A 56,489-nucleotide genomic window follows, 5' to 3' on the forward strand; every position below is an offset into this window, starting at 1 on the left:
GCGAACCGGCGTCATGCCGGTGAAACCCAGGCGGCCGGAACTCCGTCCGACCCCCGTCCCGGCCGCCTGCGCAGCACATCAAGGGATCGCTGCGGAGCCGGGCCCGTGGAGGCGCGAACGCCCCACGGGCCCGGTCACAGCTTCTTGCGCCAGACCTGCCCGTGGACCACGTCCCCGAAGCGCTCCGCCGGGGGCTCTTCCTCCTCCAGGACGAACCCGGCGCGTTCGTAGACGCGGTGCGCCGGACGCTGGAGCGCCGTCGTCCACAGCATCATCTCCGTGTATCCCGCGCCGGCGGCGAAGCGGACGCACTCGCCGACCAGCGCGCCCCCGACGCCCAGTCCGCGTGCCTCGGGCTCGACGTGCAGCAGGCGGAGCTGCGCGACGTCGTCGTCGCGGCGGACGCAGAACACGCCGCCCAGCCGGACGCCGCCGGATTCGGCGATCCACGCGTTCTCCCGCTCCGGGTCGTGATCGTGGACGTAGTCGGCGACGACCTTGGCGACGAGCGCCTCGTAGGTGCGGTCCCAGCCGCATTCCACGTCGTAGAGGGCGCCGTTGCGCTCCACCACCCAGCCGAGGTCGCCGGGCCGCAGCGGGCGCAGGACGACGTCGCCGTCCCGGCCGCGCGGCCGGTCGCCGAGGACGTCGTGGATCGTGCGCATCGCGGCGAGGAGGCGCCGCCGGTCGCCGGCGGGCAGCCCGTCCAGCAGGCCGCGGATCTCGGTCACGGACCGCTCGTCCAGCATCGCGAAGACCTCGCGGCCGTGCGGGGTGAGCCGGGCGACCTGGCGGCGGGCGTCGCCGGGCGAGCGCTCCCGCGCGACCAGCCCGTCGGCCTCGAACCGGGTGAGCATCCGGCTGAGGTAGCCGGCGTCCAGGCCGAGGTCGCGGCGCAGGTCGAGGACCTCGGTGTCGTCCCGCTGCGCCAGCTCGAAGATCACCCGCGCCTCGGTGAGGGAGTACGGGGTCCGGACGTGCCCCTCGCCGAGCACGCCGATGACGCCGGTGTAGAACCGGTTGAACGCCCGGACCGTGCCGACGTCCCCCTCGGTCACCTCCATGCTCCGCCTCCTAACGTTTGACTGAGTCAAACATTACGCGACGGGCGGGCCGGAATTCCAGCCCCCGGGAGGGACGGTCAGGCGCTCGCCTCGGCCTTCGCGCCGTGCAGCGCCCGCGCGTCATGGACGATCCGCCGCTCCACGAAGAAGGTCATCAGCGGGACGATGCCGCCCAGCACGATGAGCACCATCCGGCTCAGCGGCCAGCCGGTGCGCCGCCACAGGTCGTAGGCGACCAGCAGGTAGACCATGTAGAGGAAGCCGTGGACGGGCGCCACGACGCCCGCCATGGCGGGCATGTCGGTCGGGCCGTACTTCAGGACCATGCCGATCGCCAGCAGCACCAGCAGCGTGCCGACCACCAGCGCCAGGATCCGGTACCGGGTCACCGCGCCTTCCACAGAACACACCTTTCATCGACGGCCCGCAGGCCCGCCTTTCCTGACGGCCGGGCGCGCGGCGGGGTCAGCCGCGTCCGCCGCTCTGGGAGTTGAGCCGCGCGAGGTAGCGGTTGTAGGCCGCGAGCGCCGGGTCCTCTTCCTCCTGCAGCCGGATGATCTCCCGCTTCACCTCGGCCTCGGCGGGCTCCTCGATCACCTTCGGCGCGGGGGCGGCGCCGGACCGCTCGTCGCGGATCATCTTGACCCACATCACGATCACGAACAGCGCGAAGATCGGCCATTCGAACGTGTAGGCCCAGCTGCGGTCGTTGCCGCTCTGCGCCCGGTCGTACTGCCACCAGCCGAAGCCGAGGAACGTGCCGCACAGCACGATCGCGAGCACGTGCAGCCCGATCCAGCCAGGGGTGAGGAACCGTCGCACGCTCCCGAGCCTACCGCCGCCCCCGCGGGACCCGTCCCCGACCCCGCCCCAGGCCAGATCACCTAATCAGCGGAATATCCATAATTTGTCGGCACCTGGCTCTACGTTCGCGGCATGGCGAGCAGCACCGTGGCGGCAGGGACCGCCCAGGCGTACACGTACACGCGGCCGTCCGGGCTGGACGGCGGGCTTCTGGGGCTGTCGACGTCCGGCGGGACGACGACCGCCGGGCCGCGACCGCATCCGCATTTCTTCAGCGGCGTCCTCACGCAGGCGGCCCCGGCCGCGGCGGCGCTGCTGGCGCTGGCCGACGTCGCGCAGACCCGGTACCACCAGCCGCGTCCCACCTCGTTCCGCGACCCCGTCGTCACCTGCAACGGCGACCGGCTGCGGATGGAGTCGTTCTCGGCCTGCGGCGGCGTGTACGCCCGGCTGGACGTGCTGGAGCCCGCGATGGACGGCGACGTGCACGAGCGCGGCACGACCAACGTCGACGTGAACGGCCCGCTTCGCGAGGCCCTGGCCCGGGTGGGCGGCTCCGATCCGCTGCATCTGGCGGTCGGCGCGGAGGAACTGGCCGTGACCACGATGGACGGCGCCGTCGTGGAGAAGAAGGTCCCGCTGCCCGACCGGTGGCTGCGGGGTTTCGCCGAGGTCCAGGTCATCACGGCCGGATTCGACCTGCGCGCCGAGTTGAAGGCGGCGGACGCGGTGCGGTTCATGCGTTCCATGCCGCGCGGGCAGCGGGAGGCGCTGTGGGCCGTTCCCGCCGGTCGGACGCTGCGGCTCGCGCCTCGTCCTACCGCCGGCGCCGTGTGCCTGGCCGGGTCTGACCGTCTGCGGACGATGACGCCGCTGCTCCGCTTCGCACGGGCCCTGCGCGTGTACGGACCGTCCATCGCGGACGGCACCGCCCCCGTGTCGAGCGTCTGGGAACTGGAGCTGCCTGGGATGCGGTACGTCCTGACGCTGTCTCCCCAGCACTCGCGCGGCTTCTCCGGTGAGGGTGCCGTGCTGGACGCCATCTCGACCGACGAGGCAGCGGGAGACGCCGACCTGCTCGGTGCGCTGCTGTCGTTCGAGCCGCGTGTCGAACCCGATCTGCTGGCCGAGCGGTCTGGTCTCAGCCTCTCGCGGACGAAGTCGGCGCTGACGCAGCTGGGGACGTCCGGCCGAGTGGGTTTCGACACCGCCGAGGCCGCGTTCTTCCACCGTGAGCTTCCGTACGACCCGGCTCGCGTTGCCAACCTCAACCCCCGGCTGCGCTCGGCGCGCGCGCTTGTCGACGAGGGTGCCGTGCGGTTCACGGCAGATGACACGGCGATCGTCCTGAGCAATGGCAGCGAGCGGCACGTCCGCTTCGAGGAGGGCGGCCGTGAGACGTGCACGTGCCAGTGGTGGTTCGACCATCGAGGTGAGCGCGGGCCGTGCAAGCACGTCCTGGCCGCGCGCATCGTCCGCCGCGACGACCAGACGGCCGTGGAGGCCGTGGAGACCGTGGAGGCTGCTCGATGAGCGCGTGGGACGGCGTCCAGGAGGCCGTCAAGTCCGGCGACCGGGAACGGACGGCGCGGCTGGTGGCCGCGCTGGACGAACCCGGCCGGCGCGCCGTCGCCAAAGAGCTGCCGGGCCTGTTGAAGAAGCTGCGCGCGGCATCGGAGTTCGGGTTTCTGGACCAGGGGCTCGTGCACGCGCTCCTGCTGGCCGGTGCGGGCACGATCAGCGGCCCCGCCGCCGCTGCCGCCTGGCTGAGCCGGTCGGATCTGCGGCCCTGGATGAGCGAGGACATGGGCTTCCCGGTGCTGTGCGACCTCGCGTCCATCCGTCCGGACGAGTGGCGCGCCGAGGTCGCGCACAGGGTCGGCGCCCGCGTCCGGGTCTCCGAGGAGAACTGGGCCCATTGGCACATCGCGGCCGCGCTCGCCAAGTCCGCCGGGGCCGCTCCCCCGGCGTCCGACGGCTTCGTGGTCGGGTGGGTGACGGAGGTCAGCCCGCACAAGCTCGCCGACGACCCGTTCCTCGACGCGCTCGTCCCCCGGCTCTTCGAGGCGGACGGCGTCGGCGGGGCCCTCGCCTTCGACGAGACGAGGCTTCAGTGGGACAAGACCCGCAAAGGCACCTGGGCCGCCGCGCTCGGCGATCTGGCCCGCGCTGGACGGCTCGACCGCAAGACCCTCCTGGACGGCTGCGTCAGCCGCTTCCTGCGCGGCGGCACGCCCAACAACCTCCGCTGGTTCGTCCGGCTGCACGACGAGCTTGAGCCCACCGCCGAGGAGGCGGCGGCTCGCGTGCGCGACTACGTCCGGCTCCTGCCGGTGGCGCCGTCGACCGTCGCGGACGCGGCGCTGCGGCAGGTGCGCCGGGCCGACGACCTGGGACGCCTGGACGAGTCACTGTTCGAGGAGGCCGCGGGCGCGGTGCTGTTCCGGCCGGAGAAGAAGCTCGTCCGGGCCGCGCTCACCTGGCTCGACCGGACGGCCCGCGCCCGCGGCCGGGTCGACGCGACGCTGCGCGCCGTCCCGGCCGTGTTCACCTCGGACGCGCTCGACCTGCGGGAACGGGCCGTCAAGATCGCGGCGAAGCACGCGTCCCCGGCGAGCGACGCCGTCCGCGCCGAGGTCCGGGACGCGGCCGCCGACCTCCCGGCCGACCTGCGTTCCGCGATCGCCGCCGCGTTCGGGGAGGTCGCCGCCGCCGAGCCCGAGCCCGAGCCGCTCGCGGCCCCGCCGCCCTTCACGCCGCGCGAGGCGCCCGCCCCGATCGGGTCCCTCACCGAACTGGCCGAGGAGTTCATCGCCCTCACGGGCGCCGAGGAGAACTGGTCCGCGATCGAGCGCTTCCTGGCCGCGATCGTGGAGTTCGCCTACCGCGACCTCGACGGAACCAGGAAGGCGTTCCGGCAGGTCTGCTCCGACCACTCGCCGTGGCTCCTGACGAGCCTGGAGCACTCGTACGCGCGCTCCTACGTCCGGGGAAGCTGGATCCAGTTCCCCGTGCGGAGACTGCTGCTTCCGGGCGACACCCCCGCCCAGGTGGGCGAGATGCGCGCCGCCTTCGTCAAGGGCCGCACCCGCCCACAGGGCCGTGCCCGGATCTTCGGGAGACGGAGCGAATTCCTGCCGCAGATGGAGCGGTTCCTCGCCTGGCGGAGGCATGAGGCCGTGTCCGCCCTCGGGGAGGCGCCCGTCCTGCTCGCGACGCCGACCGAGGGCAGCGGGCACATCGACCCGGACGTCCTGGTCGCCCGCCTCGGACGGCTGGAGGACGCGGGCGCCGAGCCCGGCCGGGCCGACCTGGCGCAGGCCATGCTGCGCGTCCCCCGCGAGATCGACCCTGCGGCGGTGGCGCGCGCGAAGGGCCTGGCGTCGGACGCGGGCCGGACGGTCGCGTCCTGGCTGGCCGGGGGCGGTCTCGCCGACCCGGCCGTCGAGTGCGCGTTCCCCGACGAGCCCGTCAGGTCCGTCGGCGGACAGGACCTCCCGCGCCCGGCCCACGTCCTGTCCACGGTGGACGTGCCCGGCGAATCCGACATCGCCCGCCTCTGCGCCCTCCCCAGGACCGGCTGGACGGACCACGGAGGCTCGATCTACAACGCGTTCACCGGGTTCTGGCCGTCCGTGATGCCGTCCCATCGGGAGGTCGCCGCCGCGCACCTGCTCCCCTATGTCGTCGGCACCGAGGACGAGGGCTGGGGCCAGGGCGCCCTCTTGCTCGACCTCGCCGAGGCCGACGGGCCCGCGGGCGCCGCCACCGGGACGCTCCTGGCCTGCGCGCTGGCGAACCGGGACCAGCGCGAGCGCGCCGTCGCCGTCGAGGCGTTCCTCGCCTTCGCCGGCCGGGGCGGCCTCCCGGCGTCCGGGACGGGCACGGCCCTCGGACGGCTCGCCGCCGCCGGGACCGTCACCGTCCCGCGCACCGTGAAGGCCCTCACGGCCGCCGCCGACGCGGGCGCCCACGCCGCCGTGTGGGCGGTGCTGGCCGCCGCCCTCCCGCACGCCCTCCCCGAGCCGGGTGAGCGCGCCCCAGCGGGCCTGCCGGACCTCATCGCGCTCGCCACCCGCCTCGCCGAGATCACGGGCGCCAGGGGCGCGATCCCGGCCGTCGCGGACGCGGCGTCCCGCGGTGGGTCCAGCCGCCTGGTGAAGGAGTCCGCCCGCCTCCACCGGACCCTCGCAACGTGACGCCCTCCCCCGGTGTTGAGGAGAGGACGAAGACCGAATGACGGACCCGCATGCGACGCTGGACGCGCCGGAAGCCGGAAGGAGCGCTCAACGATGACCGAGACCCTCGCGTTCGGCACGGTCGACACCGTGCTCGGACGCATGCTCGTCGCCGAGACCGAGACGGGGGTCGCGGCGCTGCACTTCCGCGACACGCCCGCCGCCCGCGCACGCACCGCCAAGGCGGCCGGGCTTCCCGTCGTGGACGCCCCCGACCGTCTGGCCCCCGCGCTGTCGGCCCTGCGCGACTACTTCACCGGCGACCTGAAGCACTTCGAGGTCCCGATCGACTGGCGGCTCACGTCGGACGTGCAGCGGCAGGTGCTCTCCACGCTGTACGAGTCCGTCCCGTACGGGCAGGTCGTCACGTACGGCGACCTGGGCGACCGCAGCGGGACGGGCGTCCACGCGCAGGCCATCGGGCAGGTGATGGGCAGCAACCCGATACCGCTGATCGTGCCGTGCCACCGCGTCGTCGCCTCGAACGGGCTCGGCGGCTACAGCGGCGGCTCCGGCGTCGAGGTCAAGCGCTGGCTCCTGACGATGGAGGGCGCGCTGCCCGCCACCCTCGACTGGGACATCAACCGCGCGCCGTGACCATGCCCGCTGATCGTCGGCAAACGTAGAATGGGCGGGTGCCGAAGATCAGTGAGGCGACCGTCGCGGCGCATCGGGCGCGGCAGCTGCGGACGCTTCTCGACGCCGCGCGTGCGCTCGTCGCCGAGGAGGGCATCGAGGCGCTGTCGCTGGCGGCGCTGGCCAGGCGCGTGGGGCTGTCGCGGCCTGGCCTGTACGAGTACTTCAAGTCGAAGGACGACCTGCTCGCCGCGATCGTCGAGGAGGAGCTGCCCCGCTGGGCGTCGCACGTCGAGCGGGCGCTCGCCGGCCCGGACGACCTCGGCGGCAAGGTCGAGGCCTACATCAGGTCCCAGCTGGAGGTCATGACGGACGGCCGGCACGCCGCCGCCGTCGCCCTCGTAGAGCACGCGCTCGCCGAGCCCGCCCTCGGACGGATCCGGGACGGCCACGCGCAGCTCCTGCGCCCGCTCGCCGCCGCGCTGGAGGAGAGCGGCATTCCCGAACCCGCGCTCCGCGCCGAGCTGATCCAGGGGCTGGTCGACGCGGCGGCCCGGCTCGCGCAGCGCGACCCGTCCAACGCGGAGGCCGTCATCGCCGCGACGCTGGCGCAGGCCGTCCGCGGCCTCGCCTGACCCGGCGGAGGGCCCAGCGGCCTAGGCGGGCGCGGGGGCGTAGGTGACGGACGTGAGGTCTTCGGAGACCTGCCAGAGGCGCTCGCCCAAGCCCGGACGGTCCGCATGCGGCGGCGTGACCACCTTGGCCGGTGCGCCCCGGTACTGGAGCAGGCGGGGCCCGTAGCAGGCGCCTCCCCGGACGTCCGGGGCCGTCGCGGCGTAGAGGGACGGCAGCGCGCCCGCGGCGGCCGACTGCGCCATCAGCGCGTTGCCGAGGCCGAAGGCCCTCTCCATGAGCGTGCTGCCCTGCAGCTTGGGCCCGGTCTGCTGGAGGTTCGTCGCGGCGTAGCCGGGATGGGCGGCGACGCTGGTCAGCTCGGGCACGCGCCGGTCCAGTTCCTTGGCGAAGACCAGGTTCGCGAGCTTCGACTGGCCGTAGGCGGCCCACTTGCGGTAGCGGCGCTCGCCCTGGAGGTCGTCGAAGCGCAGGCGCCCCGACCAGGCGAAGCCGGACGTCAGCGTGACGACGCGGGGCGCGGGGGCGGCGCGCAGCGCGTCCATGAGGAGCCCGGTGAGCGCGAAGTGGCCGAGATGGTTGGTGCCGAACTGCGTCTCGAACCCGTCGGCGGTGGAGCCGCGCGGGACGGCCATGACCCCGGCGTTGTTGACGAGGACGTCGAGGGGCGCGTCGCCGTGCTCGGCGGCGAACGCCCGGACGGACGACAGGTCGGCCAGGTCGAGCAGGCCGAGGACGACGTCGACGTCCGGCGCGGCGGCCCTGATCCGGTCCGCGGCGGCCCGGCCGCGCTCGGCGCTGCGGCAGGCCAGGACGACGGCCGCGCCGTGCCGCGCGAGCTGCAGCGCCGTGTGGTGGCCGAGGCCGCTGTTGGCCCCGGTGACGATCGCCCGCCGCCCGCTCAGGTCGGGGATGTCGCCGGCCGTCCATCCGCCCATCTCGCGCCTCCCGCGTCATATCTCGACTTCTCAAGTTAGACGCGTCCCCCAATAGAGGACAAGGGCGGCCCGATGTGGCGCGATTCACAGCCGCGGGGTGCGGCCGCCGGACGCGCCCCCCGGCTCGAAGGGGCGCGTCCGGCCGCGGGCGTCAGGCGGGGAGGTTCTTCTCGATGGCGGCGACGACCTCGGCGGACTCGGGCTCCGCCTGGGGCGCGAAGCGCGCCGCGACCGCGCCGTCCGGGCCGATGAGGAACTTCTCGAAGTTCCAGCGGATGTCGCCGGTGTGGCCCTCGGCGTCGGGCGCGCCGACCAGGCCCTGGTACAGCGGGTGCCGCTCGTCGCCGTTGACCTCGACCTTCTCGGTCATCGGGAACGTGACCCCGTAGGTCGTCGAGCAGAACTCCGCGATCTCGTCGGCGGTGCCGGGCTCCTGGCCCATGAACTGGTTGCAGGGCACCCCGAGGACGGTGAAGCCGCGTCCCGCGTACCGCTCCTGCAGCCGCTCCAGACCGGAGTACTGAGGGGTGAGGCCGCACCTGGAGGCGACGTTGACAATGAGCACGGCCTTGCCCCGGTACTGCCCGAGGTCCGCGGTCCCGCCGCGGAGGCCGTCGATCTCTACGTCGAAGACAGACATGAGGCCGATCCTAGGAGATCACTCCCGGCGACCGGCCGTCCCACCTACGTACCCGCCCTACGCGTGTGTCCGTCCGCGCGCCCGCCTAGGTGCCCAAGGCGTTCACGAACGCGGCGAGCTGGTTGCCCGCCTGTCCCAACTGGCTGAACGCGTTGTTGACCACTCCGGCCGCGTCCGTGGGGGAACTCAGCAAGTAGAAGATGACGAAGGCGATCGCCACATAACGGAGGTTCTTCTTCATCCGTAACGCCGTCCCTGGTTGTAGCGCAACGACACAACTGACCCGATCACATTGTGCCCAGGCGCGTCTGCCCGCAAAGCGCGATTTTACTTGACGCGAGGGCCACGGCTTGCTGCCCGCGCGCGAAGAAGCCCCGCGCCACTGCGGGCACGGGGCTCCAAAGCCGTTCCGGGGGGTGCGGGGAGTCGTTCCCCGCAGCAGACCGGAGCGGGTCCTTCAGCTAGGGATCGCGCTCATGAACTGCGACAACGACTCGGCGGCCGTGCCGAGTCCGCTCAGGGCGTTGTTGACGAGAGTCGCCGCCCCCTCGGGCCTGCTGATGACGTACCACGCCGTGAAGGCGATGGCGGCGATCTTCATATGCTTCTTGTTCATTTCAACCACCCTCCGCGCTCAATAGCCTACGGAGGGTGATGCCCAAGCGGGACCGAACGATGATCAAGAACGGCCAAAGAGACGGTCAGGTCCCCTTGGCGTGCGCGGCGAGGTACTCGATGTAGAACGGGCGGAGCGCGTCCGCCAGCTCGCCCTCCCCCGCGTGCGTGAACTCCTCCAACAGCGAGAGGCCGTGGAAGAGGTCGAACTCGGCGCGGTCGACCTCCCCGGTGGCCGCCGCGGCGGCGGGGATCGCGCGCAGCAGGTCCCACAGGAAGCCGACGTCGCGGCGCTCCTTCGCGAGGCTCATCGCGCGGTCGTACAGGTCCTTGGACGGCAGCTCGTCCAGCTCGGCGGCGCCGTCCGGCGTCACATCCGGCATGACCCGACTCTAACCGGGCGAGCGCCCCGCAATCCCGGTCACGCCTTCGTGATGACGTCCTTCGGGATCTCCTGGTCCTGCTGGAGCGCCTCGAACAGCCTGGACGCCTTGGCCTTGTCCCAGGTGATGTACGAGCCGGCGCTGGCCGAGCTGCCGCCGCCGCCGATCGGGACCGTGGTGGTCACGCCGTCCTTGCCGCTGACGCCCTTCATCGCCCACATCATGCGGACGAGGTGGTGCAGGTGGTCGCCGTCGTCGACCAGGAAGTTGCTGGTGGCGTTGGTCGCCAGCGGGATGCTCCGGAACGGGTTGAGGATCGTCCCCCAGCTGGTCGACTTCTTCATCAGCGCGCCGAAGAACTCCCGCTGCTTCTCGACCCGTTCGAGGTCGGCGCGGGCGTAGGCGCGGGTCCGGACGTAGCCGAGCGCCTGCCCGCCGTCGAGCGTCTGGCAGCCGGCCTTGAGGTCGAGGCCCGCCTTGGGGTCCTCGACGTCGTCCTTCACGCAGATGTCGACGCCGCCGACGGCGTCCACCACGCCGACGAAGCCGTTGAAGCCGATCTCGGCGTAGTGGTCGATGCGGATGCCGGTGGCCTTCTCCACGGTCTGCACGAGCAGCTTCGGGCCGCCGAACGCGAACGCGGCGTTCAGCTTGTTGGACCCGCGCCCCGGGATCGGGACGTAGGAGTCGCGCGGAAGGCTGATCAGCGACGTCCCGCCGGAGCCGTAGTGCAGCAGCATCATCGAGTCGGTGCGGCGGCCGCCCGAGAAGCCGGTCTTGAGCCGCTTCTGGTCGGCCTTGGACAGGCCCTCGCGGCTGTCGGAGCCGACGATCAGCCAGTTCGTCCCGGGAGTGTCGGCGACCCGGCCGGGGTAGTCGACGAGGACGCTCTCCCGCTTCAGCCGGGAGTCGAGGTAGAAGTACCCGCCCGCGACGACCAGGATCAGGACGACCGCGAGGACGCCGAGGACGCGCGGCCAGCGGCGCCGCCGCCGGCGCGGCCTGAGCGGGGGCCCGTCGTACGGGCCGCCCTGGTCGTACCTGCGTCCGGCGAGCTGGTCACCGGCGTACGGGTCGTCGTAAGGGTCGCCGTACGTCTCCCGCCCGTAGGCGGCGTGATGGTGCTCCGAGCGTGCGGAGTGGTCCCTGCTGCGCCCCACGCGGTCGTCCTCCTTGCGTGCCCGGCCGCCGGCCGGCCGTCGCTCCTGGCATAAACCCTAGACACCCTAGGGGTTCTCGCGCGTCCCTCCACCGCATGACAGTCAACTGCTCCGAATAACCACGCAACGTGACAAACGCGGCAGACACCGTCCCTCCCAGGAAGCACACTGCCTCTGGCGGGCAGGACGGGCGAAGGGCGGCGCATGGGCACACGACCGCGTTTTCTACGACGTTTCCGTACACGGGAGGCGCCCCCGCGCCGCCGCCGCCGGGAGCCGCCGCCCGATCCCGGCCTGCCCGAGGTGATTCTCAACTGGCACGCGCGGGACAAGGAGCTCACCGAGACGGGCATGCGCACCATCGCCCGGCGGCTCCCCGCCGTGATCGCCCAGGCGTCGCGGCTGGCCTGGCGGGCGAGCCGCGCCGACACGCTCGTGACGGTCGGCCTCAACCTCGCGGCCGGGTTCTTCACCGCGTTCTGGCTGCTGGCCACGACCGGCGTGCTCACGGCCCTGTTCAGCGCCGCGCCGACGCCGTCGCGCGTCCGCGACGCGCTGCCCTCGCTGGCGCTGGTGGCGGGCGCGGTGGCGCTGCGGGCCGCGCTGCAGGCGGGCGCGGGCTGGGCGCAGGCGCGGCTGAAACCGCAGGTCGAGCGGCTGGTCGAGCTGCGCCTGTACGAGGCGACGACGGGTGTGGACCTGACCGCGCTGGACGACTCCGACTTCCTCGACGACCTCAAGCGCGCCGAGGGACGCGGCATGATGTCGGCGCCGATGGTCGTGCAGTACGCCGTGGACGTCCTCACCGCGGCCGTGGGCCTGATCGCGGCGGCCGGGACGCTCGGCGTGCTGCATCCGGTGCTGCTCCCGCTGCTCCTGCTCACGGCCGTGCCGGAGGGGTGGGCGTCCGTCCGCAGCGCGCGGATGCGGTATCTGATGCTGCTCTCGCTGGTCGGGGTGACGCGCCGCAAGTGGATCCTGTCCGACCTGATGGTCGACCGGAGGCACGCCGCCGAGGTGCGCTCGTTCACGATGCGGGGGTTCCTGCTGGGGCAGTACGACCGGGCGGCGTCCTACCAGCGGCACGTCGAGCTGGACGTGGCGCGCCGCCAGACGATCGTGAAGATCACCGGCGACCTGCTGAAAGGCGTCGCGACGGCGCTCGTCTACATCGCGCTGGGCGTCATGCTGTGGAAGGGCGCGGTGCCGCTGGCGGTGGCGGGCACGGCGGTGCTGGCGATCCGGACGGGCCAGACCTCCCTCGCCAACCTGGTGTTCGCCGTCAACCACTGCTACGAGGAGGGCCTCTACTTCGGCGACTACGTGAGCTTCTGCGCCGCCGCCGAGGAGCGGATCCCGCAGCGCGCGCTGCCGCCGTCCCCGCTGGAGAAGCGCGGCCGCCTCCCGGACGACTTCGCGGACATCGCCGTCGAGGACGTCGCGTTCACCTACCCGGGCGCGGACGAGCCGTCCCTCAGAGGCGTCTCCCTGCATGTGCGCAAGGGCGAGGTGGTGGCGCTCGTCGGCGAGAACGGCTCCGGCAAGACGACCCTCGCCAAGATCATGGCCGGGCTGTACGACCCAGACGCCGGGCGGGTCCGGTGGGATGACGTGCCGCTGACGAGCGTGCCGCCGCACGACGTGTGGGAGCGCGTCGCCGTCATCGCGCAGGAGTACACGCACTGGCCGATGACCGCGCGGCAGAACGTCACGATGGGCCACGGCGACGACGGGACCGGCGCCCCCGGCGACGGTGACGGCGAGGACCCGTCGATGCTCGCCGCCGCCCGCGCGTCCGGCGCCGACGAGGTCGTCGAGGGGCTCGCCCGCGGCTACGACACGCTGCTGGACCGCCGGTTCAAGGGCGGCGCCGAGCTGTCGGGCGGGCAGTGGCAGCGGCTCGCCGTCGCCCGCGGCTTCTTCCGGGACGCGCCCCTGCTGATCTGCGACGAGCCCACCGCCGCCCTCGACGCGCGGGCCGAGCACAACCTGTTCGAGCGGATCCGCACGCACGCCGACGGCCGTACCGTCCTGCTGATCACGCACCGGCTCGCCAGCGTCCGCTACGCCGACCGGATCTACGTCCTGGAGCACGGCCGGGTCATCGAGGAGGGCGACCACGCGGCGCTGATGGCGAGCGGCGGCCTCTACGCCGACCTGTACTCCCTGCAGGCCGCCGCCTACGGCGCCGGGGACCCGCAGGCGGCCGGCTAGACGCCCGGCTCCTGGACGCCCGGCTAGATGTAGGGGCCGAATCCGGCGCGGCCGAAGCCGATGCCGGGCTCGGGCGGCGGCGCGTCCGGGAGGTCCTCGGGACGCAGCAGCCCGACCTCGGCGGGCTCGATCCCGGCGGGCGTCTCGTCGTCCTTGGCGGTGATGCGCTGCGCCTGCCGGGAGATCGCCGCCTCCAGCAGGTTCCGGACGAGCCGCGCGTTGCCGAACGAGGCGTCCCTGGGGTGGGCGGCGACGACGCGGCGCAGGCCGTCCAGGACGCCGGGCGCGAGCGCGAACCCCGCCTCCGCCGCCATGAACTCGAAGATCGTGACGAGCTCGTCGGCGGAGTAGTCCGGGAAGCGCAGCACCTTCGGGAACCGGGACTTCAGGCCCGGGTTGGCGTCCAGGAACTGCTCCATCTCCGCCTCGTAGCCCGCGACGATGACGACCAGGTCGCCGCGGTGCTCCTCCATCAGCCGCAGCAGCTCGGCGACGGCCTCGTGGCCGAAGTCGCGGCGGTCGCCGCTCGCCGACGTCAGCGCGTACGCCTCGTCCACGAACAGGACGCCGCCGAGGGCGCGCTCGACCGCGCCCCGCACCCGCGGCGCGGTCTGCCCGATGAACTCGGCGACGAGGTCGGCGCGGGTGACCTCCACCAGATGGCCGGACGACAGCAGCCCGAGCCGCGCGTACACGGCGGCGACGAGCCGGGCGATCGTCGTCTTGGCCGTGCCGGGGTTGCCGGTGAACACCATGTGCCGGGACGGCGGCGCCGGGGCGAGCTTGGCGTCGCGCCGCAGCTGCTCGGCGCGGACCTCGGCGACCAGCCCGGCCACCTCCCGCTTGATGTCCGCCAGGCCGATCAGCCGCTCGATCTCGGCGAGCGGCTCGCCGGGGACGTCGTCGCGGCCGCGGCTGAGGGTGTCCGGGACGTCCTCCGGCAGGATCTCGTCGAGGGACTCGGTCTCGTCGACGATGCCGTCGGCGAGGACGCGGCGGCCCTGCATCGCCACCGCCCGGTCCAGCAGGTGGATCATCGCGCGGGCGTTGCCGAACCCGCGCTCGCGCGGCGCGGCCTCGGCCAGCTCGCGGACCCGGTCCAGGACGCCGGGCGCCAGCTCGAACCCGGCGTCGGCGGCCTTGGCCGCGAACACGTCGACCAGTTCGTCCTCGGTGAGGTCGGGGAACAGGACGGTGCGGGGGAAGTACGCGGCCAGGTCGGGATGCGACTTCAGCAGCCCGTTCAGCTCCGCCTCCGGCCCGGTCAGGACGACGACGAGGTCCTCGCTGTGCGCCTGGACGCCGGTGAGCAGCACGTCCAGGACCTCGCGCCCGCGGGCGGCGTCGGTCGCGGCCGACACCAGCGCGTGCGCGTCGCGGACGACCAGCACGCCGCCGTGGGCCTGCTCCACCGCCCGCCGGACCCGCAGCACGCTCTCGCTGGCGTACTCGCCGAGCAGGTCGGCGCGCTCCACCTCGACCAGGTGCCCGGACGACAGCACCCCGAGGTCGGCGTAGATCCGGCCGAGGACGCCCGCGACCTTGCTCTTTCCGGTGCCGGAGTTCCCGGCGAACACCAGGTGCCGGGGCCGCGTCCGCGCCGTCATGCCGGCCTCGCGGCGCAGGCGGGCCGCCTTGGCCTCGGCGACCAGCGCGTCCACCTCCCGCTTGGCGGGCTCGATGCCGGCGCAGGCGGCGAGCTCTTCGAGCGGGTCGGTCTCGGCGGGACGGCCGGGGATGAGCCGCTGCGGCAGGTCCGCCGCCGTGATCTCCGGCGGGCCGCCCCGCGCGTTCTCAGCGTTCTCAGCGTTCTCCTTCGCGTCGTCCGTCTCGGCGCGCCGGACGGCGGCGGCGATCGCCTCCCCGGCCATGTGCTCGACCAGCCGCGCGCCGCGCAGGTTCAGCAGCGGCGGGGTGCGGCGCAGCATGCCTCCCGCGGTCGCGGCCACGTCCGCGGCGACGCGCGATCCGCGCCGCGCGACGGCCAGGGTGAACAGCTCGGCGAAGTCGTCCTCGGCGAAGTCGCGGGTGCGGGCGACGTCGAACGCCCGGACGAGCGCCGGGTTGGCCTCGAACAGCCGCCGGTCGCCGCCGGGGCGGCACAGCGCGACGACGTTCAGCGACGGCGACCGCGCCATGAGCCGCCGCAGCTCCTCGACGGCGGCGGCGCCGCACCGCTCGTGCGCGGCGAGCTTCTCCAGGTCGTCCAGGACGAGCAGCATCCGCGCGTCCAGGCAGTCGCGGACGCGGGTCTGCAGCCACAGGACGGCGTCGCTCACCCCGAGCGAGGCGAACACCTGGTCGGAGATCCACAGCGCCTCGCGGACCGCGCCGGCCTCGGCGAGCCGCCGCTCGACCGCCTCGGCGGCGGTGCCCTTGCCGGTGCCCTCGGGCCCGGCGATCAGCAGCCGGACGGGACGCTCCCCCGCGAGCCGCGCCGCGACCGCGTCCTGGAGCGCGCGGGACAGCTCCGGCTGCCCGACGAGCGCGTCCGCGACGTCCTCGCCGCGGTCGGCGCGCGCCTCCGCGCCTTCCCCGCGCTGCGGATCCGCGGCGGTGCCGAGGGCCTCGCCGAGCGGGTTGAAGACGCGCCGCATCGTGAACAGGCGCCGCAGGTCGGCCTGGAACAGGCGGACGGGCACGCGGCAGCGCGGGCTGACCGGCGCGTCCGGCAGGCCCTGGACCGCGCCGGTGACGCGCACGGCCATGTCCAGCCAGGCGCGGGACGCGTCGGCCTCCCCCGCGACGAGGCCGCGGGCCAGCCACGAGCGCACGTCGTGCTGCCACCCTTCCGAGGAGAACCCTTCGCGCGCCGCGCGGAGCCGGTCCTCCACGTTCTCGTAGCGCGCCGTGCCGAGCACGACCGCCAGCTCGGCCGGGACGGTCTGGGCCTCGGCGGCGAGCAGCAGCTTGGCGAGGGCGTCGTCGGGTTCGTCGCCGTCCGAGACCGTCCCGGCCAGGTGTTTGTGCGCGGCGTCCAGCCCGGCGCACGCCCAGCCGAGGTATCCGACCGGGCCCGCCAGCTCGGGCAGGACGGCCAGCTCCCCGTCGGTCAGCTGCGCGGTCCACGCGTCGTCGAGCCGCGCGTTGGGGACGGTCATGTCCGCCTCGCGCAGCTCGGGGTCGTCCGCCCGCCGGTCGAACAGGTCCATCAGCGCCCGGCGGCGGCGCTCCACCGGCTCCAGGCCCTCGAAGACGTCCAGGCCCGCCCGCGCCAGATCGAACATCACCGCGCGGCGCTCGCGGTCGTTCCCGGCCGGCTCCGGCAGCCACAGGCCCGGCGGCCGCCACCGGCCGCCCTGCGTGAACCACGCCGTCGGCTCGCGGACGGCCGACTCCGGCGTCGCGAGGAACGCCGACAGCAGCTCGTAGTCCACGTCGCCGCGCGATCCGCCGCGGACCGCGGACGCGCCGAGCAGGAACGTCAGCAGCGACCACTGCTCGGCTCCGGCGGCGCTGGTGTCCTCCCCGTAGAAGTCGCTGAGCTGCCGGGTCAGCACCACGGCCCGCGGGTCCCGGTTGTACTCGAGCGCGCGTTCGCGCATCTCCTCGTACAGGCCGTCGGGCACCCGCCAGGGACCGTACGCGTAAACGTCGAGTACGGGCTCCTCGGTGAGCAGCACTTCGAGATGGTCCGGCAACCGGGGGGAACTCACCTGGGGTCCTTCTCCTACAAACGGCGGGTCGGGGGGCTGGGGGACGGTGACGTCGGACAGCACCCTACGGCCAGGTACCACCGCGCACACCCTTGTGGCGCGGCGGGTTGGCAGGCGGGCCCGTCCTCGGCAATAGTTGTCGCACGGAAAGCATCCGCCGGGCGGATGCGCGTCGACAGGAGGGGAACCCCCCGTGCCGCCATTGGAAGTGACCATACGGCCACACGGCGGGCGCGCCGTCGTGCGGCTCCGCGGTGAGCTCGACATCGCCTCCGCGGACGACCTGCGCAGGCACCTGAACGACGCCCGCCGCGAGCACGGCGAGGACGTCGTCCTCGACCTCGCCGGCCTGGAGTTCATGGACTCCGGCGGCCTCTCGGTCATCGTCGCCTGCTACAAGGCCACCTCGGCCGCGGGCGGGAGCCTCGTCCTCGCGGCGCCGCGGCCCATCGTCCGGCGGGCGCTGGAGATCACCGGCCTGCACCGCCGCATCACCGTCACCGACACCCTGGACGAGGCCCTCGGCGAACACGACCCCGCCTGACCCAGGAGGGCCCGCCGCCCGAAGCCGGAACACCTAGAGCGGGAGCGGGGTGGGGCGCTTCGGTTCGCGGCCGTCGCCGGAGGAGCGTCCGGTGGCGCGGCGGCCGATCCAGGGCAGCAGGTACGTGCGGGCCCAGCGGACGTCCTCGCGGCGCATCGTGAGCCAGTCGGCGCGGTCGAGCGGCGGCCACGGCTCGCGCCAGTCGCCCTGGACGGGCACGCCGATGACGTCCGCGACGAACAGCGCCATCCGGCGGTGGCCCTCGGGCGACAGGTGGAGGCGGTCCTCGTACCAGGCGCGCGGGTCGTGGAACACGCGCAGCGGCCACAGGTCGACGATCGTGCAGCCGCGCCGGTCGGCGATGGCGCGCAGGTGCATGTTGTAGGTGGCGGCCTTGCCGCGGATGCGGCTGCCGGTGCGCAGCCCGCGGGTGTCGAACCCGGTGAACACGACGACGCGGGCGCCGGTGGCGCGCAGCCGCCGGACGGCGTCGTCGAACACGACCGCGAGCGCGTCCGGGTCGGCGCCCGGACGGATCATGTCGTTCCCGCCGCCGCACAGCGTGACGAGGTCGGGCGCGAGCTCGACGGCGCGCGGGACCTGGTCGTCCACGATCTGCCGGACGAGCTTGCCGCGCACGGCGAGGTTCGCGTACCGCAGGCCCGGACTGTTCCCGGCGAGGTGCTCGGCGAGCCGGTCCGCCCAGCCGCGGAAGCGGTCCTCCTCGCCGGGGTAGGGGTCGTTCAGGCCCTCGGTGAAGCTGTCGCCGATGGCCACGTACGTCCGAATCCGCTCCGTTTCCCGCATCGCAACCCCCATCACCGGTTCATGGTCGATCACGTAGATGAATGATGCATCGTGCATTTCGTCTACGCGACCGTAGGCCGCCCGGATGTGGGGAACGCGACGTGGTGCGGGAAAGCGGCGTGGTGCGGGAAGGCGGCGTCAGGTCCAGCTGGGGGACGTGGCGCCCGGCCCGGCCGGGGGCTGCGCGGACGGCGCCGGCGCGCCCGCGGGCGGCGTCGCGTGCACCGTCATCGCGTGCTGGACGAGCGTGATCAGCACCTGCTTGGTGGACTCGCGGCTCCGCGCGTCGCACTGCGCGATCGGCACGTGCGGGCTGATCGACAGGGCCTCGCGGATGTCCTCCACGGCGTACTGGAACTCGCCGTGGAACCCGTTGACGCCCACGACGAACGGCAGGCCGAGCTCCTCGAAGTAGTCGACGGCGGCGAAGCAGTCCTCCAGCCGGCGGGTGTCGACCAGGACGACGGCGCCGATCGCGCCGCGGACGAGGTCGTCCCACATGAACCAGAACCGGTGCTGCCCGGGCGTGCCGAACAGGTAGAGGATCAGCTCGCTGTCGAGCGACACGCGGCCGAAGTCCATCGCGACCGTGGTGGTCGTCTTGTCGGGCACCGCCGACAGGTCGTCCACGTCGGCGCTGGCCGCGGTCATCACCGCCTCGGTGGTGAGCGGCATGATCTCCGAGACGGACCCGACGAAGGTGGTCTTGCCGACGCCGAAGCCGCCGCCGACGACGATCTTGACCGAGGTCAGCTCGGCCTCCCCGCCGGGCGGCCCCGGGACCTGGTCAGAGCTTCCGAAGGCCACTGAGCACCCTTTCTAGCAAGCGGAGGTCCGGCTGTCCGCCGGTGGTCGCGGCGGGCTGCGACTGGTGGAGCCGCAGCAGTCCTTCGACGGCCATGTCGGCGACGAGCACGCGCGCGACCCCGAGCGGGAGGCGCAGGAGGGCCGAGACCTCCGCGACGGAGCGGGCGGACCGGCACAGGTCCATGATCGCCCGGTACTCCGGGGTCAGCGCGGCCACGTCCCGCGGCGGGTACGGCGCCGCGGTCACCAGTGCCTCGATGGCCAGGTCGTAGCGCGGTTTCGTCCGTCCCCCGGTCACGGCGTAGGGACGCACCAGCGAGCTGGAGGTGTCGCCCTCCTGTCCCTCGGGGGGCCGTCCCTGCGCCGGCGGCCGCCCGGGGTCGCCGCGGCCGGGGTCGCCAGGCCAGCGCCCCGGTCCACCGGGGCCGCCTCCGTAGGGACTGCCTCGATCCATGTCGCCGACCTCCGTCAGTCAGTCACGATCAAAAGCGGGCGGGCCCGGCGCCCATCTCGGTCACGGACGGCCCCGAGTGCGGAGGCTGCTGCTGGTCCTGGGCGCGCAGCGCGGGCGTCAGCACCCGGCCGACCCGCTCCACCAGCAGCGTCATCTCGTACGCGACGAGACCGAGGTCGCAGTCGGGCGCGGCGAGCACCGCGAACACCGACCCGTTCGTGATGGACATGACGAACAGCAGCCCGCGGTCCATCTCGACGACGGTCTGGTTCACCCCGCCCGCGTCGAAGATCTTCGCCGCGCCCTGGGTCAGGCTCATCAGCCCCGAGGCGATCGCCGACAGCTGGTCCGCCCGCTCGGGCGGGAAGCCCGACGAGTACGCCATCGGCAATCCGTCCGAGGAGACCACGACGGCGTGCGCGACCTTCGCGACACGGTCCGCGAAGTTCGTCACCAACCAGTTGAGATCCTGCCCGCTCACCGGGTGCCTCCTGTCTCGCCGTCGCCCTCTGACGACGCCTCACCTGATGTGCCATCGCCGCGAATCTCGTGGCGTCCCCGATGGACGCCCCGCTGCAGACTCGCGAACCGGTTGCGTACGACGTCGGCCACCTGGCCCTGCTGACGCGGTTCCTGCCGGCCCTGCACAGCCTGCCCCTCTCCAGGGCCTCCCGGCAACGGCGCGCCCTGCGCCGGAGCCGCGGGCGCCTGCTCGGTCCCGGCGGGGGCCGTCGGACGGCCGACCGCTCCCGGCACGCGGTTCTTGCCGGGCACCCGCTTGGGCAGCCCGACGTTGGTACGGCTGGCCGCGACGGGCTCGCGGGCGGCCTCGGCGGCGCGGAAGCCGGCGTCCGCCGGGGACTCCCAGCCGCGGACGGGGTCCTCGCCCGCGCCGGCCTCCGACCTGCGCTGGAACCACTCCGACTGCATCGCGTCGAAGATCGGCGAGCGCTCCGGGAGCCGCGGCGGCGCGGCCTGCCCGGTCGACGCCTGCGCGGGGACCGGCACCGGCGGCTGCGGCGGCGGCTCGTGCCGCGCGGCGGCCGGTTCGGGGACGGCGCCCTCCGGCGGGCGCGGCGGTGTCGGGGTCGAACGCTCGGTCTCGCGCGTGGCGGGCTCCGTCCATCGGGCCTCGGGCGGCGAGGCGTCGGCGTACGGGTCGGGCGGCGGCTGGGCGTGCTCTCCGGAGACCTGGCCCAGCGGCCCGGTCTCCCACGGGATCGGACGGGACGCGCCGGGCTCCGGCAGCATCGGCTGGGCCTCGGGGACGACGGACTGCGGGCCGGTCTGCCAGGGCTCCTGCCGGTAGACGCCGTTGCCGGCGTCCTGCGGCCGGTCCTGCTGCGGCCGCTCGTGCTGCTGGCGCTCCTGCTGCTGGCGCTCGCCGCGGGGCTGGAACAGGCCGTTGGGGCCGTCGTCGGACGCGCGCCGCGGGAGCTGCGCGCCCGGCATGCGGACCGGCAGCTCGCCGGGCCTGCGCGGCGGCCGCTGGTCGTCGGCCGGGCCCTGCTCGCCGTACGGGTTCTGCTCGCCGTAGGGGACCGGGGGCTGCGGGCCGGTGGGGAAAGTGGGGTGCTGGCCGGAGCCGGGCGCGGGGATCGGCCCGGTCTCGTTCATGGCCGGCTGGGGGCCGGTGGCGCCGCGGACGGGCCGCAGCGGCCCGGTGCCGCCGACCATCGGGTGCGAGCCGGTCGAGCCGGACATCGGGGTGGCGGGCAGCTCGGCCGGTCCGCGGGCGTCCTGCCGGAACGCTCCGCCGGTGCCGAGGGCGGGCGGCTCGGGCGTGGTGGTGAGCGCGGCGAGCTGGCCGTGGCCGTCCGCCTCGCGCGGGCCGAGGCCGCCGCGGCTGCCGATCCCGCTGGACTCGCCGGGCGTGATCACCGCGTCGGGCAGCACCACGAACGCGGTGAGCCCGCCGCCCTGCGCGGCCCGCAGCTCCACCCGGACCCCGTGCCGGACGGCGAGGCGGCCGACCACGAACAGGCCCATGCGGCGGGCCGCGGAGAAGTCGATGACGGGCGGGTTCGCGAGCCGCCAGTTGGCCTGCTCCAGGTCGTCGGGCGACATCCCGACGCCGTTGTCGGTGATCTGCAGCATCGCGCCGCCGCCGCTGAGCAGCTGCCCGGACACGGTCACCTTGGTGTGCTCGGACGAGAACACGGTCGCGTTCTCCACCAGCTCGGCCAGCAGGTGGACGAGGTCGTTGACGACGGGCCCGGCGACGGTCATGTCGCCCTGCACCCGCAGCGCGACCCGCTCGTACTGCTCGACCTCCGACAGCGAGGCGCGGATGACGTCGATCAGCGGAACCGGACGGTTCCACCGGCGCACCTGCTCCTGCCCGCCGAGGACGAGGAGGTTCTCGCAGTTGCGGCGCATGCGGGTGGCGAGGTGGTCCAGGCGGAAGAGGTTGCCGAGCTGCTCCTCGTCGCGCTCGCTCTGCTCCAGCGTCTCGATCAGGCGCAGCTGCCGCTCGATCAGGGACTGGCTGCGGCGGGAGAGGTTGACGAACATCGCGTTGATGTTGCCGCGCAGGACGGCCTCGTCGGCGGCCAGCCGGACCGCCTCCCGGTGGACCTCGTCGAAGGCGCGCGCGACCTGGCCGATCTCGTCGGTGGACTCGACGTCGATCGGCTCCACCTCGATGCCGCCGGCCGCGGCCTCCGGATCTCGGAGCCGGTCGACCAGGCCCGGCAGCCGGGTGCTGGCCACGTCCAGGGCGCCGGACTGCAGCCGGTGCAGCGGCCGCACCAGGGACCGCGCCATCACGACCGTGATCAGCAGGACGATGGCCAGCAGCAGCGCGACGACGATCGAGTCGATGATCGTGGACGTCCGGGCGTCCGAGCGGCGCTCGGCGCTCACGTCCAGGATGTCCTGGGTCAGATCCAGCTCGGTCAGCCGCATCTTGTTGATCATGTCGGACATGGCGTTCTTGATCGCGTCGGCCGAGCTGGCGTTGCCGAGCGAGCGGGGCAGCCGCCCGCCGGTCGCGGCGACGGCCGTGATGAACCGCTGCCGGAGTTCCAGCGCCAGGTCGACCTGGCCGCCGACCACGAAGTCCTCGAACGCCTGGACCTGCTCCAGGGTCACCGAGTTGCGGAAGGTCGCGATCTCGCTGTCCTCTTGGGCGCGCGCGGCGTTGAGGGCGCTCGCCTGGTCGGGCGCCAGGCCCTGCAGCCGCGCGCCGAGGAGCAGCAGCGCGCGCTCGCGGGAGACCGCCTCCTTGGCGCGGACGAGCGCGCCGAGCGCCCGGCTCGTCTGGGCGAGGCGGTTGTCGACCACGTTCGAGGAGATGCTGTCGAGGACGCCGATGAGGTCCTGGATGGCCTGGGTGTACTTCTGCAGGACGACGGTGGCCGGCACCCTGCCGCCGATGACGAGGGAGCGCAGCGCCCGCACGGCGTCGAGGCGGTTCAGGACCGCGCCGGCGCCGCGGACGGCCTCGGCGCCGTAGGAGGAGTCGACGACGGTCGCGGTGTCGCGGACGAGCTGGAGCTGGGAGTCGGTGCTGAACTGCGAGGACTGCACCCCGGGGAGGAGGCCGTCGGGGCGGCCCGACGCGGTGTACTCGACGGCGAGGTCGCGCTCGGAGGCGAACTCGGTGACGAACTGCGTGATGCCGGCGCCCAGCTCCGCCATGCGCTCCACGCGCCCGTAGGTCTCCGCCTCGCTCACGGAGTCGGCGATGCGCCCCCCGGCGAGGACGACGGCGGCGACTGTCGGAACCAGGATCAGGACGATCAGCCGCTGCGGCACGCGCCAGTTCCGCAGGCTCAGTCTGCTGCCCGAACGTCTCGAACGGTCCGACTGCACCTCGACGTTGCCGGGTCGAGGACGGTCGCGACCTTCGTCGCTAGGTTGCATCCGCCGTTAACACCCTCTCCACACGATGTCGCACGCTCCGTGGCCTCACCGGCGCAAAGGGTTAAAGCGACATCACCTCCACCCTCGGCGCACGACATTGCAGCACATCCACGGATAGGCCGCAAAGGACCCTAGGCCACTCGATATGCACCAATGCCGTGATTGCGAGTTCATGCCCGTATGTCCGTTTTATCGAGCACGACTGGTCACTCACCGCACACGGACTTTCCGTGATCACGAAAGTGCGGACGGTAATACCGTGTTGTCCACCTCATCACCCGGCCGACGAGCCGGGGACCGGCGGGTGCGCGGCCGTGCCGCGGGGGCACGATTGCTCACTCTCCGATTCGGCTCGGCGATGAGCAGACACTGTAGCCCGTGGAGGACACAAGAAAGTCACGCAATTCGGAGCGAATCCACTCAAGCCGCCAGTCCGCGATAATCTCCGGGCACACCTGGTCGGCCAGCGGTGGTCAGAGTCGCTCCCCTGGCCCACACGTCCCGACCCTAAGCCCTGCGCACGGAACTCCCCGCAGGTTAAGGAGAGCCCATGCGGAAATCTCTGCGTCTGCCGGCGCTGCTCAGCGCCGTCGCCCTCGCCGTCGCGGTCGCGGGCTGCAGCGACTCCGGCGAATCCTCCTCCGGCGGCAAGGGCGGCCTGGAGATGGACACCATGACGGTGGCGGCGCTCCCGCTGGCGGACAACGTGGCGGTCTACCTCGCGCAGAAGGAAGGGCTCTTCGAGGACGAGGGCCTCAAGGTCCAGATCAAGCAGGTGCAGCAGAGCACGCAGGCCATCCCCGCGCTGGAGAAGGGCGACGTCAACGCGATCGCGGGCGCCAACTACGTGTCCTTCCTGCAGGCCAACGACAAGGGCACGGTCAAGCTGAGCGTCCTGGCCGAGAGCGCCTCGCTGACCTCGCACTTCATGGACGTCCTCGTCCTGCCCGACTCCCCGGTCAAGACCCCGAACGACCTGGAGGGCAAGAAGGTCGCGGTCAACATCCTGAACAACGTCCAGTCGCTGACGCTGAACGCGATCCTCGCGGCCAACAACGTCAACGCCGCCAAGGTCGACTACGTCCAGGTGCCGTTCGGGCAGATGGCGGCGGCGCTGGAGCGGGGGCAGGTCGACGCGATCCACGCCGTCGAGCCCTTCACGACCGACATCCAGAAGAAGCTCGGGGCCCGGGTGGCCGTCGACGGCGGCGCCGAGCCCGTGACGAACCTGCCGATCTCCGGCTTCGTCACCACGCAGGACTTCACGAAGAAGAACCCGAAGACGGCCGCGGCGTTCCAGCGCGCGATCTTCGCCGCCCAGCAGCTGGCGAGCACCGACCGCCAGCCCGTCGAGAAGATCCTGCCCAGCTACACCAAGATCGACTCGAGGGTCGCCGCGGTGATCACGCTGCCCGGCTACCCCAGCACGCTGACCACCAACCGCATGCAGCGCGTCGTGGACCTCATGACCGTGGCCGGTCTCCTCAAGCAGAAGCCCGACCTGAAGACGGTCCTCTTCCAGGCCCGCCCCGCGTCCTGACGCCGGTGGCGCGGGCACCGCATGGCTGACCGGCGGACGACGCGGCCCCGCGGCCTCTCCCGTCCGGGACGGTGGGCGCGGGGGGCCGCCGGCGTCGCGGTCCTGTTCCTGGCGAGCGAGATCCTCGGCAGGGCCGGCATCGTCGACCGCTCCTACCTGCCGCCCGCGTCCAGCATCACCGCCCGCGCCGTCGAACTGGCCGGCGACCAGGAGTTCCTGTTCAACGTGCGCGTCACGCTCACCGCGTGGGCGCTCGGCCTGGCGATCGCCGTCGCGATCGCGGTGCCGCTCGGGCTGCTGCTCGGCAGCGTCCCCGCGGTGAACACCGCCGTCCGGGCCATCGTGGAGTTCCTGCGGCCGATCCCGTCCGTCGCGCTGATCCCGCTGGCCGGGCTGCTGCTCGGCTCCGGCCTCGCGATGGAGGTGCCGCTCATCGTGTACGCCTCCACCTGGCCCATCCTCTTCAACACCATGTACGGGCTGCGCGACGCCGACCCCACGGCCAAGGAGACGCTGCGCGCGTTCGGCTTCGGCCGGGCGCAGGTCCTGCTGCGGGTCTCGCTGCCCAGCGCCGCGCCGTTCATCGCGACCGGCGTGCGGCTGGCCGCGTCCGTCGCCCTCATCCTGGCCGTCGGCACCGAGATCCTCTCCGGGTTCGGCGACGGCCTCGGCATGTTCATCGCCCAGGCCGGGACCGTCCCGGACGGGACGCGCGACGTCCTCGCCGGCACCGTGTGGGCGGGCTGCATCGGGCTGGTCATCGACACCGTCCTGGTGCAGACCGAGAACCGCGCGTTCCGGTGGCACCGGGCGCAGCGGAGCGGCGCGTCGTGACGACCGCCGCCCGCGCCCGCGTCCGCCCGGCCCGCCGGAACCTGGCCGGACGGCTGGCCGGCGGGCTGCTGCACCGCTGGCTCCCGCCGGCGGTCCTCATCGCGGGCTGGGAGGCGGCGACGCGCGCCGCGGAGAGCCCGTTCTTCCCGCCGCCGTCTGACATCGTCGCGCGGATGCGGGACCTCTGGTTCTCCGGCCCCGCCAGCAGGCTGTTCTTCAGCGCGGAGGCGGGCGACTCCATCGCGCCGAGCCTCGCCCGGATGGGCTTCGCGCTGCTGCTGTCGGCCGTGGCGGGCGTCGTCCTCGGCATCGCGCTCGGACGCTCGGAGCGGGCGCTGGCCTACCTGGAGCCGCTGCTGCAGTTCGCGCGCGTGATCCCGCCGCCGACGATGGTGCCGGTCTTCGTCGTGCTGCTCGACCTCGGCACGCAGATGCAGGTCACGTCGATCGTGTTCGGCGCCGTCTGGCCCATCCTGCTCAACACGGCGGACGGGGTGCGCAGCGTGGACGCGACCCAGATGGACACGGCGAACGCGTTCCGGCTCTCGGCCGCCGAGCGGATCCGGTTCGTCATCGTCCCGTCCGCGCTGCCGAAGATCTTCGCGGGGCTGCGGCTGGCGCTGTCCCTGTCGCTGATCCTGATGGTCTTCTCCGAGCTGCTCCCCGGCACGTCCGACGGGCTCGGATTCCAGCTGACCTTCGCGCAGAGCGCGTCCGACGTGCCCACGATCTGGGCGGTGATCGTCCTGCTCGGCGTCCTCGGCTACCTGTTCAACACGATTCTGCTCGCGGTGGAGCGCCGGGTCCTCTCCTGGCACCGCGGATCGAGCAATTCCCAATAACCGCACATGAACCCGGCAAGTCGCTCAGATTGTCGATGCATTGCGCTACGCTCCCGGCTCATTGAAAATCATTTTGACGGGCTTCCCCCCGAATGGTTGGAGCACTGCTCATGACTGCTTCCCACCGACGCCGCCTGGCCGCCGCCGGCGCGGTCGCCGTCGCGGTCGCCCTCGCCGCGGCCGCCTGCGGCGGCTCCGAGGACGGCGGCTCCGCGGGCGGCCTGGAGAAGTCCGAGATCATGCTCGGCACGATGACCATCGCCGACAGCGCGCCCGTCCAGCTCGCCCTTTCCAAGGGCCTGTTCAAGGCCGAGGGACTGACGGTCAAGACGCAGGTCATCCAGGGCGGGGCGGCCGGAATCCCGCTGCTGCGCAGCGGCCGGCTGGACATCAGCTTCGGCAATTACGTCTCGCTGTTCACCGCCGGGGTCAAGGACCCCCGCTTCAAACCGAAGATCATCGCCGAGGGCTTCAACGGCGCGGCCAAGACCCACACCGTGATGGTGCGCGGGGACTCCCCGTACCGGACGATCAAGGACCTGGCCGGGAAGAAGATCGCCGTCAACACCAAGCGCAACATCAGCACCCTGCTGGTGCGCTCCGCCGCCAAGGCCCAGGGCGTCGACTTCGACGACGACAAGAGCTTCGTCGAGGTGCCCCCGCCCGCCATGGAGCACGCGCTGAAGTCCAAGAGCGTCGACGCCGTCATGGCCATCGAGCCGTTCGGCACCCAGATGGAGCAGTCGATGGGCGCCCGCATGGTCGCCGACCTGTCTAGCGGCCCGACCGCGAAGCTGCCGATCGCCGGGTACGCCGCCACCGAGAAGTTCGTGGACAAGAACCCGAAGACGGTCGCGGCGTTCCAGCGCGCGCTGGTGAAGGCGCAGGGCATGTGCGCCGACCGGAAGGTCGTCCAGGACGTCCTGCCGACCTACGCCAAGGGGATCGACGCGAAGGTCGCCTCCAGCATGAGCTTCGGCGAGTACCCGACCACGCTGGACGCCGCCCACCTGCAGCGCGTGTCCGACCTGATGCAGCAGTTCGGGTACGTGGACAAGCCCATCGACGTCAAGAACTTCGTCGCGACGACTCCATGAGATACCGCCGCATCGCTCTCGGCGCCGCCGGCGTCGCAGGGGTGGTGGCCGTCATGGAGGCCGTGAGCCGGGCCGGGCTCGTCGACGACGCAGCCCTGCCCCCGGCGTCGACCGTCCTCTGGGAGGCCGTGAAGCTCGCCGCCGACGGCGAGTTCCTCGTGGACGTCGGCGCGACGCTCCGGGCGTGGTTCGGCGGGCTCGCGCTGGCGGTGCTCGTCGCGGTCCCGCTGGGCGTGCTGCTCGGCTCGGTCCCGTTTCTGGGCACCGCCGCCCGCGCGCTCGTGGAACTGCTGCGGCCGATCCCGTCCGTCGCGCTGATCCCGCTCGCGATCATCCTGTTCGCCGAGCCCACGCGGATGAAGATGTCGCTGATCTTCTACGCCTGCCTGTGGCCGATCCTGATCAACACCCTGTACGCGCTCCGCGACGTCGACCCGCTGGCCAAGGACAGCCTGCGCAGCTTCGGCTTCGGGACGCCGTCGGTGCTGTGGTTCGTCTCGCTGCCGAGCGCGGCTCCGTTCATCGCGACGGGCGTCCGGATCGCCGCGTCCGTCGCGCTCGTCGTGGTGATCAGCACCGAGCTGTACGCGGGCGGGGTCGACGGCGTGGGCATCTATCTCAGCGAGACCCAGACGGCGGGCGGACGGACGGACCTGCTGCTGGCGGGGGCCGTCTGGAGCGGAGTTCTCGGGCTGCTCGTCGCCACCGGGCTCCGCGGGCTGGAACGGGTCGCGTTCCGCTGGCACGCCGCCAGGGTGGAGGGCCTCGCATGAGCGGAGCGAACCGGGGGGTGTGGGGGGTCGTCCCCCCACAGAAGAAGGGCATGAGGTCGCTGCGGGGGTTCGCGGGGCGGGCGTGGCTCGTCGCGGCGGTCGTCGTGGTGTGGGAGCTCGTCACCCGCGCGGTGAACGACGTCTACTACCCGCCGCCGACGACGATCGCGTCCTCGCTGCACGAGTTGTGGTTCTCCGGGCCCGCGTCGCACGCGTTCCTCACCGGCCAGGCCGTCGACGACTTCTCCACCAGCCTCGCGCACCTGTTCATCGGCTGGGCCGCCGCGGGCGTCGTCGGGGTGGCGGCGGGCACGGTGACCGGACGGTCGCGTGTCCTGTACGACCTGCTGAACCCGGTCCTGGAGTTCCTGCGCGCGGTGCCGCCGCCGACCCTCGTGCCGTTCTTCATCATCGTGTTCCACCTCGGCGCGACCATGCAGGTGGTGACGATCGCGTTCGGCGTGGTGTGGCCCGTGCTGCTCAACACGTGCGACGGCGTCCGCGCCGTCGACAACCTGCAGCTGGAGACCGCCCGCGTGTTCGGCGTCGGACGGTTCCGCCGCCTCGTGGTCGTCATCCTCCCGGCGGCGGCGCCGAAGATCTTCGCGGGGCTGCGGGTGGCGCTGTCGTTCGCGCTGATCCTCATGGTCATCTCCGAGATGTTCGGCAGCACCGCCGGGATCGGGTCGCGGCTGGTCGGCGCGCAGCGCGCGTTCGAGGCGAACCCGATGTGGGCCGCGATCGTCATGCTGGGCGTCCTCGGCCTGCTGTTCAACACGCTCTTCATGGTCCTGGAGCGCCGCCTGCTGGCCTGGCACGCGGGCGCGCAGCGGCTCCCGAACTGACGAGATGACGTCCATAGAGAAAAGGCGTCCTAGAGAGAAGGCAGGGCCATGCTCCAGATAACCGGCCTGACGCACTCCTACGCCGGCGACCACGGCGTCCTCGGCGGGATCGACCTCACCGTCCCCGACGGCCAGCTGGTCAGCATCGTCGGCCCGTCCGGCTGCGGGAAGTCCACGCTGCTGCGCTGCATCGCCGGGCTGATCCGCCCGACCGGCGGGACGCTCGCCCTGGACGGCGCGCCGATCGACGGCGTCCCCGACGACCTCGCCGTCGTGTTCCAGGACTACAGCCGGTCGCTGTTCCCGTGGCTGACCGTCCGCGACAACGTGGCGCTGCCGCTGCGCAGGCGCGGGAAGTCGCGTCCGGAGCGGCGGGCGGCGGCGCAGGAGGCGCTGGAGTCGGTCGGCCTCCCGGACGCGGGCCGCAAGTACCCGTGGCAGCTGTCGGGCGGCATGCAGCAGCGCGTGTCGATCGCGCGGGCGCTGGCGTACCGGCCGTCGCTGATGCTGATGGACGAGCCGTTCGGTTCCGTGGACGCGCAAACACGCGAGGACCTGGAAGACCTCCTCCTGCAAGTGCACCGGACGCAGAAGATGACGATCCTGCTGGTCACCCACGACATCGACGAGAGCGTCTACGTCGGGGACCGGGTCGTCGTGCTGAACCGCTCGCCCGCCCGGATCCACGCCGACCTGGAGGTCGGGCTGCCCGCGTCCCGCGACCAGATCGAGACGCGGGGGCTGCCGGAGTTCGTCCGGCTGCGGGCGGAGGTCGGGCGGCTCGTCCGCGGCGGCGCGAAGGGGACCGACGTCGTGACCGAGAAATAGGGGGAGGGCGATCCGTGCGCGTACTCATCGTGGGGGCGGGGATCGGCGGGCTGACCTGCGCGCTGAGCCTGCACGAGGCCGGTGTGGAGACCCTCGTCGTCGACGCGTCCGCCCGGCTGCGGCCGCTCGGCGTCGGGATCAACCTGCTGCCGCACGCCGTGCGGGAGCTGACCGAGCTGGGGCTCGGTGGGGAGCTGGCCGAGCACGGCGTCCCGACCGGCGAGATGGTGCACTTCGACCGGTTCGGCGGACGGATCTGGGGCGAGCCGCGGGGCCGCGCGCTCGGCTACGACTGGCCGCAGTACTCGATCCACCGCGGCGACCTGCAGATGATGCTGCTGGACGCCGTCCTGGCGCGGCTCGGGAAGGACGCCGTCCGCACCGGCACGCTCGTCGAGGGCTTCGAGCAGGACGGGACGCGGGTGCGAGCGCGGCTGCTCGACCGGGCGTCCGGCACCGCCGATACCGCCGCGGCGGACGTGCTGATCGGCGCGGACGGGCTGCACTCCGCCGTCCGCGCGCAGCTGAACCCGGACGAGCCGCCGCCGCTGTGGAACGGCATCAGGATGTGGCGCGGCGTCACCGAGGGCGACCCGTTCCTGACCGGGCGGACGCTGGCCGTCGCGGGCAGCAACACCGCGGCCAAGATGGTCGTCTACCCGATCTCGATGCGGGCGGAGCGCCGGGGGCGGGCCCTGCTGAACTGGGTCGCGGAGGTGAACCTCCCCGCCGACCGGCTCGACACCACCGCCGACTGGAACCGCAGGGGGCGGCTGGAGGACGTCCTCCCCCACTTCGCCGGCTGGACGTTCGACTGGCTGGACGTCCCGGCGATGCTGTCGCGGTCGGCGGAGATCCTGGAGTACCCGATGGTCGACCGGGATCCGCTCGACCGCTGGACGTCCGGCCGGGTGACGCTGCTCGGCGACGCCGCCCACCCGATGTACCCGATCGGCTCCAACGGGGGGTCGCAGGCCGTGCTGGACGCGCGCGTCCTGGCGCACGAGCTGGCCCGCGCCGCCGACCCGGCCGAGGGGCTGCTCGGCTACGAGCGGGCGCGCCGCGAGACGGCCAACGCCATCGTGCTGGCCTGCCGAGACATGCCCGCCGACCGGATCCTGCACGCCGTGAGCGAGCGCGCCCCGCACGGCTTCGACGCCATCGAGGACGTCCTGACCGCCGAGGAGCTGGAGACCATCACGGGCGCCTACCGGCGGACGTCCTTCGACGACGTCGAGGCGCTCAACACGCGCCCGTCCTACTCGGTGACCAGGGGCTGAGTCAGGTCGTGACCGCCGCGAGGCGGGCGTCGACGGCGCGGGCGGCGCGGTCGTAGAGGGACGGGTCGTCGTGCAGGAGGGCGTAGGTGGCTCCGGTGCGGCAGAGGGCGTCCAGCTCGAACGCGAGCTGGGCGACGTCGGCGGACGCGTCGATCTCGCCGGAATCGCGGGCCTCGCGGATGCAGCGCTCGAAGAAGTCGCGCCAGTCGCGCTGCGAGGACGCGATCGCGTCGCGGACGCGGCCGGGCCTGGCGTCGAACTCGGCCATCGTCGAGTCGAAGAAGCAGCCGCCGGGGAACACGGGTTCGCGCTGGTAGCGGCGCCACGCGTCCAGGAGCGCGCGGAGGCGGCCGAGCCCCCGGGGGACGGCGAGGGCGGGCTGGATCACGTGCTCGCGGAACACCTCGACGGCCCGGCGGACGGTCGCGAGCTGCAACTCCTCCTTGGACCCGAAGTGCGTGAACACGCCGCTCTTACTGATCCGCAGCTCGGTGGCGAGGCGGCCGATCGACAGCCCCTCCAGGCCCTCCGCCGAGGCGATGTCGGCGGCGCGGTCGAGGATCGTCCTGCGTGTCTGCTCGCCCTTGAGGAGCCGTCCGTCGGTGCTCACGCGCCTAATCTGCACGACCGTTCGTACAAAGTCAATGCCGCCACCCCCTTGACGGGAGGGGGCCCTCTCGGCAGAAGATTGCACGACCGTTCGTTTACTTTTCAGGAGGGCACCCCATGTCCGTTGAGACCGCCGCGGCGCCCGACGCCGCGCCCCGCGCACGGCGGGACGTGCCCTGGCTGGCCGCCGGGGCGACGTTCCTGGCCATGCTCGACGCCACCGTCGCCAACCTGGCAGTCCCCGACCTGCACGCCGACTTCCCGAGCGCCTCGCTGTCCGGGCTGACCTGGGTCATCACCCTGTACGCGGTGCTGTTCGCGGCGCTGCTCGCCCCCGCCGGGCGGCTCGCCGACCTGGTCGGGCGGCGGTCGCTGTACCTGTGGGGCGTCGGGCTGTTCACGCTGGCGTCGCTGGCCTGCGCGCTCGCGCCGAACGTGCCCGTCCTGCTGGCGACGCGCGCGTTCCAGGGCGCCGCCGCGGCCGCGATGATCCCCGCGTCGCTGGCGCTGCTGCTGCGCGACACGCCGCCCGAGCGGCGCGCGGGCGCCATCGGGCTGTGGAGCGCCGCGGGCGCGTTCGCCGCCGCGATCGGCCCCAGCCTCGGCGGGGTGCTGGTCGACCAGTTCGGCTGGCGGTCGCTGTTCGTCATCAACGTGCCCGTCGGCGTGGCGCTGCTGCTGGCCGGGCTGCGCCTCCCCCGCGCCGAGGCGGGCATGGGACGCCTGCCCGACCTGATCGGGACGGTCCTGCTCGGCGGCGGCGTCGGCGCGGTCGCGCTCGGCGTCACCCAGACCCAGGACTGGGCCTGGACGGACGCCCGCACCCTCGCCCTGATGCTCGGCGGCGCCGCCCTGGTGGCGCTGGCGCTGTGGCGGTCCGCGCGGCACCCGGTGCCCGCGCTGGAGATCTCGCTGTGGCGCAGCCGCCAGTTCGCCGTCGCCAACGCCGCCTCGTTCCTGTACGGGACGGCCCTGTACACGTGGCTGCTGGTCGGCGTGCTCTACCTCACCTCGCAGTGGGACTACTCGATCCTGAAGGCGGGCTTCGCGTCGACGCCGGGCGCGCTCACCGCCACCGCGGCGGCGATCCTCATGGGACGCCTCACCGGCCGCATCGGCGTCCGCCCGGCGGTGACCGGAGGCTCGCTGATCATGGTCGTGTGCGGGCTCTGGGCGGTGCTCTCGATGCCGTCCGACCCGCACTTCACGACGTTCTGGCTCCCGATCGGCCTGCTGGTCGGCACCGGCATGGGGATGGTCACGACCGGCACCTCGTCCGCCGCCGCGCTGGCCGTGAACCCGCTGCGGTTCGCCGGGGCCACCGGCCTCAACACGACCGCGCGGCAGCTCGGCGGCGCGTTCGGCATCGCCGTCCTCGCCGCGCTGCTGCCCGCCGGGGCGGTGCACGGCGACTACACCGACGTCTACCTGTTCTGCACGTTCGCCGCGGGCGGCGCGGGCCTCGCGGGGCTGCTGCTGACCGTCCGGCGGACCGCGTCCTGAGGGGAGAGAAGATGACCGAGACGACCCTTTCCGAGCTGACGGACCCCGCCGTCCTGCCGGCCGCCGAGGCCGCCGCGCTGCTGGCCGGCACGTCCTGGACGAGGATGGTGACGATCGGCGACAGCGTGGCCGAAGGCGTCCGCGAGCCCGTGCCCGGCTACCGCGACCTGTCGTGGGCCGACCGGGTCGAGGAGGCCCTCGGCGCGGTAACGCCCGGCTTCACCGCGCTCAACCTGGGCCGCCGCGACCTCGTCGCCGCGCAGGTCGCGGCGGAGCAGCTCCAGCCCGCGCTGGCGTTCGGCCCCGACCTCGCGTTCGTGGCGGCCGGCGGCAACGACATGCTCCGCCCGCACTTCGACGAGGACGAGGTGCGTCGGGAGCTGACCTCGATCGTGTCCGCGCTCCGGTCGGCCGGGGCGGACGTCGTCACGATCGGCCTCCTCGACATCACCGTCGCAGGGCTCGGCCCCTCTCGCTACCGGGAGGTCATGTCGGCCCGGACGCGGCGGCTGAACGAGCTGGCGGCGGAGGTCGCGGCCAAGCACGGCGCCTGCCACGCCGCCAACCCGTACGACCATCCGGCCGCCGCCGACCCCGGCATCTACAGCGGCGACCGGCTGCATCTCAACGCCCGGGGGCACGCCTTCGCCGCCGCGAACACCGTCCGCGCGATGGCGGCCTACTTCGCGTCGGCGTAGCGGTCCACCACCGCGATCTCCATCGGGAACACGACGGGCGTGTCGCCGAACAGCAGCCGCCGCGCCTCGTCCGCCGAGTCGTGGACGGCCGCGACGACGTCCCCGGCCAGCTCGGCGGGCGTGTGCACGATGACCTCGTCGTGCTGGAAGAACACCAGCCGGGCCTGGCCAAGGACGGTGAGGCGGCGGCGCAGCGAGCCGAGGAGGGCGAGCGCCCAGTCGGCGGCGGTCGCCTGGACGACGAAGTTGCGGGTGAACCGGCCGCGGCTTCGCAGCGCCTGCGCGGCCGCGCCGATCGGTGAAGTGTCGCCGTCTCCCGCCGACGTCAGCTCGCGCCACCCGGCGGACGGCGGCGGGCACGTCCGTCCGAGCCGCGACCGGACGAGCCGCCCGCTCTCCCCCGCCCGCGCCGCCGCCTCCACGTACTCGAACGCGTCGGGGAACCGGCTCTTCAGGACGCCGAGGAGCTGCACCGCCTCCCCCGTCCCGCCGCCGTACATCGCGGACAGCAGCGCGAGCTTCGCCTTGTCACGCGCGCTCATCCCTGCTCCCTGCGGGGAGCCGACCCCCCGCACCCCCCGGTTCGCTTCGCTCACCCCCCGGTGCGCTTCGCCCATCCCCTGGCCGCCCTCGTCGTGGAACACGTCAGAGAGGGCCGCGTAGAGGTCGCCGTGCGCGGCGGCGTCGGTGAACGCCCGGTCGCCCGCCAGGGCGGCGAGCACGCGCGGTTCGAGCTGGGCGGCGTCGGCGACGACCAGCGCCCAGCCGGGATCGGCGACCACGGCCTTCCGCAGGACGCGCGGGATCTGCAGCGCTCCCCCGCCGCTCGTCGCCCACCGCCCGGACACCACGCCGCCGACCACGTACTCGGGACGGAGCCGCCCGCCGCTCACCCACGTGTCGAGCCACGCCCATCCGTGCGCCGTGTGGAGGCGCGAAAGCTCCTTGTACTCCAGCAGCAGCGGCACCGCCGGATGGTCGAGCCGCTTGAGGACGTGCGCGCGCGTGGACGCGACCGGCAGCCCCGCCGACGCGAACGCCTTGAGGATCTGCGCCGGCGAGTCGGGGTTCACGTGCACCCGCGGACCGAAGGCCGCACTGATGCGGTCGGCGAGATCCTGCAGCTTGCGCGGCCGCAACCCACCGGACGGACGCGGCCCCAGCAGCTCGGTGAGCAACGCGTCGTGCTCGTCCGCCGACCAGGGCAGCCCGTCGTGCCCCATCTCCGCCGCCACAAGGGCACCCGCCGACTCCGCCGCCGCGAGCAGGGCGAACCCGTCCAGCCCGGCGATGGCACGCTGCTGCTCCGCGTGCACGGCGACGACCTGCTCGATGTCGTCGGCGGCCTCTTCCCGGTCATCGTCGAACAGCGAAGCCTGCGCCGACTCCTCCTGCGGCGTCCGGTCGGACGGAACCGGCTCACCGCGCAACCGCGCCCACGCCGCCCGCACGGACCGCGGCTCCCCATACCGTCCCGCATGCCCGAGCAGAAGGCTTTCGACCAGCTCAAGATCATGGCAGCGCCCCACCCGCACACCCGCCTCGATCAGCCGCGGATAAAGCCGCGCCGTGGACGCCCACACCCACCGCGGCCCGTCCACCCGCTCCCGCTCGGCGACGGCCGCCACCAGATCCGGCACCCGCTGGACGGCTCCCGCGGGCACCCCGTCCTCCCCAAGAACGCGCAGAACACCCCCACCCCGCCCGCCACCAGCCACCGCAATCCTCACGCCCCCATACTGACCCCACCCACTGACAGTGCTTATCTGGGGGACGACCCCCAGACCCCCGGCTGCGCGGCACGGGTCTCCTCGCTCTGGTCGCTGGCGCTCCCGCCGCTGCGGGGACGCGGCGCGCCGGGCATGCCCGCTGCGCTCGCAGGGCTCGCTCCGCGTGCCTGCCCGTAACCGGCGGCTGAGGCTCCAAACTGCGGGGGAACCCGGGCGAAACACACGAAACCCCTCTGCGACGGGTGAGCGCAGAGGGGTTTTTCGTGGGCTGCGGGAGCCAGGGCCGTAGCCCCCGGTGTGGTCAGGCGACCAGGGAGACCTGCTGGCCCGCGGGGGTCTCGCCGTAGCGGTCGACGACCTTGTTCAGCTGGAGCTGGTAGTAGAGGACACCGAAGCCGAGGATGCCGAGGATGAAGCCGACGCCGCCGCTGCAGGTGGGCTGGAGGCCGGCGGCGCGCTGGGCCTGGGAGATGCGGCCGGCGAGCTTCACCCACATGACCAGCGGCCAGATGCCGAGGGTGATGAAGCCGAAGAGCATCGACAGCAGCGCGTTGGTGGCCGCGTTGTCGATGCGCCGGTCGTACTCGTGCAGCTCGTTGTGGACCTTGAAGAACCAGACGAGGCCGTAGATGCCGAAGGTGATGATCGGCAGGCCGAGCCAGGCGCCGACCGGGTTGCGGCGCTTCATGTTGGCGCCGGCGCCGCGCGCGACGGGGCCGCCCTGCTGCTGTTGCTGGGCGGGCGCGTAGCCGCCCTGGTAGGCCTGCTGCTGTTGCTGCTGCTGGTGTGGCTGGCCCTGGCCCTGCTGGGGGTAGCTCATTGAGTATCGCTCCTGAAGGACGCGGTCGTTCTCCGGCCGACCGTCCGTTACCGTTCACCCGTTCGGTGAGCCAAGACTGTAACGGCATCCGCGCACGTGGCGCGCGAGGATCACGGACTTTCTCGGCATTAGTGCCGAATTCTCCAGAGAACGGCTGATCAGCGCAACTCGATCGTCACCTCGTCCTCGACCGGCGGCGCCGTCTCGTGGTCGCCGCAGCCGGTCGCCGCGTGGCAGCGGATCCGCAGGCGCGACTCGGTGACGTCCAGGCGCAGGAAGCTCTTGAAGAACGGCGGGTCGTCCCAGTCGGCCAGCTCGGAGCGGAAGCGCTGCGGCACCTTGCGCACGGGGAACCGCAGGTACCGGGAACGGCGCCGGCCGTCGCGCGGCACGCCCAGGAGCGCGGCGACGAAGCGGGCTCGGCGGGACGGCTCGGGCTTGCCGTAGCCGCGGCCCGCCGTGATCCCCAGGCGGTGCTCGACGGCGGCGGTCGCCTCCTCCGGGGTGAGCTCGAAGAGCCTGCGGAGGCGCAGCCACCGGCCGTACAGCCTGCTGTAGCGGGAGAGGGAGTCGCCGCGCAGCGGGTAGCAGCGGAAGTCGTCCTCGGCCACGGCGCGCGTCCTCGGGATGGTGTGGGTCGCGTGCATGAACGCGCCCCCGGCGCCGGACACGATGTACTCGATCGTCCGCCCGTCCTCGGTCGTCACCGGGTAGCGCTGGTAGTTGTGGACGTCGCCGCCGATCGCCGCGACGTAGTGGTGCGCCGGGTCCCGGACGATCTCGTCGACCGTCCCGCCGCCCTCGATCCGCCCCGGACGATGATCATCGTCCACATAGAGGGGCTTTCCGGTCACGAGCAGCTTGGGTTTCGGACCTGCGGACACCTCGCGGAGCCAGCGGCCCTGGTCGCGGTCGACGACGCCCGTGATCCCCGTGTCGATGGCGATCACGCGCAGCGACGGCGTGTCGATCGCCCAGTACGGCCCCGGCTGGACGGACCGCTGCCCCGGCGCGCCCCGGTACCGGCGGCGGGCCTCCGCGAGCGCGTCCCGGTCGACGTCTCCGGGGCTGCGCCACAGCAGGCGCGGGAGGAACGAGAGCGGGCCGCGCCAGGGCGGCGGCGTGCAGTCGGCGTCCAGGTCGCAGAAGACGTGGAGGAAGCCGCGCAGGCCGTCGTACCAGTCGTGGTTGCCGGGGACGGCGTAGATGGGGGCCTGGTAGTCCTTGTAGGGGCGGAAGAACTTGTCCGGGTACTGGGCCGCGTCGCCCGTCGGGTAGATCACGTCGCTGGCGAGGATCATGAAGTCGGTGTCGCCGGCGGCGTGCAGCAGCGGCGGCACCACCGCGTACTGCGACCGGTCGCCCTCGCCGGTGTCGCCGAGCAGGACGAACGAGAACTCGGGGTCGGCGCGGTGGACGGTGAACGCGGCCGGCGTCCCGCGCTCGCCCAGGGCGGCCACGCAGCGGCGGCGGATGGCGTTGGACGGGTCGCCGAACCAGCGCGCGAGCACGTCGTTGCGGGAGTGCCACAGCACCTTCGGACGGCGCCAGGAGAAGTCGGTGACGCGCTCGGGGAGCAGGTCGTTGAACGTCCCGGGCTTCCCGCAGGCCCACCCGGCGCCCGCCTCGGAGTCGCGCGAACTCTCGGGACCGGGAGATTCCTCGGCAGACACAGAGCGCCTCCGGCAGCGTGAGGGGGTCCTCACAGCCTGTCCGGGCGCGATTCCGGCCGTCAAGCGAACTCACCGTGACGCGGTGGCCCTTTCTGGACGCGTCCCGGCTCCGCGGACTATGCGCGGGCCGGAAGCGTGGTGGACACCGGCGCCACCCCCAGAGACGCCGGCGCCACCACGTCACGGGCGTCCGCGGTCATCATGAGTCCCCCCAGAACGGCGATCAGTCGCCTTCCCATGATGTCTCCACAGACAACCCCAAGGTCCCTAAGCGGGACGTAACTGACGCTACCCGAGGGGCCGTAATGCAGACGTAAATCGACCCAAACTTCGGGCCAAGTCCAGGGAAGGCCCACACGGCCGTCCGGCTAACCGTGAGCCCTGGTCAGGGCGCCAGGACGCGGAGGGCGCCGGGCATCACGCGGGCCGTGACGGGCAGCACGCCGGGCAGCTCGCCGTCCGCGCCGTACGGGAGCGTCCGGCCGGGCGGGCCCGCCAGCTCGATCCGCACCTCCTCGCCCCGCATGACCTCCACCTCGGGACGCCGCACGTGCGTGCCGGCCTCCAGCTCCCGCATGACGGCGAAGAAGAGCCGCTTGGGCGCCGTCCGGATGAGGATCACGTCGAGGAGGCCGTCGTCCACGCGCGCGTCCGGGGCGATGTGCTTGCCGAACCCGTAGTAGCCGGAGTTCGCGGCGACGACCGTGTAGCCCTGCCGCTCGCGCGTCTCGCCGTCCACCGTGATCAGGTAGTCGGCGGCCCGCCACGAGACGATCGCGCGCAGGGCGCCGAAGTAGTAGGCGGCCGAGCCGCGCAGCAGCCGGGTCTTGTTGGCGTTGTCGTTGGCGACCGCGTCCACGCCCGCGTAGACGCTGCCGAGGACTGCCGTCCCGTTGGCGTCGATCGCGTCCACGGCGCGCGGCTCGCCCTCCAGCAGCAGCTTGGCCAGCTCCTCCGGGTCGGACGGGACGCCGAGCTGCCGCGCGAAGTCGTTGCCGCGCCCGGCGGGGACGATGCCGAAGAGCGCGCCGGTCCCGGCGAGGGCGCCGCCGACGCAGCCGGCCATGCCGTCGCCGCCGACGCCGAGCACGACGCGCCCGCTCTCCGCCGCGGCGCGGGCGACGTCCGCGGCGTGCTCCAGGCCGCGGCTGTACTCCACGGCGACCTCGGCGCCCGCCTCGCGCAGCAGCCGGGCCGGCGCGATCAGCGAGGACGCGGACGCGGAGCCCCCCGCCGCCGGGTTGACGATGGCGGTGAACGCACGTGCCTCAGCCATGCGGTTGCTCTCCTGTGCTCGGCGGGATCAGGACGCCCGGGTTCATGATCCCGGACGGGTCGACCCGGTCCTTGACGGCGCGGAGCACCGCCGCGCCGAGCGGCCCGATCTCCCGCGCGTACTCGCCCCGATGGTCGGTCCCCACCCCGTGATGATGGCTGATCGTGCCGCCCGCGTCGATGATCGCGTCACCGGCGGCGCGCTTGGCCCGCGCCCAGTGCCCGGCCGGGTCCTCGCCCTGCGCGGACACGACGGTGAAGTACAGCGACGCGCCGGACGGGTACACGTGCGAGATATGGCACATCACCAGCGGCGGCGTCCCGGCGTCGGTGAGGGCGCCGGTCAGCGCGTCGCGGACGGCGTCGTAGAGCGCGGGGACGTCCGTCCAGAAGGCCGCGGTCTCCAGCGTCTCGGCGAACGCGCCGGCGTCCAGGAGCGAGTCGCGCAGGTAGGGCGCGTCGAAGCGGCCGTGCTCCCATTTCTCGCCCGGCCCGGCGCCGAGCGGTTCGCCGCCCGCGGCGCGCAGCACGTCCGCCGCGCCCGCGCGCAGTTCGGCGACGCGCTCGGGAGTCCCCTCGAAGCCGAGCACGGCCAGGGACCCGGCGGATGCCCCCGCCCCGATCTCGGACGGGTCGGCCAGCCCCACCATGGTCTCGGTCTCGTCGGAGAGTCGTAGCACGGTGGGCATCGGGCCGTCCTGGGCGAGCCGCCGCAGCGCCGCCGCGCCCTCTCCGAACGACGCGAAACGCCAGCCCTCGTACGCCTTCGCCTCCGCGACGGGACGGATCCGGACGGTCACCGACGTGATCACCCCGAACGCGCCCTCCGAGCCGAGGACGAGCTGCCGCAGATCGGGCCCGGCGGCGGACTTCGGCGCCCGGCCGAGTTCCAGGGCCCCCTCCGGCGTCGCGGCGGTCAGCGCGACGACCATGTCGTCGAACCGCCCGTACCCGGCGGACGCCTGCCCGCTGGACCGCGCCGCCGCGAACCCGCCGATCGACGCCCACTCGTACGACTGCGGGAAGTGCCCGAGCGTGTATCCGCGCTCCGCCAGCGCCGCCTCGGCGTCGGGCGCCCGCAGGCCGGGCTGGAGGACGGCCGTCCGCGACACGTCGTCGATCGACACGACGGCGTCCATGCGGCGCAGGTCGAGGGCTATGAACGCGTCCGCCCCGCCGGGTGCGAGGCCGCCGACGACCGAGGTGCCGCCGCCGAACGGGACCACCGCGATCCGCAGTTCGGCGCAGGCCCGCAGGACGGCGAGGACCTCGTCGTGCGTGCCGGGCAGGACGACCGCGTCCGGCGCGTCGAAGGCGTCCCCGGCGCGGATGCGCAGCAGGTCCGTCGTGGACTTGCCGCGCGTGTGCCGGACGCGCGACTCGGCGTCGGCCCGGACGTTGCGGTCGCCGACGATCCGGGCGAGCGCGGTCAGGCCGTCCGCCGCGAGCCGGGTCTCGGGGACCTCGACGTCCGCCAGCGCGACCGGCGGCGCCTCGGCGGGCCGGACGCCGAGCAGGTCGCGCAGCAGCGCCACCACCGGCTCCGGCAGCGGCGCGGCCCGGCCGGGGTCGCCCCAGCCGCTCCACAGCATGTCCCGCACCCCGCGCCTCCCCAGGTCGACGACTTTGTGCTTACACTGTGACACATGACGTCGAATCGTCACAACAGACAGGCCGGGCGGACCGCCGACGACGCGGTCCTCGACGCGGCCCGCGAATGCGTGCTGGCCGTCGGCGTGCGCCGGACGACGCTCACCGACATCGCCCGCCGCGCGGGCGTGTCGCGGATGACGCTGTACCGCCGCTGGCCGGACGTCCGCACGATCGTCGCCGACCTGATGACCCGCGAATGGGTCGGGCTCTCGCTGCAGCCGCCCGACGACGGCCGCCCCGTCCGGCCCCGGTTCGTGGCCGGCCTGGTCACCGGCGTGCGGACGTTCCGCGACCACCCGCTGCTCCGCAAGATCATCGAGGTGGACCCGGAGCTGCTGCTCCCCTACGTCGTGGACCGCTGCGGCGCGAGCCAGCTGGTGTTCCTGGGCCAGTTCGAGGAGACGCTCAGGGCGGGCCACGCCGACGGGACGATCCGCCGCGACCATCCGGCCCGGCAGGCGCGGTCGGTGCTGCTGATCGTCCAGTCCTACGTGCTGTCGGCCCCGACGATGATCGACGAGGCCGACGCGGGCCTCGGCTCCGACGCCTTCGACGCAGACCTGCACCACGTCCTGGAAAGGATGCTCGCGCCATGAAAGCCACCGATGCCTTTCTCGGGGGGCGTGGGGGGTCGTCCCCCCACAAGGAACCCGCCCCGCGGACGTCGCTCAACGCGGCGCGCAGGGAACGCGAGCTCGCCGCACTGCCCGACGAGGTCGTGGACGTGCTCGTCATCGGCCTCGGCGCGACCGGGGCGGGAGCCGCGCTGGACGCCGCGTCCCGGGGCCTGTCCGTCGCCGCGATCGACGCCCACGACCTGGCGTTCGGCACGTCCCGGTGGAGCTCCAAGCTGATCCACGGCGGGCTGCGCTACCTGGCGGCCGGGCAGGTGGACGTGGCGCACGAGAGCGCGGTCGAGCGAGGGGTTCTGATGCGGCACACCGCGCCGCATCTCGTCCGGGCGCTGCCGTTCGTCACGCCGCTGACGCCGCTCGTGCCCCGCTCGCGGGGCATCGCCACCCTGGCCGCCTACCACGCGGGGGACGCGCTGCGGCTCGCCGCGCGCACCCCGCGCTCGGTGCTGCCGGGCCCGCGCCACCTGTCGGCGGTCGAGACGCTCCGGCTCGCGCCCGTGCTGCGCCCGTACGGGCTGCGCGGCGGGCTGCTGTCGTGGGACGGCCAGCTCGCCGACGACGCGCGCCTCGTCACCGCGATCGCCAGGACCGCCGCCGGGCACGGCGTCCGCGTCCTCACCCGCTGCCGCGCGCTCTCGGTCGCCGGGGACGGGGCACGGGTCCGGGACGAGCTGACCGGCCGGGAGCTCACCGTCCGGGCGCGCTCGGTGATCAACGCGACCGGGGTCTGGGCGGGCGGCCTGGTGGACGGGGTGCGGCTGCGCCCCTCGCGCGGCACCCACATCGTGGTGCGGGCGGAGACGCTGCGCGGGCTGACCGCCGGGATGCAGATCGCCGTCCCTGGCACGTCCAGCCGGTTCCTGCTGGTGATGCCGCAGGGCGACGGCCGCGTCTACGTCGGCCTGACCGACGAGCCCGCCGACGGCCCGATCCCGGACGTCCCGGAGCCGACGGACGGCGAGATCGGCTTCCTGCTGGACATGCTCGGCTCGGCGCTGGACGTCCCCGTCCGCCGCGCGGACGTGATCGGCGCGTTCGCCGGGCTCCGCCCCCTCCTGGACGCCGACCACGGCAAGGCCACCACCGACATCTCCCGCCGCCATGCCGTGCTGACCTCGCGTGACGGCGTCGTCACGATCGTCGGCGGCAAGCTCACCACCTACCGGCGGATGGCGCAGGACGCCGTCGACGCCGCCCTTCGAGTCCGCGGGCTCGATGCGGGGCCGAGCCGCACCGCCCGCCTCCCGCTCGTCGGCGCGGCGGCGCGCGAGCGGCTGGACGCGCTCGACGACCCGCGCCGGCTCGTCCAGCGGTACGGGGTCGAGGCGCCGCTGCTGACCGCGCTCGCCGAGGACGACCCCGCCCTGCTGGAGCCTGTCGTGCCGGGCCTGCCGGTGCTCGGCGTGGAGCTGGCGTGGGCGGTGCGGCACGAGGGCGCACTCGACGCCGCCGACGTCCTCGACCGCCGCACCAGGATCGGGCTGGTCGCGTCCGACCGGGAGGCCGCGCGCCCGGCCGCGGAGGCGCTGCTGCCCCGCACCGCCCTGCGCTGAGCGTTCAACTGGAGGACCCCGTTGGTTTCGCCGCGGCGGATTAGGTTAACCTTACCTAATTGAGCAGAGGTCAACGGGGGGTACTGTGACGCGCGGCAACGGCTGCGAGCACTGTCCGGGGAGCCACAGCGGCAAGCGGCCGTGCCTGGCGAGCGCCACCGAGAAGGCGGGCGCCTGGCTGCTGGTCGAGCACCCCGGGCCCTGGCCGGAGCGCGTCGAGGACCTCGCCCGGCCCGCGCCGGTCGCCGAGGCGGTGCGCGCCGCGAAGCGGGCGGGCGTCAGGCCCCAGCTGATCCGCCGTACCGGACGCCGCCGCGCCACCCCGCCCCTCCAGGTCTACGCCGCGTACTCCCGCGGGAACGAGGTCTGGGCCGAAGCCCGCGAACTGGACGACCCCGCCGAACTGGCATCGCTCGACCTCGACGCCCTGGCCGCCGGACGATCCCCGGGCCTCGGGGAACGCATGGCGGAGCCGGTCTTCCTGGTCTGCACGCACGGGCGCCGCAACGTCTGCTGCGCCCGCACCGGAGCGCCCCTGGCCCGGACGCTCGCCGCCCGCTTCGGCGGCCTCGTCTGGGAGACCACGCACGTCGGCGGCGACCGCTTCGCCGCCAACCTCGTGTGCCTCCCCCACGGGCTCTGCTACGGCAACCTCGGCGAGCCCGAGGCCGTGACGGCGGCGGACGCCTACCTGCGGGGCGAGGTCGTCCTCGACCGGCTGCGCGGCCGCGCCGGCGTGCCCGAGCCCGAGCAGGCCGCCGAGCACTTCGTCCGGGCGCACGCGGGACGGCTCGGGCTGGCCGACGTGACGGGCGTCTCGGTACGGGCCGTCGCGGGAACAACCAGGCACGAGGCCGTCGTTCATCTTCGGGAGAGCCGTTACCACATCGTCGTGGAGGCCGTACGGCAGTCCGCCCCATGTGGGCCGGACTGTGAGGAGAACCTGAGAACCTACGTTGTTAGGGAACTCACCCTTCTCAACGAGGCGGCCCTCGTGTAATCTCTCTGAGGCCCCATTCGTGGGTCTCCCTGTCGCACGTCCCCAGGTTTCCGGAGTAACCGGACGGGGAACAGAGCGGCAACTCCAGACGTTGGACCATTCGGCGCTTCTTGACTTCATGTCGCCTGAAGCATGTCGAGCGTCCCATGTCCTGAAATTGTTCGAACCAATCAAGGTGGGTGTTCCATGGCTCAGGTACGTCGGCAGGCAAACCTCCCTCGTCCCAGCTGGGGCTGGCAGGACGCCGCGGCGTGCCGGGGGGAAGACCTCGTCCTCTTCTTCGGTCCCGACGGTGAGCGTCAGCCCGAGCGGGAGATCCGCGAGCGCAAGGCGAAGCAGATCTGCATGGGCTGCCCCGTCCGCACGGAGTGCCTGGACTACGCGGTTTCCAGGCCCGAGAAGTACGGCACGTGGGGCGGTCTGAACGAAGACGAGCGCGCGTCCGAGCGCCGTCGCCGGATGCGCCGCGCCAACGCCGCGTAGTCAGCCGGCAAGGCCAGTTCGCAGGCCACCACAACGCTCCCATCGCGAACCCCGGCACGCCACCGAGAAAACGACACGGCCCCGCCCCGCGGGGCCGTTTGCGTGTCCGGACCCCGTTCCCCCCGAACCGGGCGCGGCGGCTTCGTCACATGTGCGTCACATCTGCGTCACAACGGCCTCGACTTTCCACGGAACCGCGCTTTTACCGCAACGTCGCCCCCGGTGTGGCCATTTCACGGAAATCCGCCACACCCATTTTCTCCCGCCCCCGCCTCGCCCCGGGCCTCAGCCCGCCCCGGCCTCGCCGGAGTCTCAGCCCGTCGTCCCGGCCTCCGCCGCCCGGTCCAGCCAGGCGATCACGTCGTCGTCGGTGAGCTGGTCGAAGTCGCGGTACCACTGCCCGACCGCGCGGAACTCCCACGGCGCGGCCGGCACGACCATGTCGTCCACCTCGGACTCCAGGTCGCGGACGGTCTCCGCGGCGCCCACCGGCACCGCCAGGACCAGCCGGGACGGCCCGCGCTCGCGCAGCGCCCGGACGGCGGCGCGTGCGGTCCCGCCGGTGGCGAGGCCGTCGTCCACGACGATCACCGGCCGCCCGGAGGTCTCCGGCAGCGGCCGCCCGCGCCGGTAGGCCGCCACCCGGCGGTCCAGCTCGGCGCGCTCGGCCGCCACGGTCGCGGCCAGGTCGCCCTCGCGGAGCCCGAGCCGCTGCAGCAGCTCGCCGTCGAACACCGGCGCGCCGCCCTCGGCGATCGCCCCGACCCCGAGCTCCGGCTGCGGCGGGTATCCGATCTTGCGGGTCACCAGGACGTCGAGCCGGGACCCGAGCCGTCGCGCGATCTCGTGCCCGACGGGGACGCCGCCCCGCGGAAGCGCCAGCACGGCGGCGCCGTCCAGCCCCAGCGGGACGAGCCGCTCGGCGAGCACCCGGCCCGCCTCCGTGCGGTCGGCGTAGGGGAGCCGGACGGTCTCGGCCTGCCGGACGTCGTCACGGTCGTGTGCGGGTCTCTTCCAGGACATCGGCGCACCCCCTTCCGGGGTCACCCCTACCCACTCCCGCGGCCGTTACAGGCGCGTACACGGCCCTATACGGGCATATATGCCCAGATGGACGCCCGGCCGATCGTCAGGCGCCGGCAAGCCAGCGCAGCGGGTTGCCGCGGAGGACGGCGTCGAGGGTCGCCTCGTCCGCGCCGGCGGCGCGGAGCGCGGGCAGGAACGTGTCGAAGAGGTAGCCGAAGCCCCCGCCGCCGTACCGGGTGATCTGCGTCATCCGGGACACGCCGGTGCTCAGCAGCACCCGGGACGCGTGCCCGGCCTCCAGCAGGTCCATCACGCAGCGGACGCGGGCGCCGATCGCCGTGCGGTCGTCCCCGGCGAGGCCGAGCGTCCCGAACGACACGTACGCGCCCGACTCGGCGATCTTGCGGTGCTGGCCGGGGTCGTCCACCCGGTCCTGCTGGCCGACGGCGACGCGGCCCGGGGACAGCCCCGCGCCCGTCAGGATCTCCAGCTGCGCGAGGCCCGCGCGGCCGTAGGTCGCGACCGACAGCCCCGAGTAGCGGGCGGCCCGCGCGGCGGCGCGCAGGCACAGCTCCTCCGCCTCCGTCGGCGCCTCGCCCCACGTCCCGATCTCGCCGATGACGCCGGGCAGCGAGTTGGTCCCGTCCATGCCGAAGCCGACCTCGGCGAGGAGCCGCTCGGCGAGCCGCTCGACGCCCGTCCGCCCGTCCGGCGCCTCCCCGGCCTGCAGGGCCTCGCGGACGAACGACGGGTGGAACGGCTCGGTGAACACCCCCGTCCCGGCGACGACCGCGACCCGCGCCCCGGCGCTGATCCGGGCGAGCGCGGCGGCGTTGCGCCCCATGCCGGAGCACGTCAGGTCGACGACGAGGCCGAGGCCGTGCTCCCGGCGCAGGGCGGCGAGCTCCCGCTGGACGCCCTTCTCCTCGTCCAGCCACCGGCCCGGGTCGGACTCCACGAGCCGCGGGCGCGCGGGCCAGCGCAGGTCAAGCTGCAGGTGCTCATGGGACAGCACCGGCCCGGTGATCTCGGACGTCGGGATCGTGCCGGTCACGGTGCGGAGCCGACCGGTGTCCTGTCGGGGGGTCATGTCACGCGAGGCTACGACATGTTTGACCTTTTCAAGACCCTAATGGGCCCTGTTTTTACCTTCGGCGGCCTCGGCGTCCGACTCCCGGCCGGCCTCGGGTTCGGGCTCGGGTTCGGGCTCGGGTTCGGGCTCGGGTTCGGCCTCCGCGTCGGCGTCCCCGTCGGCATCGCCGTTGGCGTCCTTCGCGGCCTTGGCCGCCAGCTCCGCCCGCGCCCGCGCGGTGATCTCGCTCGGCCACAGCCGGTCGATCTCGGCGTTCAGCGTCGCCCCGATCAGCACCGCGAGCGCCGCGACGTACAGCCAGGCCAGCACCGCGATCGCGGCGGCCAGGGACCCGTACACCGACACGCCGCTCAGCGAGCCGGCGAGGTAGATCCGGAGCGTGATGCTGCCGACGATCCAGATCAGCAGCGCGAGCGCCGCGCCCGGCACCGCCCGCGACCAGGCCGTCCGCACCGGGACGCTCACGTGGTACAGCGTCGCCAGGAAGACGATCGACAGGCTCACCACGACCGGCCAGTACAGCAGCTGGACGGCCTCGGCGCTCTCCGGCAGCGCCTGCCGCACCAGCGTGGGCCCGGCCACCAGCAGCGGGATGGCGATCAGCAGGAGCAGCAGGCCGATCAGGTAGAGGAAGAACGCGCGCAGCCGGGTGCGGATCACGCCGCGGATGCCGGACAGCCCGTACGCGATCGTGATCGTGTCGACGTAGACGTTCGTGGCCCGCGAGCCCGCCCACAGCGAGATCAGGAAGCTGACCGACACGATGTCGGCCCCGCCGCCCTTGATCACATCGTTGAGCAGCGGCTCGACGGCGGTCTCCACCGCCGGGCCGGTCAGGACCTGCTGGGAGTGCTCGATCACCCAGGCGCGGATGTCGGAGACGGTCTCGGGCCCGATCGTGCCGCGGAAGTGGCCCATCGTGCCGATCAGCCCGATGACCAGCGGCGGCAGCGACAGCAGCGCGAAGAACGCGGCCTCGGCGGCCAGGCCGGTCACCCGGTAGCGGAACGCGCCCACCGCGGTGCCCTTGATCAGCGTCCAGCCGACCCGCCCGAACGCCCCCACACCCGCCCCGGCACGGGTGCGCAGGCGAGAACGATCGCGCTCCCCGTCGCGGCCGCCGGAATCCGGGCCGCCGGGGGCGGACTCGGAGTCGGAGTCCCCGGCCGGGGAGACGCCCGCGGCGTCGGAGACGGTGGTCACACGACCCCACCGTAGAGCGTTACGCGTCCGGAACACATCTCTCTGCTCATACCCGCTTTGACGGCGGAGAACGATGTCCAACGCCACGATCGGGTTCCGGCCGCCGGCGGCGACAGGGCACTTGCCTGAATGGACGATACTGAAAGACATGATCTGCCAGTCGTGCCGGGAACGCCGTCACCAGGAGTGCCGCGGCGGGTCCTGGTGCGACTGCCAGCACCGGCCGACTCTCTCGCCGCCCGATGACGAGCGGCGAGAGAACAAGGCCGATGCGGTCCCACCGGCAGAGCCTCCGCTGAACTGGAGGCGACAGGGTTGACCTCTTCTCCCGACCCGAGAGACGGGAAAACCAGTGGTCGCCCACTGGAGTTCCTGCTTCACCGCCGAGCGCCCGAGGGAGATGATCTCTCCTCCAGGTCTTACCTCAGCTCCACAGGCGTTTCACCTCTCCACCGGCCCGGCGGCGAGGCAACTCCTTACGCTCCGTATTTTAGCGCAGCGGACGGTGATCCGTCCGGGGATCGGCGGTCGGGGATGACGCATCTCACCCGGCCGCGTGCCGGACGTAACTGGACAGCCCGCGAGAGCGCGTGTCAAAGTGCAGGTATGACTGCCGCGGACCCGTTGCTGGCCAAGCGCCGGCACGTCGACTTCCTCCGCGTCCGCAGCGCGATCTGTCGGTGACGCTCCGACCACGCCCCAGCTCAGCCGGGCGCGTGGTGCATCGGCGTCACCGTTGAACCCACCCAGCTCAGCGTCGAGCCGGCTGCCTACGACTGCCGGTGCGCTACGCGTCCCTCACACCACAGATGAGGACGCGCGCCGTGCCACCCGCGATCAAGCGCAAAAAGGCCGAGGGCCAGTGGGCCCTGGGCTACCACGAACCTCTCAACAAGAACGAAGAGAACAAGAAGAACGATGACGGGCTGAACGTCCGCCGCCGCATCATCGACATCTACTCCAAGACCGGCTTCGACTCGATCGACCCCGCGGACCTGCGGGGCCGGTTCCGCTGGATGGGCCTGTACACGCAGCGCAAGCCCGGCATCGACGGCGGCAAGACCGGGGCGCTGGAGGACGAGGAGCTCGAAGACCGCTACTTCATGATGCGGGTGCGGATCGACGGCGGGCAGCTGAGCGGACCGCAGCTCCGCACGATCGCGGACGTCTCCACCCGGTACGCCCGCGGCACCGCCGACATCACCGACCGGCAGAACGTCCAGCTGCACTGGGTGCGGATCGAGGACGTCCCGGCGATCTGGGAGGCGCTCGAAGCGGTCGGGCTGCACACGATGGAGGCGTGCGGGGACGTCCCGCGCGTCATCATCGGCTGCCCGCTCGCCGGGATCGCGGCCGACGAGGTCATCGACGCGACGCCGCAGCTCCGCGACATCCACGACAGGTACATCGGCTCCCCGGAGTTCTCCAACCTGCCGCGCAAGTTCAAGACGGCGATGTCGGGCTGCACGGCGCACTGCACCGTCCACGAGATCAACGACATCGCGTTCGTCGGCATGGTGAACGAGGCCGGCGAGACCGGGTACCAGCTGTTCGTCGGCGGCGGGCTGTCCACGAACCCGATGTTCGCGCAGAGCCTCGGCGTGTTCGTCAAGCCCGCGCAGACCGCCGAGGTGTGGCACGGCGTCACCTCGATCTTCCGCGACTACGGGTACCGGCGGCTGCGCAGCCGCGCGCGGCTGAAGTTCCTGCTGAAGGACTGGGGCGCCGAGAAGTTCCGGGAGGTGCTGGAGAAGGAGTACCTCGGGTACGCGCTGCCCGACGGTCCCGAGCCGGCCGCCCCGCTCCCCCGCCGCGACCACGTCGGCGTCCACCCGCAGCGGGACGGCGGCTTCTACGTCGGGTTCGCGCCGCGCGTCGGCCGGGTGAGCGGCGAGATGCTCGGCGTCATCGGCGGCCTCGCCGACCGCTACGGCTCCGGCCGGGTGCGGACGACCAACGAGCAGAAGATCGTCATCCTGGACGTCCCGGAGGAGAACACCGAGGCGCTCGTCGAGGAGCTGGCGAAGCACGACCTGCAGGCGCGTCCGTCCACGTTCCGCAGGCAGACGATGGCGTGCACGGGCATCGAGTACTGCAAGCTCGCGATCGTCGACACCAAGCAGCGGTCGATGGACCTGATCGACGAGCTGGAGAAGCGGCTCCCGGACTTCGACCAGCCGCTGACCGTCAACGTCAACGGCTGCCCGAACGCGTGCGCCCGCATCCAGGTCGCCGACATCGGCCTGAAGGGTCAGCTCGTCGTGGACGAGAACGGCGACCAGGTCGAGGGCTTCCAGATCCACCTCGGCGGGCAGCTCGGCGCGTCGTTCGGCAAGAAGGTCCGCGGGCTGAAGACCACCTCGGCCGGGCTGACCGACTACATCGAGAGGGTCGTCCGCAGGTTCGACGAGCAGCGCACGGACGGCGAGACGTTCGCCGCCTGGGTGCACCGCGCCGACGAGACGGACCTCAAATGACGAGCGGCGGGGGCGAGCGGATGGCGCCGTTCTACTGCCCCTACTGCGGTGAGGAGAACCTCGAACCGCGCGAAGAGCACGGGTCCTGGTTCTGCCCCGACTGCGTTCGTTCCTTCACGTTGAAGTTCCTCGGTGTCGGAGCTCCCCGCACCACGAGCAAGGAGATCCCTCGGTGACGCTTCTGGAGACCGACAGACCGACCCTTGACCTCGAAGACATCGTCGAGTCGGCCGCCGCGGCGCTGGAGGGCGCGCCCACGCTGGAGGTGATCCGCTGGGCCGTCGCGACGTTCGGCGACCGCATCTGCCTCACGTCGTCCATGTCGGACGCGGCGCTGATCCACCTGGTGTCGAAGGTGAAGCCGGGCATCGACGTGCTGTTCGTCGACACCGGCTACCACTTCGCCGAGACGGTCGGGACGCGGGACGCCGTCGAGGCCGTCTACCCGGTGAACGTCATCAACGTCACCCCGTCCCGGACGGTTGAGGAGCAGGAGGCCGCGCTCGGCCCGCGGCTGTTCGGCCGCAACCCCGACCTGTGCTGCCACCTGCGCAAGGTCGAGCCGCTCGGCCGTGCGCTGGAGGGCTACATGGCGTGGTTCAGCGGCATCCGCCGGGACGAGACCGCGAGCCGCCGCGACCGGCGGGTCGTCGAGTGGGACCGCAAGCGCGGCATGGTCAAGGTCAACCCGATCCTGACCTGGACGCAGGAGGAGATGGACAACTACATCGAGGACAACGGGGTGCTCGTCAACCCGCTGCACTACGACGGCTACCCCTCGATCGGCTGCGCGCCGTGCACCCGTCCGGTCGCGCCCGGCGAAGACCCGCGCAGCGGCCGCTGGGCCGGGATGGGCAAGACGGAATGCGGCATCCACCTGTGAGTTCCATGAGTCCTGCGAGCCTCGTGCACCCCGCGGGCCGTCCGATGGTGGCGGTGGCGCACGGCAGCCGCGACCCGCGCGCCGCGGCGACCGTCGCGCGCCTGCTGGACGCCGTCCGGGCCCGCCGCCCGGACGTGCCCGTGCACGCCTCGTTCCTGGACCACGCGGCGCCCGCGCCCGACCGCGTCCTGGACGGCCTCGCCCGGGACGGGGCCGGAGCCGCGGTCGTGCTGCCGCTGCTGCTCACGGCCGCCTACCACAGCAAGACCGACATCCCGGGCGTGCTGAACCGGGTGCGCGGCCTGCACCCGCGGCTGCGCCTCCGCACCGCCGGCACGCTCGGCCCGCACCCGCTCCTCATGGACGCGCTGGAGCGCCGCCTGTCCGACGCGGGCGTCGTCCCCGGCGACCCGGACACGGCCGTCGTGCTGGTCTCGGCGGGGTCCAGCGACGGGTCCGCGAACGCCACCATCGCGCGGCTGGCGCGCGAGTGGCGGGCGCGGGGCTGGCGCGACGTGGTCCCGGCGTACGCGTCGGCGGCCCGGCCGACTCCGGCCGAGGCGGTCGCGGCGCTGCTCGGCGCGGGCGCTCCCCGGGTGGCCGTCGCGTCGTACTTCCTGGCGCCGGGCTACTTCGCCGACAAGGTCCGGGCGGAGTCCCTCGCCGCCGGGGCCGCCGCGGTCTCGCCGGTGCTGGGCGCGGCGCCGGAGGTCGCCGATCTGATCGTCCGCCGCTACGACGAGGCCCTGGAGACGTCCCGCGCGGCCGCCGCCGTCTGACGAGGCGTCGTAGCCTGACGAGGCACACCGGGCCTCGGCGCGCTTGCTCCGCCGAGGCCCGGCACTTCCGTACGGCCGATGAAGCCCTGGTCAGCCGCCCGGCGGCGGCGAGCCGTCGTGGGTCATGGGCGGGGCCACCAGGACGATCCGCATCACGTCGTCGGGCGCCTCGGTGATCCGGCCGACGCGGGCGAGGTGGTCGACGACCTCCTGCACCTTGTCGTAGGACGCGGTGGAGCGGCTGTTGTAGAGGGCGCCGGCGAGCTCCTCGTAGTCGTACTGGGTGATCGCGACGCCCCTGCCGAGGACGAAGCAGATCAGCTCGCCGTCGAGCATCTGCCACCAGTCGGCGGCGAGGCCGTCCACCACGGTCCCGTTGTTGCCGAGCGAGACCGCCACCGGCGTGTCGCCGCTCAGGAACACCGGCACCTGCCGCGTCAGGCGCGTCAGGAAGGCCCTGATCCGGCTCCAGGGGAACTTCTTGCCCGACTTGCTGGGCGCGTCCTGGCTCTTGTCCCGGACGGCGTGCACGGCGTCCCTGATGAGCTGGTCGGCCGTCCGGGACTTCTCCCCGACGAGCCGTTCGAGCTCGCGGTAGATGTCCTGGCGCAATTCCTGGAACGGCCCCATGTTGTTCTGCCTCAGCACGTCCACGCACAGGTGCGAAAGCGAACGGGTCTCGTGGCCGGCCGCGGGGGCGGGCGCGGGCGGCGCGGAAGGGGCGGAGGAATCCGAGGGGGAAACGGGGGACGACGGGGCGAGCCGCGAATACCCGGCGGCGGTGAGGGCGATCTGCGGATTGTTGTCCCCGGTGCCGGTGGGGACGACGGCCACCAGGCCGCGCTCCTCGGCCAGGGAGACCAGCGTGGACATGAACTTCGGCCGGGCGGTGAACGTCCCGGCCTGCTTGCGGAATCGGGGGTCGCGCGCGGAGAGGTGCTTTCGCAGGTCGGTCATCCGCGACTGCCCGGACGACGCGCCGATCGCGTGGACCAGCGTGTTGACGGCGTCCTCGCGTTTCATCCAGTCGTCGTCCCAGTCGAGGCGCTCGCCGCCGGTCGTGGGGGGCGCGAAGGTGCCCAGATGGATGAATTCGACGCCGCCGTGAATGGTGTCGAGCATCTCCACGACGCTCTTCACGCTCCCCCGGAACGACGCCACCGAGATCTCGACGCCGGATTCGTGCGCCTTCCCGACCCGCTCGTGGACGGCGGCCGTGACGGCCGCGTCGTCGACCGTCCCGGGGAGTTCGGTCCAGATATGGCCGTCGGTCCCGTCCGGCCTGGCCTGGCCCGGCACCACGATGTGTTCGACCGTCGTGGGGGGCGGTCCGTCATGGGCGGCGTTGAACGCCTCCAGTATCGCGCCCTCGGTTCCCGCATGCGCGCGCGTCAGATCAATGAGCCTGTACATCTCGTCCTCCGTTTACGCTGGGGACCTCATCATCGAAGAGTGAGGTCCCCAGCGGAAGTAAGTGAGCGGGCCGCCAGTTGGCTAGCCCCGCTTAAGGAGGGCCCACTTCAGGAAAGCCCCGACGCTCACGCCCAGCAGCAGACCCACGGTCTGCGCGGGAAAGATCGTCGCTATCAAGGCTGTTCCGGTGAGCACCACCGCACAGATCAGGAACTCGGTCTCTCGGTCCATCATCGCCTCTAACGTGTCGTTCTCGGGCGACTCGAACTGGGACGGCGACTTCCTGTTGGACTTCGACTTCAGACGAGAACTGTGAAATTGGGAGACTGCGACATCGACTTGCGACTGAAGACTGATGACTGGAGAAACTCAAGACTGGGACTCAGGACTGCGACTGCTCGACTGCGACTGCAGGACTCGGACGCGGACTGGTCAACTCAGACTGGGGAGGCAGCGCGAACGCTGCCGCAAGCCGATTGTACCTTCAGGGCGGTCTCAGCGCCACCCGCTCGTGCGCGGGCATCGGCCGCCGGTCAGGTGCGGTCGCGCCACCAGGACGCGATGGCGCGCCGGACGGGGGCGTGGTGCGCGTCGTCGACGATCTTGACGTCGCCCATCACGGCGTGCGCGGTGACGTGGACGACGGGGACGCGGGCGCCGGGGAGCGGGTCGCGGACGGCGACCTTGCGGGCGCCGAGGAAGTTGTGGCCGGTCACCTCGACCCGGACGCCGTCCGGCACGATGATCTTGATGTCGCCCATCACGGCGTGCGCGGTGACGCTGACCTCGCCGGCGGGGACCTGGGCGCCGCGCAGGTCGAGCTCGACGTCGCCCATCACCGAGACGGCCTCCAGCGGGCCGTCGATGCGGCCGACGATGCGTTCCTTGCAGTCGCCCATGATGGCGCTGAACTTGCGCTTGACCTGGAGCGGCGCAGGGTTGGCGCCGGGCGCGCCCATGCCGGGCAGGTCGGCGGTGATGTCCTCCAGGTCGCCGCGGGTGACGGCGGCGTAGGCGGCCTCGGTCCGCTCGGTGAGCTCCTCGAAGGTGAGCCGTCCCTCGACGGAGGCGATCCGCAGCCGCTCGACGACGGCCTCCCGCTCGGCGTCGGACGCGCGTATCGCCTCGGGCGACGGGGTCGCCTCGGGCACGCGGACCGCGCCGGGAGCCGCCGTGATCTCCTCACCGGACTCGGCGGCGGGCCGGTCGGGGTGCAGGTCCTGCCGCCCGTCCCGCGGGCGGCCCGGGGACGGCCGATCCGGCTGCGGACTGGACTGACTCATGATTCCGAAGGTATGCCCCCGGTGACCGTGGGCAATCCGCCGCGCGGACGAGATCGCCCCACCACTTCAGGAGGATGGACGCCGGACCAGCCTACCGGCATGATCGATCCCTGCCCGAACGGGGTTCTGTATCGTGCGTGACAAGGGCGTGAACGCCAGGCACGGGAGGGACGTTGGGAGTGGCAGGGTGACGCACGAGGTGGTCAATCAGGTTCCCCCGCTCGCCGGGCACGACGTGTCCGACGACGCCGTCCTGCTGGACGGGCTGGCGCGGGAGGGCGCCGGGTGGGCGGAGGCCGAGGTGCGCGAGCTCGGCCGGCTCGCGAGCGCCGGGCGGGCGCAGGAGCTGGGACGTCTCGCGAACGAGCACCCGCCCGTCCTGCGCACCCATGACCGGTACGGGAACCGGGTCGACGAGGTCGAGTTCCATCCGGCGTGGCACGAGCTGATGACGGTCGCGGTGACGCACGGGCTGCACGGCTCGGCGTGGACCGATCCACGCGAGGGCGCGCACGTCGCGCGGGCCGCCAAGTTCTACACCTGGCGGGTGGACGCGGGCCACGGCTGCCCCGTCTCGATGACGTACGCGGCCGTCCCGGCGCTGCGGCGGTCGCCCGAGCTGGCCGCGCGGTACGAGCCACTGCTGGCCAGGCGGGAGTACGACTTCGGCCTGCGCGCGCCGCTCACGAAGAACGCGCTGCTCGCCGGGATGTCGATGACGGAGAAGCAGGGCGGGTCGGACGTCCGCGCCAACTCCACGCAGGCCGCGCCCCAGCCGGACGGGACGTACCGGCTCACCGGCCACAAGTGGTTCACGAGCGCGCCGATGTGCGACGTGTTCCTGACGCTGGCGCAGGCGCCGGACGGGCTGACGTGCTTCCTCGTCCCCCGCGTCCTGCCGGACGGGGCGCTGAACCCGATGCGGCTGATGCGGCTCAAGGACAAGCTCGGCAACAGGTCCAACGCGTCCGCCGAGGTGGAGTACGAGAACGCGGTCGCGTGGCGGGTCGGGGACGAGGGCCTGGGGGTCCGCACGATCATCGAGATGGTGAACATGACCCGGCTGGACTGCGTGATCGGCGCGGCGTCCGGGATGCGGCACGGCGTGACGGCCGCCGTCCACCACGCGGCGCACCGCAGGGCGTTCGGGAAGTACCTGATCGACCAGCCGCTGATGCGCAACGTCCTCGCCGACCTCGCGATCGAGTCGGAGGCGGCCACGATCACGATGCTGCGGCTCGCGGGCGCCACCGACCGGTCG

Annotated in this window: 52 protein-coding genes (1 of these 52 cut by a window edge); 26 read left to right on the forward strand and 26 right to left on the reverse strand. The window is 72.9% G+C overall.

The features are described 5' to 3' along the window. Positions 1-134: 134 nt before the first annotated feature. The 3 genes from ACH35V_RS32060 to ACH35V_RS32070 form a co-directional block, all read right to left on the reverse strand. Positions 135-1,064 carry a GNAT family N-acetyltransferase gene (locus ACH35V_RS32060; protein WP_395978157.1) on the reverse strand — a complete coding sequence of 310 codons (930 nt, stop codon included), beginning with the start codon at positions 1,062-1,064 and terminating at the stop codon, positions 135-137. A 77-nt stretch (positions 1,065-1,141) separates the two neighbouring features. Then, the gene (locus ACH35V_RS32065) at positions 1,142-1,465 is read right to left on the reverse strand and encodes a DUF3817 domain-containing protein (RefSeq protein WP_395978159.1); all 324 of its coding nucleotides are present in this window, start codon (positions 1,463-1,465) and stop codon (positions 1,142-1,144) included. Positions 1,466-1,529: 64 nt separating this feature from the next. After that, on the reverse strand, positions 1,530-1,886 hold the full coding sequence (locus ACH35V_RS32070) for a hypothetical protein (protein ID WP_395978161.1): 357 nt from the start codon (positions 1,884-1,886) through the stop codon (positions 1,530-1,532). 114 nt (positions 1,887-2,000) lie between these two features. Between ACH35V_RS32070 and ACH35V_RS32075 the strand changes: the two genes are divergently transcribed. From ACH35V_RS32075 to ACH35V_RS32090, 4 genes are all read left to right on the forward strand, one after another. Next, the gene (locus ACH35V_RS32075) at positions 2,001-3,401 is read left to right on the forward strand and encodes an SWIM zinc finger family protein (RefSeq protein WP_395978163.1); all 1,401 of its coding nucleotides are present in this window, start codon (positions 2,001-2,003) and stop codon (positions 3,399-3,401) included. Then, positions 3,398-6,067: a DUF6493 family protein gene (locus ACH35V_RS32080; RefSeq protein ID WP_395978165.1), complete on the forward strand. Its 2,670-nt coding sequence runs from the start codon at positions 3,398-3,400 to the stop codon at positions 6,065-6,067. Before ACH35V_RS32075 ends, ACH35V_RS32080 begins: the two co-directional genes overlap by 4 nt. Before the next feature lie 93 nt (positions 6,068-6,160). Further along, positions 6,161-6,703 carry a methylated-DNA--[protein]-cysteine S-methyltransferase gene (locus ACH35V_RS32085; protein ID WP_395978167.1) on the forward strand — a complete coding sequence of 181 codons (543 nt, stop codon included), beginning with the start codon at positions 6,161-6,163 and terminating at the stop codon, positions 6,701-6,703. A 38-nt stretch (positions 6,704-6,741) separates the two neighbouring features. Then, positions 6,742-7,317: a TetR/AcrR family transcriptional regulator gene (locus ACH35V_RS32090; RefSeq protein WP_395978169.1), complete on the forward strand. Its 576-nt coding sequence runs from the start codon at positions 6,742-6,744 to the stop codon at positions 7,315-7,317. Positions 7,318-7,338: 21 nt separating this feature from the next. Here ACH35V_RS32090 and ACH35V_RS32095 read toward each other — a convergent pair whose 3' ends face one another. The 6 genes from ACH35V_RS32095 to ACH35V_RS32120 form a co-directional block, all read right to left on the reverse strand. After that, positions 7,339-8,253 carry an oxidoreductase gene (locus ACH35V_RS32095; protein WP_395978171.1) on the reverse strand — a complete coding sequence of 305 codons (915 nt, stop codon included), beginning with the start codon at positions 8,251-8,253 and terminating at the stop codon, positions 7,339-7,341. A 151-nt stretch (positions 8,254-8,404) separates the two neighbouring features. Then, positions 8,405-8,893 carry a glutathione peroxidase gene (locus ACH35V_RS32100; RefSeq protein ID WP_395978173.1) on the reverse strand — a complete coding sequence of 163 codons (489 nt, stop codon included), beginning with the start codon at positions 8,891-8,893 and terminating at the stop codon, positions 8,405-8,407. A gap of 85 nt (positions 8,894-8,978) precedes the next feature. Beyond that, entirely contained in the window at positions 8,979-9,134 is a 156-nt protein-coding gene (locus ACH35V_RS32105) for a hypothetical protein (protein ID WP_165969163.1), read from the reverse strand. A 216-nt stretch (positions 9,135-9,350) separates the two neighbouring features. Beyond that, the gene (locus ACH35V_RS32110; RefSeq protein ID WP_165969162.1) at positions 9,351-9,509 is read right to left on the reverse strand and encodes a hypothetical protein; all 159 of its coding nucleotides are present in this window, start codon (positions 9,507-9,509) and stop codon (positions 9,351-9,353) included. A gap of 85 nt (positions 9,510-9,594) precedes the next feature. Beyond that, positions 9,595-9,891: a hypothetical protein gene (locus ACH35V_RS32115; protein WP_395978176.1), complete on the reverse strand. Its 297-nt coding sequence runs from the start codon at positions 9,889-9,891 to the stop codon at positions 9,595-9,597. Positions 9,892-9,929: 38 nt separating this feature from the next. Continuing rightward, positions 9,930-11,051 carry an LCP family protein gene (locus tag ACH35V_RS32120; RefSeq protein WP_395978178.1) on the reverse strand — a complete coding sequence of 374 codons (1,122 nt, stop codon included), beginning with the start codon at positions 11,049-11,051 and terminating at the stop codon, positions 9,930-9,932. A 204-nt stretch (positions 11,052-11,255) separates the two neighbouring features. Between ACH35V_RS32120 and ACH35V_RS32125 the strand changes: the two genes are divergently transcribed. Then, positions 11,256-13,265 carry an ABC transporter ATP-binding protein gene (locus ACH35V_RS32125; RefSeq protein WP_395978180.1) on the forward strand — a complete coding sequence of 670 codons (2,010 nt, stop codon included), beginning with the start codon at positions 11,256-11,258 and terminating at the stop codon, positions 13,263-13,265. Positions 13,266-13,288: 23 nt separating this feature from the next. On the opposite strand, the gene ACH35V_RS32130 is transcribed toward ACH35V_RS32125, so the two are convergent. Beyond that, a complete protein-coding gene (locus ACH35V_RS32130; protein ID WP_395978182.1) occupies positions 13,289-16,921 on the reverse strand; it encodes an AAA family ATPase in 3,633 nt (1,210 codons plus the stop codon). Between the two features lie 208 nt (positions 16,922-17,129). Here ACH35V_RS32130 and ACH35V_RS32135 point away from each other — a divergent pair, with 208 nt between their 5' ends. Continuing rightward, positions 17,130-17,465, forward strand: coding sequence for an STAS domain-containing protein (locus ACH35V_RS32135; protein WP_395978184.1), 336 nt, complete (start codon positions 17,130-17,132; stop codon positions 17,463-17,465). 33 nt (positions 17,466-17,498) lie between these two features. Here the strand turns inward: ACH35V_RS32135 and ACH35V_RS32140 are convergent, their stop codons facing one another. From ACH35V_RS32140 to ACH35V_RS32160, 5 genes are all read right to left on the reverse strand, one after another. Beyond that, complete coding sequence (locus tag ACH35V_RS32140) at positions 17,499-18,272, reverse strand: SGNH/GDSL hydrolase family protein (protein WP_395978294.1); 774 nt, start codon at positions 18,270-18,272, stop codon at positions 17,499-17,501. Between the two features lie 138 nt (positions 18,273-18,410). Next, positions 18,411-19,025, reverse strand: a complete 615-nt coding sequence (locus ACH35V_RS32145) for a GTP-binding protein (RefSeq protein ID WP_395978296.1) — start codon at positions 19,023-19,025, stop codon at positions 18,411-18,413. A gap of 34 nt (positions 19,026-19,059) precedes the next feature. Beyond that, on the reverse strand, positions 19,060-19,533 hold the full coding sequence (locus ACH35V_RS32150; RefSeq protein ID WP_395978186.1) for a DUF742 domain-containing protein: 474 nt from the start codon (positions 19,531-19,533) through the stop codon (positions 19,060-19,062). Positions 19,534-19,561: 28 nt separating this feature from the next. After that, positions 19,562-20,014, reverse strand: coding sequence for a roadblock/LC7 domain-containing protein (locus ACH35V_RS32155; RefSeq protein WP_131967349.1), 453 nt, complete (start codon positions 20,012-20,014; stop codon positions 19,562-19,564). Next, positions 20,011-23,292 carry a nitrate- and nitrite sensing domain-containing protein gene (locus ACH35V_RS32160; protein WP_395978188.1) on the reverse strand — a complete coding sequence of 1,094 codons (3,282 nt, stop codon included), beginning with the start codon at positions 23,290-23,292 and terminating at the stop codon, positions 20,011-20,013. The genes ACH35V_RS32155 and ACH35V_RS32160 overlap by 4 nt, the downstream gene beginning before the upstream one ends. A gap of 658 nt (positions 23,293-23,950) precedes the next feature. Here ACH35V_RS32160 and ACH35V_RS32165 point away from each other — a divergent pair. The 8 genes from ACH35V_RS32165 (at position 23,951) to ACH35V_RS32200 (ending at position 31,439) form a co-directional block, all read left to right on the forward strand. Further along, positions 23,951-24,940: an ABC transporter substrate-binding protein gene (locus ACH35V_RS32165; RefSeq protein ID WP_395978190.1), complete on the forward strand. Its 990-nt coding sequence runs from the start codon at positions 23,951-23,953 to the stop codon at positions 24,938-24,940. Between the two features lie 21 nt (positions 24,941-24,961). Then, a complete protein-coding gene (locus ACH35V_RS32170) occupies positions 24,962-25,774 on the forward strand; it encodes an ABC transporter permease (RefSeq protein ID WP_395978192.1) in 813 nt (270 codons plus the stop codon). Further along, positions 25,771-26,616: an ABC transporter permease gene (locus tag ACH35V_RS32175; RefSeq protein WP_395978194.1), complete on the forward strand. Its 846-nt coding sequence runs from the start codon at positions 25,771-25,773 to the stop codon at positions 26,614-26,616. The genes ACH35V_RS32170 and ACH35V_RS32175 overlap by 4 nt, the downstream gene beginning before the upstream one ends. A 110-nt stretch (positions 26,617-26,726) precedes the next feature. Then, positions 26,727-27,713: an ABC transporter substrate-binding protein gene (locus ACH35V_RS32180; RefSeq protein ID WP_395978196.1), complete on the forward strand. Its 987-nt coding sequence runs from the start codon at positions 26,727-26,729 to the stop codon at positions 27,711-27,713. Continuing rightward, positions 27,710-28,486, forward strand: coding sequence for an ABC transporter permease (locus tag ACH35V_RS32185; protein ID WP_395978198.1), 777 nt, complete (start codon positions 27,710-27,712; stop codon positions 28,484-28,486). Before ACH35V_RS32180 ends, ACH35V_RS32185 begins: the two co-directional genes overlap by 4 nt. Further along, positions 28,483-29,331, forward strand: a complete 849-nt coding sequence (locus ACH35V_RS32190) for an ABC transporter permease (protein ID WP_395978200.1) — start codon at positions 28,483-28,485, stop codon at positions 29,329-29,331. Before ACH35V_RS32185 ends, ACH35V_RS32190 begins: the two co-directional genes overlap by 4 nt. 48 nt (positions 29,332-29,379) lie before the next feature. Beyond that, positions 29,380-30,159, forward strand: a complete 780-nt coding sequence (locus tag ACH35V_RS32195; RefSeq protein WP_395978202.1) for an ABC transporter ATP-binding protein — start codon at positions 29,380-29,382, stop codon at positions 30,157-30,159. A gap of 14 nt (positions 30,160-30,173) precedes the next feature. Then, positions 30,174-31,439, forward strand: a complete 1,266-nt coding sequence (locus ACH35V_RS32200) for a flavin-dependent oxidoreductase (protein ID WP_395978204.1) — start codon at positions 30,174-30,176, stop codon at positions 31,437-31,439. Between the two features lies 1 nt (position 31,440). Here ACH35V_RS32200 and ACH35V_RS32205 read toward each other — a convergent pair whose 3' ends face one another. Continuing rightward, positions 31,441-32,049, reverse strand: coding sequence for a TetR family transcriptional regulator C-terminal domain-containing protein (locus tag ACH35V_RS32205; RefSeq protein ID WP_395978206.1), 609 nt, complete (start codon positions 32,047-32,049; stop codon positions 31,441-31,443). 116 nt (positions 32,050-32,165) lie between these two features. Here ACH35V_RS32205 and ACH35V_RS32210 point away from each other — a divergent pair, with 116 nt between their 5' ends. Together ACH35V_RS32210 and ACH35V_RS32215 are read left to right on the forward strand one after the other, a co-directional pair. Then, positions 32,166-33,551, forward strand: a complete 1,386-nt coding sequence (locus tag ACH35V_RS32210) for a DHA2 family efflux MFS transporter permease subunit (protein ID WP_395978208.1) — start codon at positions 32,166-32,168, stop codon at positions 33,549-33,551. Positions 33,552-33,562: 11 nt separating this feature from the next. After that, the gene (locus tag ACH35V_RS32215; protein ID WP_395978210.1) at positions 33,563-34,249 is read left to right on the forward strand and encodes an SGNH/GDSL hydrolase family protein; all 687 of its coding nucleotides are present in this window, start codon (positions 33,563-33,565) and stop codon (positions 34,247-34,249) included. Here the strand turns inward: ACH35V_RS32215 and ACH35V_RS32220 are convergent. The 5 genes from ACH35V_RS32220 to ACH35V_RS32240 all read right to left on the reverse strand — a co-directional run bounded on the left by ACH35V_RS32220 (position 34,231) and on the right by ACH35V_RS32240 (position 41,339). Next, positions 34,231-35,913: a bifunctional 3'-5' exonuclease/DNA polymerase gene (locus ACH35V_RS32220; RefSeq protein ID WP_395978212.1), complete on the reverse strand. Its 1,683-nt coding sequence runs from the start codon at positions 35,911-35,913 to the stop codon at positions 34,231-34,233. The two genes, ACH35V_RS32215 and ACH35V_RS32220, sit on opposite strands and share 19 nt — an antisense overlap. 367 nt (positions 35,914-36,280) lie before the next feature. After that, positions 36,281-36,799, reverse strand: a complete 519-nt coding sequence (locus ACH35V_RS32225; RefSeq protein WP_395978214.1) for a DUF4234 domain-containing protein — start codon at positions 36,797-36,799, stop codon at positions 36,281-36,283. A 158-nt stretch (positions 36,800-36,957) separates the two neighbouring features. Beyond that, positions 36,958-38,472, reverse strand: coding sequence for a metallophosphoesterase family protein (locus ACH35V_RS32230; RefSeq protein ID WP_395978216.1), 1,515 nt, complete (start codon positions 38,470-38,472; stop codon positions 36,958-36,960). Positions 38,473-38,857: 385 nt separating this feature from the next. Beyond that, positions 38,858-39,748 (reverse strand): diacylglycerol/lipid kinase family protein, encoded by an 891-nt coding sequence (locus tag ACH35V_RS32235; protein WP_395978218.1) that lies wholly within the window; start codon positions 39,746-39,748, stop codon positions 38,858-38,860. Next, entirely contained in the window at positions 39,741-41,339 is a 1,599-nt protein-coding gene (locus ACH35V_RS32240) for an FAD-binding oxidoreductase (protein WP_395978298.1), read from the reverse strand. The genes ACH35V_RS32235 and ACH35V_RS32240 overlap by 8 nt, the downstream gene beginning before the upstream one ends. Positions 41,340-41,393: 54 nt before the next feature. On the opposite strand from ACH35V_RS32240, the gene ACH35V_RS32245 reads away from it, so the two are divergent. The 4 genes from ACH35V_RS32245 to ACH35V_RS32260 all read left to right on the forward strand — a co-directional run bounded on the left by ACH35V_RS32245 (position 41,394) and on the right by ACH35V_RS32260 (position 45,071). Further along, positions 41,394-41,996: a TetR/AcrR family transcriptional regulator gene (locus ACH35V_RS32245; protein ID WP_395978220.1), complete on the forward strand. Its 603-nt coding sequence runs from the start codon at positions 41,394-41,396 to the stop codon at positions 41,994-41,996. Then, complete coding sequence (locus tag ACH35V_RS32250; RefSeq protein WP_395978222.1) at positions 41,993-43,588, forward strand: glycerol-3-phosphate dehydrogenase/oxidase; 1,596 nt, start codon at positions 41,993-41,995, stop codon at positions 43,586-43,588. The genes ACH35V_RS32245 and ACH35V_RS32250 overlap by 4 nt, the downstream gene beginning before the upstream one ends. Positions 43,589-43,673: 85 nt before the next feature. After that, a complete protein-coding gene (locus tag ACH35V_RS32255) occupies positions 43,674-44,588 on the forward strand; it encodes a sucrase ferredoxin (RefSeq protein ID WP_395978224.1) in 915 nt (304 codons plus the stop codon). A 186-nt stretch (positions 44,589-44,774) separates the two neighbouring features. Further along, complete coding sequence (locus ACH35V_RS32260; protein ID WP_021600082.1) at positions 44,775-45,071, forward strand: WhiB family transcriptional regulator; 297 nt, start codon at positions 44,775-44,777, stop codon at positions 45,069-45,071. Between the two features lie 312 nt (positions 45,072-45,383). Here ACH35V_RS32260 and ACH35V_RS32265 read toward each other — a convergent pair whose 3' ends face one another. The 3 genes from ACH35V_RS32265 to ACH35V_RS32275 all read right to left on the reverse strand — a co-directional run bounded on the left by ACH35V_RS32265 (position 45,384) and on the right by ACH35V_RS32275 (position 48,393). After that, entirely contained in the window at positions 45,384-46,094 is a 711-nt protein-coding gene (locus ACH35V_RS32265; RefSeq protein WP_395978226.1) for a phosphoribosyltransferase, read from the reverse strand. A 106-nt stretch (positions 46,095-46,200) separates the two neighbouring features. Then, positions 46,201-47,187, reverse strand: coding sequence for a phosphotriesterase (locus ACH35V_RS32270; protein ID WP_395978228.1), 987 nt, complete (start codon positions 47,185-47,187; stop codon positions 46,201-46,203). 39 nt (positions 47,188-47,226) lie between these two features. Beyond that, complete coding sequence (locus ACH35V_RS32275) at positions 47,227-48,393, reverse strand: YihY/virulence factor BrkB family protein (RefSeq protein ID WP_395978230.1); 1,167 nt, start codon at positions 48,391-48,393, stop codon at positions 47,227-47,229. 809 nt (positions 48,394-49,202) lie between these two features. On the opposite strand from ACH35V_RS32275, the gene ACH35V_RS32280 reads away from it, so the two are divergent. From ACH35V_RS32280 to ACH35V_RS32295, 4 genes are read left to right on the forward strand one after another with little or no spacing between them, the layout of a single operon-like run. Then, positions 49,203-50,870, forward strand: coding sequence for a nitrite/sulfite reductase (locus ACH35V_RS32280; RefSeq protein WP_395978232.1), 1,668 nt, complete (start codon positions 49,203-49,205; stop codon positions 50,868-50,870). Continuing rightward, positions 50,867-51,046 carry an Insertion element protein gene (locus ACH35V_RS32285; protein WP_395978234.1) on the forward strand — a complete coding sequence of 60 codons (180 nt, stop codon included), beginning with the start codon at positions 50,867-50,869 and terminating at the stop codon, positions 51,044-51,046. Before ACH35V_RS32280 ends, ACH35V_RS32285 begins: the two co-directional genes overlap by 4 nt. Further along, positions 51,043-51,753, forward strand: coding sequence for a phosphoadenylyl-sulfate reductase (locus tag ACH35V_RS32290; RefSeq protein ID WP_395978236.1), 711 nt, complete (start codon positions 51,043-51,045; stop codon positions 51,751-51,753). Before ACH35V_RS32285 ends, ACH35V_RS32290 begins: the two co-directional genes overlap by 4 nt. A gap of 5 nt (positions 51,754-51,758) precedes the next feature. Further along, positions 51,759-52,532 (forward strand): sirohydrochlorin chelatase, encoded by a 774-nt coding sequence (locus ACH35V_RS32295; RefSeq protein ID WP_395978238.1) that lies wholly within the window; start codon positions 51,759-51,761, stop codon positions 52,530-52,532. Positions 52,533-52,622: 90 nt separating this feature from the next. Here the strand turns inward: ACH35V_RS32295 and ACH35V_RS32300 are convergent, their stop codons facing one another. Further along, positions 52,623-53,945 carry a hypothetical protein gene (locus ACH35V_RS32300; protein WP_395978240.1) on the reverse strand — a complete coding sequence of 441 codons (1,323 nt, stop codon included), beginning with the start codon at positions 53,943-53,945 and terminating at the stop codon, positions 52,623-52,625. 187 nt (positions 53,946-54,132) lie between these two features. Here ACH35V_RS32300 and ACH35V_RS32305 point away from each other — a divergent pair, with 187 nt between their 5' ends. Beyond that, positions 54,133-54,261, forward strand: a complete 129-nt coding sequence (locus ACH35V_RS32305; protein ID WP_395978242.1) for a hypothetical protein — start codon at positions 54,133-54,135, stop codon at positions 54,259-54,261. A 217-nt stretch (positions 54,262-54,478) separates the two neighbouring features. On the opposite strand, the gene ACH35V_RS32310 is transcribed toward ACH35V_RS32305, so the two are convergent. After that, the gene (locus tag ACH35V_RS32310; protein WP_395978244.1) at positions 54,479-55,228 is read right to left on the reverse strand and encodes a DUF1707 domain-containing protein; all 750 of its coding nucleotides are present in this window, start codon (positions 55,226-55,228) and stop codon (positions 54,479-54,481) included. 187 nt (positions 55,229-55,415) lie between these two features. Between ACH35V_RS32310 and ACH35V_RS32315 the strand changes: the two genes are divergently transcribed. Then, on the forward strand, positions 55,416-56,489 hold the 5' portion of the coding sequence (locus ACH35V_RS32315; protein ID WP_395978246.1) for an acyl-CoA dehydrogenase family protein. 573 nt of this gene lie beyond the right edge of the window; 1,074 of the gene's 1,647 nt are visible here — the first part of the coding sequence; the start codon lies at positions 55,416-55,418; its stop codon lies off the right edge, out of view.

Source organism: Actinomadura sp. 1N219, assembly GCF_044326405.1.
GTDB lineage: Bacteria > Actinomycetota > Actinomycetes > Streptosporangiales > Streptosporangiaceae > Spirillospora.

What these genes read in the sequence shown, in the direction of transcription:
- ACH35V_RS32075 (WP_395978163.1), top strand. Translation starts at nt 2,001, where the DNA reads ATGGCGAGCAGCACCGTGGCGGCAGGGACCGCCCAGGCGTACACGTAC.
- ACH35V_RS32260 (WP_021600082.1), top strand. Translation starts at nt 44,775, where the DNA reads ATGGCTCAGGTACGTCGGCAGGCAAACCTCCCTCGTCCCAGCTGGGGC.
- ACH35V_RS32185 (WP_395978198.1), top strand. Translation starts at nt 27,710, where the DNA reads ATGAGATACCGCCGCATCGCTCTCGGCGCCGCCGGCGTCGCAGGGGTG.
- ACH35V_RS32235 (WP_395978218.1), bottom strand. Translation starts at nt 39,748, where the DNA reads ATGGCTGAGGCACGTGCGTTCACCGCCATCGTCAACCCGGCGGCGGGG.
- ACH35V_RS32085 (WP_395978167.1), top strand. Translation starts at nt 6,161, where the DNA reads ATGACCGAGACCCTCGCGTTCGGCACGGTCGACACCGTGCTCGGACGC.
- ACH35V_RS32165 (WP_395978190.1), top strand. Translation starts at nt 23,951, where the DNA reads ATGCGGAAATCTCTGCGTCTGCCGGCGCTGCTCAGCGCCGTCGCCCTC.
- ACH35V_RS32300 (WP_395978240.1), bottom strand. Translation starts at nt 53,945, where the DNA reads ATGTACAGGCTCATTGATCTGACGCGCGCGCATGCGGGAACCGAGGGC.
- ACH35V_RS32100 (WP_395978173.1), bottom strand. Translation starts at nt 8,893, where the DNA reads ATGTCTGTCTTCGACGTAGAGATCGACGGCCTCCGCGGCGGGACCGCG.
- ACH35V_RS32280 (WP_395978232.1), top strand. Translation starts at nt 49,203, where the DNA reads ATGAGGACGCGCGCCGTGCCACCCGCGATCAAGCGCAAAAAGGCCGAG.
- ACH35V_RS32285 (WP_395978234.1), top strand. Translation starts at nt 50,867, where the DNA reads ATGACGAGCGGCGGGGGCGAGCGGATGGCGCCGTTCTACTGCCCCTAC.
- ACH35V_RS32140 (WP_395978294.1), bottom strand. Translation starts at nt 18,272, where the DNA reads ATGCGGGAAACGGAGCGGATTCGGACGTACGTGGCCATCGGCGACAGC.
- ACH35V_RS32210 (WP_395978208.1), top strand. Translation starts at nt 32,166, where the DNA reads ATGTCCGTTGAGACCGCCGCGGCGCCCGACGCCGCGCCCCGCGCACGG.
- ACH35V_RS32240 (WP_395978298.1), bottom strand. Translation starts at nt 41,339, where the DNA reads ATGCTGTGGAGCGGCTGGGGCGACCCCGGCCGGGCCGCGCCGCTGCCG.
- ACH35V_RS32105 (WP_165969163.1), bottom strand. Translation starts at nt 9,134, where the DNA reads ATGAAGAAGAACCTCCGTTATGTGGCGATCGCCTTCGTCATCTTCTAC.
- ACH35V_RS32215 (WP_395978210.1), top strand. Translation starts at nt 33,563, where the DNA reads ATGACCGAGACGACCCTTTCCGAGCTGACGGACCCCGCCGTCCTGCCG.
- ACH35V_RS32295 (WP_395978238.1), top strand. Translation starts at nt 51,759, where the DNA reads ATGAGTCCTGCGAGCCTCGTGCACCCCGCGGGCCGTCCGATGGTGGCG.
- ACH35V_RS32310 (WP_395978244.1), bottom strand. Translation starts at nt 55,228, where the DNA reads ATGAGTCAGTCCAGTCCGCAGCCGGATCGGCCGTCCCCGGGCCGCCCG.
- ACH35V_RS32080 (WP_395978165.1), top strand. Translation starts at nt 3,398, where the DNA reads ATGAGCGCGTGGGACGGCGTCCAGGAGGCCGTCAAGTCCGGCGACCGG.
- ACH35V_RS32110 (WP_165969162.1), bottom strand. Translation starts at nt 9,509, where the DNA reads ATGAACAAGAAGCATATGAAGATCGCCGCCATCGCCTTCACGGCGTGG.
- ACH35V_RS32115 (WP_395978176.1), bottom strand. Translation starts at nt 9,891, where the DNA reads ATGCCGGATGTGACGCCGGACGGCGCCGCCGAGCTGGACGAGCTGCCG.
- ACH35V_RS32060 (WP_395978157.1), bottom strand. Translation starts at nt 1,064, where the DNA reads ATGGAGGTGACCGAGGGGGACGTCGGCACGGTCCGGGCGTTCAACCGG.
- ACH35V_RS32195 (WP_395978202.1), top strand. Translation starts at nt 29,380, where the DNA reads ATGCTCCAGATAACCGGCCTGACGCACTCCTACGCCGGCGACCACGGC.
- ACH35V_RS32265 (WP_395978226.1), bottom strand. Translation starts at nt 46,094, where the DNA reads ATGTCCTGGAAGAGACCCGCACACGACCGTGACGACGTCCGGCAGGCC.
- ACH35V_RS32150 (WP_395978186.1), bottom strand. Translation starts at nt 19,533, where the DNA reads ATGGATCGAGGCAGTCCCTACGGAGGCGGCCCCGGTGGACCGGGGCGC.
- ACH35V_RS32190 (WP_395978200.1), top strand. Translation starts at nt 28,483, where the DNA reads ATGAGCGGAGCGAACCGGGGGGTGTGGGGGGTCGTCCCCCCACAGAAG.
- ACH35V_RS32270 (WP_395978228.1), bottom strand. Translation starts at nt 47,187, where the DNA reads ATGACCCCCCGACAGGACACCGGTCGGCTCCGCACCGTGACCGGCACG.
- ACH35V_RS32250 (WP_395978222.1), top strand. Translation starts at nt 41,993, where the DNA reads ATGAAAGCCACCGATGCCTTTCTCGGGGGGCGTGGGGGGTCGTCCCCC.
- ACH35V_RS32245 (WP_395978220.1), top strand. Translation starts at nt 41,394, where the DNA reads ATGACGTCGAATCGTCACAACAGACAGGCCGGGCGGACCGCCGACGAC.
- ACH35V_RS32125 (WP_395978180.1), top strand. Translation starts at nt 11,256, where the DNA reads ATGGGCACACGACCGCGTTTTCTACGACGTTTCCGTACACGGGAGGCG.
- ACH35V_RS32225 (WP_395978214.1), bottom strand. Translation starts at nt 36,799, where the DNA reads ATGAGCTACCCCCAGCAGGGCCAGGGCCAGCCACACCAGCAGCAGCAA.
- ACH35V_RS32095 (WP_395978171.1), bottom strand. Translation starts at nt 8,253, where the DNA reads ATGGGCGGATGGACGGCCGGCGACATCCCCGACCTGAGCGGGCGGCGG.
- ACH35V_RS32170 (WP_395978192.1), top strand. Translation starts at nt 24,962, where the DNA reads ATGGCTGACCGGCGGACGACGCGGCCCCGCGGCCTCTCCCGTCCGGGA.
- ACH35V_RS32180 (WP_395978196.1), top strand. Translation starts at nt 26,727, where the DNA reads ATGACTGCTTCCCACCGACGCCGCCTGGCCGCCGCCGGCGCGGTCGCC.